Annotated in this window: 45 protein-coding genes and 2 pseudogenes (2 of these 47 cut by a window edge); 38 read left to right on the top strand and 9 right to left on the bottom strand. The window is 65.5% G+C overall.

What is annotated here, in order from left to right; genetic code table 11:
- On the bottom strand, positions 1 to 718 hold the beginning of the coding sequence (gene typA / locus BMZ48_RS09750; protein ID WP_091534444.1) for a translational GTPase TypA. It extends 1121 nt beyond the left edge of the window; 718 of the gene's 1839 nt are visible here — the first part of the coding sequence; its start codon is at positions 716 to 718; its stop codon lies beyond the left edge, outside the window.
- A 164-nt stretch (positions 719 to 882) separates the two neighbouring features.
- A complete protein-coding gene (purT, locus tag BMZ48_RS09745; RefSeq protein WP_091534442.1) occupies positions 883 to 2076 on the bottom strand; it encodes a formate-dependent phosphoribosylglycinamide formyltransferase in 1194 nt (397 codons plus the stop codon).
- 85 nt (positions 2077 to 2161) lie between these two features.
- Between purT and pyk the strand changes: the two genes are divergently transcribed.
- From pyk to BMZ48_RS13370, 17 genes and pseudogenes are all read left to right on the top strand, one after another.
- A complete protein-coding gene (pyk, locus tag BMZ48_RS09740) occupies positions 2162 to 3589 on the top strand; it encodes a pyruvate kinase (protein WP_091534440.1) in 1428 nt (475 codons plus the stop codon).
- A 74-nt stretch (positions 3590 to 3663) separates the two neighbouring features.
- Positions 3664 to 4371: a glycerophosphodiester phosphodiesterase gene (locus BMZ48_RS09735; protein ID WP_091534437.1), complete on the top strand. Its 708-nt coding sequence runs from the start codon at positions 3664 to 3666 to the stop codon at positions 4369 to 4371.
- A 125-nt stretch (positions 4372 to 4496) separates the two neighbouring features.
- On the top strand, positions 4497 to 5873 hold the full coding sequence (locus BMZ48_RS09730; RefSeq protein WP_091534434.1) for a DUF1329 domain-containing protein: 1377 nt from the start codon (positions 4497 to 4499) through the stop codon (positions 5871 to 5873).
- Between the two features lie 158 nt (positions 5874 to 6031).
- On the top strand, positions 6032 to 6922 hold the full coding sequence (locus BMZ48_RS09725) for a VOC family protein (RefSeq protein ID WP_091534432.1): 891 nt from the start codon (positions 6032 to 6034) through the stop codon (positions 6920 to 6922).
- On the top strand, positions 6923 to 7825 hold the full coding sequence (locus tag BMZ48_RS09720) for a CoA transferase subunit A (protein ID WP_200769588.1): 903 nt from the start codon (positions 6923 to 6925) through the stop codon (positions 7823 to 7825).
- Position 7826: 1 nt separating this feature from the next.
- Entirely contained in the window at positions 7827 to 8621 is a 795-nt protein-coding gene (locus tag BMZ48_RS09715) for a CoA-transferase subunit beta (RefSeq protein ID WP_091534430.1), read from the top strand.
- Between the two features lie 66 nt (positions 8622 to 8687).
- Positions 8688 to 9122, top strand: a complete 435-nt coding sequence (locus BMZ48_RS09710) for a Zn-ribbon domain-containing OB-fold protein (protein ID WP_091534428.1) — start codon at positions 8688 to 8690, stop codon at positions 9120 to 9122.
- Positions 9119 to 10303, top strand: a complete 1185-nt coding sequence (locus BMZ48_RS09705) for a lipid-transfer protein (protein WP_091534426.1) — start codon at positions 9119 to 9121, stop codon at positions 10301 to 10303. Before BMZ48_RS09710 ends, BMZ48_RS09705 begins: the two co-directional genes overlap by 4 nt.
- Positions 10300 to 11385 carry an NAD(P)H-dependent flavin oxidoreductase gene (locus tag BMZ48_RS09700; RefSeq protein WP_091534422.1) on the top strand — a complete coding sequence of 362 codons (1086 nt, stop codon included), beginning with the start codon at positions 10300 to 10302 and terminating at the stop codon, positions 11383 to 11385. The genes BMZ48_RS09705 and BMZ48_RS09700 overlap by 4 nt, the downstream gene beginning before the upstream one ends.
- Complete coding sequence (locus tag BMZ48_RS09695; protein WP_091534419.1) at positions 11382 to 12143, top strand: enoyl-CoA hydratase family protein; 762 nt, start codon at positions 11382 to 11384, stop codon at positions 12141 to 12143. Before BMZ48_RS09700 ends, BMZ48_RS09695 begins: the two co-directional genes overlap by 4 nt.
- A 50-nt stretch (positions 12144 to 12193) precedes the next feature.
- A pseudogene (locus BMZ48_RS13380) lies at positions 12194 to 13356 on the top strand (acyl-CoA dehydrogenase family protein).
- A gap of 12 nt (positions 13357 to 13368) precedes the next feature.
- Positions 13369 to 14427, top strand: coding sequence for an acyl-CoA dehydrogenase family protein (locus BMZ48_RS09685; protein ID WP_091534417.1), 1059 nt, complete (start codon positions 13369 to 13371; stop codon positions 14425 to 14427).
- Positions 14428 to 14477: 50 nt separating this feature from the next.
- Positions 14478 to 15626: an acetyl-CoA C-acetyltransferase gene (locus tag BMZ48_RS09680; protein ID WP_091534414.1), complete on the top strand. Its 1149-nt coding sequence runs from the start codon at positions 14478 to 14480 to the stop codon at positions 15624 to 15626.
- Positions 15627 to 15652: 26 nt separating this feature from the next.
- A complete protein-coding gene (locus BMZ48_RS09675) occupies positions 15653 to 16534 on the top strand; it encodes an SDR family oxidoreductase (RefSeq protein WP_091534412.1) in 882 nt (293 codons plus the stop codon).
- The gene (locus BMZ48_RS09670) at positions 16524 to 16994 is read left to right on the top strand and encodes an acyl-CoA thioesterase (RefSeq protein ID WP_091534409.1); all 471 of its coding nucleotides are present in this window, start codon (positions 16524 to 16526) and stop codon (positions 16992 to 16994) included. Before BMZ48_RS09675 ends, BMZ48_RS09670 begins: the two co-directional genes overlap by 11 nt.
- Before the next feature lie 83 nt (positions 16995 to 17077).
- Positions 17078 to 18178: pseudogene (locus BMZ48_RS13375) on the top strand (acyl-CoA dehydrogenase family protein); the annotation flags it as partial.
- A gap of 36 nt (positions 18179 to 18214) precedes the next feature.
- Complete coding sequence (locus tag BMZ48_RS13370; RefSeq protein WP_366450520.1) at positions 18215 to 19405, top strand: acyl-CoA dehydrogenase family protein; 1191 nt, start codon at positions 18215 to 18217, stop codon at positions 19403 to 19405.
- On the opposite strand, the gene BMZ48_RS09660 is transcribed toward BMZ48_RS13370, so the two are convergent.
- Positions 19406 to 20461 carry an AraC family transcriptional regulator gene (locus tag BMZ48_RS09660; RefSeq protein WP_091534405.1) on the bottom strand — a complete coding sequence of 352 codons (1056 nt, stop codon included), beginning with the start codon at positions 20459 to 20461 and terminating at the stop codon, positions 19406 to 19408.
- Between the two features lie 98 nt (positions 20462 to 20559).
- On the opposite strand from BMZ48_RS09660, the gene BMZ48_RS13365 reads away from it, so the two are divergent.
- The 5 genes from BMZ48_RS13365 to BMZ48_RS09635 all read left to right on the top strand — a co-directional run bounded on the left by BMZ48_RS13365 (position 20560) and on the right by BMZ48_RS09635 (position 29689).
- Complete coding sequence (locus BMZ48_RS13365; RefSeq protein ID WP_091534403.1) at positions 20560 to 22002, top strand: fatty acid desaturase; 1443 nt, start codon at positions 20560 to 20562, stop codon at positions 22000 to 22002.
- Between the two features lie 60 nt (positions 22003 to 22062).
- Positions 22063 to 24672 carry an efflux RND transporter permease subunit gene (locus BMZ48_RS09650; protein WP_091534400.1) on the top strand — a complete coding sequence of 870 codons (2610 nt, stop codon included), beginning with the start codon at positions 22063 to 22065 and terminating at the stop codon, positions 24670 to 24672.
- Positions 24673 to 24719: 47 nt separating this feature from the next.
- Positions 24720 to 26084 (top strand): DUF1329 domain-containing protein, encoded by a 1365-nt coding sequence (locus BMZ48_RS09645; protein ID WP_234981592.1) that lies wholly within the window; start codon positions 24720 to 24722, stop codon positions 26082 to 26084.
- 95 nt (positions 26085 to 26179) lie between these two features.
- The gene (locus BMZ48_RS09640; protein WP_091534397.1) at positions 26180 to 28669 is read left to right on the top strand and encodes a DUF1302 domain-containing protein; all 2490 of its coding nucleotides are present in this window, start codon (positions 26180 to 26182) and stop codon (positions 28667 to 28669) included.
- Between the two features lie 12 nt (positions 28670 to 28681).
- The gene (locus BMZ48_RS09635; protein ID WP_091534394.1) at positions 28682 to 29689 is read left to right on the top strand and encodes a WD40/YVTN/BNR-like repeat-containing protein; all 1008 of its coding nucleotides are present in this window, start codon (positions 28682 to 28684) and stop codon (positions 29687 to 29689) included.
- 67 nt (positions 29690 to 29756) lie between these two features.
- On the opposite strand, the gene BMZ48_RS09630 is transcribed toward BMZ48_RS09635, so the two are convergent.
- Both BMZ48_RS09630 and BMZ48_RS09625 read right to left on the bottom strand, forming a co-directional pair.
- On the bottom strand, positions 29757 to 31178 hold the full coding sequence (locus BMZ48_RS09630; RefSeq protein ID WP_091534512.1) for a cytochrome P450: 1422 nt from the start codon (positions 31176 to 31178) through the stop codon (positions 29757 to 29759).
- Between the two features lie 15 nt (positions 31179 to 31193).
- Entirely contained in the window at positions 31194 to 31514 is a 321-nt protein-coding gene (locus tag BMZ48_RS09625) for a 2Fe-2S iron-sulfur cluster-binding protein (RefSeq protein ID WP_091534391.1), read from the bottom strand.
- Positions 31515 to 31617: 103 nt separating this feature from the next.
- Between BMZ48_RS09625 and BMZ48_RS09620 the strand changes: the two genes are divergently transcribed.
- The 5 genes from BMZ48_RS09620 to BMZ48_RS13190 all read left to right on the top strand — a co-directional run bounded on the left by BMZ48_RS09620 (position 31618) and on the right by BMZ48_RS13190 (position 35869).
- Positions 31618 to 32664 carry a helix-turn-helix domain-containing protein gene (locus BMZ48_RS09620; protein ID WP_234981591.1) on the top strand — a complete coding sequence of 349 codons (1047 nt, stop codon included), beginning with the start codon at positions 31618 to 31620 and terminating at the stop codon, positions 32662 to 32664.
- A gap of 252 nt (positions 32665 to 32916) precedes the next feature.
- A complete protein-coding gene (gene modA, locus BMZ48_RS09615; RefSeq protein ID WP_091534510.1) occupies positions 32917 to 33687 on the top strand; it encodes a molybdate ABC transporter substrate-binding protein in 771 nt (256 codons plus the stop codon).
- Positions 33688 to 33695: 8 nt separating this feature from the next.
- Positions 33696 to 34373 carry a molybdate ABC transporter permease subunit gene (gene modB, locus BMZ48_RS09610; RefSeq protein WP_091534385.1) on the top strand — a complete coding sequence of 226 codons (678 nt, stop codon included), beginning with the start codon at positions 33696 to 33698 and terminating at the stop codon, positions 34371 to 34373.
- Position 34374: 1 nt separating this feature from the next.
- Positions 34375 to 35442, top strand: coding sequence for a molybdenum ABC transporter ATP-binding protein (gene modC, locus BMZ48_RS09605; RefSeq protein WP_091534382.1), 1068 nt, complete (start codon positions 34375 to 34377; stop codon positions 35440 to 35442).
- A 193-nt stretch (positions 35443 to 35635) separates the two neighbouring features.
- Complete coding sequence (locus BMZ48_RS13190; protein ID WP_091534380.1) at positions 35636 to 35869, top strand: CopG family transcriptional regulator; 234 nt, start codon at positions 35636 to 35638, stop codon at positions 35867 to 35869.
- Here BMZ48_RS13190 and BMZ48_RS09595 read toward each other — a convergent pair.
- Positions 35818 to 37467 carry a SulP family inorganic anion transporter gene (locus BMZ48_RS09595; RefSeq protein ID WP_091534508.1) on the bottom strand — a complete coding sequence of 550 codons (1650 nt, stop codon included), beginning with the start codon at positions 37465 to 37467 and terminating at the stop codon, positions 35818 to 35820. The genes BMZ48_RS13190 and BMZ48_RS09595 overlap by 52 nt on opposite strands.
- A 156-nt stretch (positions 37468 to 37623) precedes the next feature.
- On the opposite strand from BMZ48_RS09595, the gene BMZ48_RS09590 reads away from it, so the two are divergent.
- From BMZ48_RS09590 to BMZ48_RS09560, 7 genes are all read left to right on the top strand, one after another.
- Positions 37624 to 38409, top strand: coding sequence for an SDR family oxidoreductase (locus BMZ48_RS09590; protein WP_366450517.1), 786 nt, complete (start codon positions 37624 to 37626; stop codon positions 38407 to 38409).
- A gap of 38 nt (positions 38410 to 38447) precedes the next feature.
- Positions 38448 to 38903, top strand: a complete 456-nt coding sequence (locus BMZ48_RS09585) for a MaoC family dehydratase (protein ID WP_091534377.1) — start codon at positions 38448 to 38450, stop codon at positions 38901 to 38903.
- Between the two features lie 136 nt (positions 38904 to 39039).
- Positions 39040 to 40242: an acetyl-CoA C-acyltransferase gene (locus BMZ48_RS09580; protein ID WP_091534375.1), complete on the top strand. Its 1203-nt coding sequence runs from the start codon at positions 39040 to 39042 to the stop codon at positions 40240 to 40242.
- Positions 40243 to 40370: 128 nt separating this feature from the next.
- Positions 40371 to 41507 (top strand): WD40/YVTN/BNR-like repeat-containing protein, encoded by a 1137-nt coding sequence (locus BMZ48_RS09575; RefSeq protein WP_091534372.1) that lies wholly within the window; start codon positions 40371 to 40373, stop codon positions 41505 to 41507.
- On the top strand, positions 41504 to 44080 hold the full coding sequence (locus tag BMZ48_RS09570; protein WP_091534368.1) for an efflux RND transporter permease subunit: 2577 nt from the start codon (positions 41504 to 41506) through the stop codon (positions 44078 to 44080). The genes BMZ48_RS09575 and BMZ48_RS09570 overlap by 4 nt, the downstream gene beginning before the upstream one ends.
- A 157-nt stretch (positions 44081 to 44237) precedes the next feature.
- The gene (locus tag BMZ48_RS09565; RefSeq protein WP_091534365.1) at positions 44238 to 45338 is read left to right on the top strand and encodes an amidohydrolase family protein; all 1101 of its coding nucleotides are present in this window, start codon (positions 44238 to 44240) and stop codon (positions 45336 to 45338) included.
- 107 nt (positions 45339 to 45445) lie between these two features.
- On the top strand, positions 45446 to 48007 hold the full coding sequence (locus tag BMZ48_RS09560; protein WP_091534362.1) for a CaiB/BaiF CoA transferase family protein: 2562 nt from the start codon (positions 45446 to 45448) through the stop codon (positions 48005 to 48007).
- Between the two features lie 72 nt (positions 48008 to 48079).
- Here BMZ48_RS09560 and BMZ48_RS09555 read toward each other — a convergent pair whose 3' ends face one another.
- The 3 genes from BMZ48_RS09555 to plsB all read right to left on the bottom strand — a co-directional run bounded on the left by BMZ48_RS09555 (position 48080) and on the right by plsB (position 52410).
- On the bottom strand, positions 48080 to 48961 hold the full coding sequence (locus tag BMZ48_RS09555; protein ID WP_091534360.1) for a crotonase/enoyl-CoA hydratase family protein: 882 nt from the start codon (positions 48959 to 48961) through the stop codon (positions 48080 to 48082).
- Positions 48962 to 49090: 129 nt separating this feature from the next.
- Positions 49091 to 49813: a BamJ family beta-barrel-assembly machinery protein gene (bamJ, locus tag BMZ48_RS09550; RefSeq protein ID WP_091534358.1), complete on the bottom strand. Its 723-nt coding sequence runs from the start codon at positions 49811 to 49813 to the stop codon at positions 49091 to 49093.
- Between the two features lie 101 nt (positions 49814 to 49914).
- Entirely contained in the window at positions 49915 to 52410 is a 2496-nt protein-coding gene (plsB, locus tag BMZ48_RS09545; protein ID WP_091534356.1) for a glycerol-3-phosphate 1-O-acyltransferase PlsB, read from the bottom strand.
- A gap of 104 nt (positions 52411 to 52514) precedes the next feature.
- On the opposite strand from plsB, the gene BMZ48_RS09540 reads away from it, so the two are divergent.
- The 4 genes from BMZ48_RS09540 to BMZ48_RS09525 form a co-directional block, all read left to right on the top strand.
- The gene (locus BMZ48_RS09540) at positions 52515 to 52994 is read left to right on the top strand and encodes a DUF4112 domain-containing protein (RefSeq protein ID WP_091534354.1); all 480 of its coding nucleotides are present in this window, start codon (positions 52515 to 52517) and stop codon (positions 52992 to 52994) included.
- A gap of 113 nt (positions 52995 to 53107) precedes the next feature.
- Positions 53108 to 54607 (top strand): peptide MFS transporter, encoded by a 1500-nt coding sequence (locus BMZ48_RS09535; protein ID WP_091534351.1) that lies wholly within the window; start codon positions 53108 to 53110, stop codon positions 54605 to 54607.
- Positions 54608 to 54637: 30 nt separating this feature from the next.
- Positions 54638 to 56566, top strand: coding sequence for a M2 family metallopeptidase (locus BMZ48_RS09530; RefSeq protein ID WP_234981590.1), 1929 nt, complete (start codon positions 54638 to 54640; stop codon positions 56564 to 56566).
- Between the two features lie 179 nt (positions 56567 to 56745).
- Positions 56746 to 57671 carry the 5' portion of a fatty acid desaturase gene (locus BMZ48_RS09525; protein ID WP_091534348.1) on the top strand. Its footprint extends 1 nt past the window's final position, so the window shows 926 of its 927 coding nt (coding positions 1-926); the start codon lies at positions 56746 to 56748; its stop codon straddles the right edge of the window (only 2 of its three bases are visible, at positions 57670 to 57671).

Genomic DNA, 57671 nt, shown 5'->3' with positions numbered 1-57671 from the left:
TCCTGATGCGGCCGCGCCGGATGCGGCCGGTGCCGATCACGCCGACGTAACTGGAATACGCGAGCGAGGTGATCTGCATCTGGAAGGGTCCGTCCACGTCCACCTGCGGTGGTGGCACCTTGTCGACGATGGTCTGGAACAGCGGTGTCATGTCGCCTTCGCGCACGTCGGCCGAATGGCCGGCGTAGCCGTTGAGGCCGGAGGCGTAGATGAACGGAAAATCGAGCTGCTCGTCGGTCGCACCGAGGCGGTCGAACAGCTCGAACACCTGGTCCACGACCCAGTCGGGCCGCGCGCCGGGGCGGTCGATCTTGTTGAGCACGACGATCGGCTTGAGGCCCATGTTGAAGGCTTTCTGCGTGACGAAACGGGTCTGCGGCATCGGGCCATCGACCGAATCGACCAGCAGCAGCACCGAATCCACCATCGACAGCACGCGTTCGACCTCGCCGCCGAAGTCGGCGTGCCCTGGCGTATCGACGATGTTGATGCGGTACTCGGTGCCGGTGCGCGCATCGGTCCAGCGGATCGCCGTGTTCTTGGCCAGGATGGTGATGCCGCGCTCGCGCTCGAGATCGTTGGAATCGAGGATGCGTTCGCCGAGCTGTTCGCGCGCATCCAGTGTCTGCGACTGGCGCAGCAGCTTGTCGACCAGCGTGGTCTTGCCGTGGTCGACGTGCGCGATGATCGCGATGTTGCGGAGGTTGTGCAGGCTCATGGGGTGACGCGGAAAAAGCGGAGCGGGTTTGCCCGTCCGCAAGATCGTCGTCCAGCGGATGGGGCGGTGTGCACGCGGTGCGCGAAAAGGGCGGGGATTGTACGCGAGCGGCAGTGGCGACGCAGGCCCACGGCCGCGCCAGCTGGCGCGGCAAAGACGCCAGGTCAGCGGACGGCGATCGCCGCGGCGGCCCGTTGTGCCTTGGCGCGCGCCGCGTCGATCGACTCGGCGAGGGCGAGCGCCACGCCCATGCGCCGCTTGCCGACGATCTCCGGTTTGCCGAACAGGCGCAGCGCCGTATCGGGTTCGGCGAGCGCGGTTTCGAGGCCGGCGTAGCGCGGTGCCTTGCGGTCGCCGGCGCACAGCAGCGCGCAGGACGCCGCCGGGCCGTGCTGGCGGATCGCCGGGATCGGCAGCCCGAGGATCGCGCGCACGTGCAATGCGAACTCCGACAGATCCTGCGAAATCAGCGTGACCAATCCGGTGTCGTGCGGGCGCGGCGAGACCTCCGAGAAGATCACCGTGTCGCCCTTCACGAACAGCTCGACGCCGAAGATCCCGCGCCCGCCGAGGGCATCGGTGATGCGGCGCGCGATCGCCTGTGCCGCTTCGAGCGTGACCGGGGGCATCGGATGCGGTTGCCAGGACTCGCGGTAGTCGCCGTCGATCTGCAGATGGCCGATCGGTGCGCAGAAACGTGTCGAGATCGCACCGCCGGGTGTGGCATGGCGCACCGTCAGCAGCGTGATCTCGTAGTCGAAGTCGATGAAGCCCTCGACGATCACGCGCCCGGCGCCGGCACGCCCGCCGGCTTGCGCGTAATCCCAGGCCTTTTGTATGTCCGCTTCGGTTTTTACCGTCGACTGACCCTTGCCCGAGGACGACATCACCGGCTTGACCACGCAGGGCAGACCGAGCGCGGCGACCGCCGCGCGATATTCGTCGTAAGTGGCGGCGAAACGGTAGGGGGATGTCGGCAGGCCGAGCTCTTCCGCAGCGAGCCGGCGGATGCCTTCCCGGTCCATGGTCAGATAGGCGGCGCGCGCGGTCGGGATGACGGTGTAGCCCTCGCGTTCGAGATCGAGCAGTGTCGGCGTATGGATCGCCTCGATCTCCGGGACGATGAAATGCGGTCGCTCCTCTTCGACGACGCGCCGCAGCGCAGCGCCGTCGAGCATCGGGATCACATGGCTGCGGTGCGCGACCTGCATTGCCGGGGCGTGCGCGTAGCGGTCCACCGCGATGCATTCGACACCAAGCCGCTGCGCCTCGATGACGACTTCCTTGCCGAGCTCGCCACTGCCAAGCAGCAGCATGCGTGTCGCGCCGTCGCTGAGCGGGGTTCCGAGCATCGTCATCGCGCGTATCCGTCTGATTGGGGGAATCCACGCCATCAAGCGCCATGGCCGTGGGCATACACTAATTGTAGTGAAGGAAGATCCCATGCAGCGCCGCACCAAGATTGTCGCCACCCTCGGCCCCGCCACGGACGACCCCCACATCCTGCGCAAGATGATCGCTGCCGGAGTCGATGTCGTGCGCTTGAATTTTTCCCACGGCAGCGCCGATGACCATGCCCGGCGTGCGCGCATGGTGCGCGAGATCGCCCGGGAACTGGGTGTGGACGTCGGCATCCTCGCCGATCTGCAGGGGCCGAAGATCCGCATCGAGTCGTTTGCACATGGGGCGGTCGAACTGCAGGAAGGCCAGCGTTTCACGCTCGACACCGCGCTCGGCGCCAATGCCGGCGACGCTTCCGTCGTCGGCTGCGCGTACGCCGACCTGCCCAAGGACGTCAAGCCCGGCGACACCCTGTTGCTCAACGATGGCGCGATCGCGATGCGCGTCGAGGCGGTCGAGGATACGCGCGTGATCTGCACCGTGCTCACCGGCGGCGTGCTGTCCAACCGCAAGGGCATCAACAAGCAGGGTGGCGGGCTGTCGGCCGCGGCGCTGACCGACAAAGACCGCGCCGATATCCGCACCGCGGCCGCGCTCGATGTGGATTTCATCGCCGTGTCTTTTCCGCGCTCGCCCGGTGACATGGAACAGGCGCGCCGGCTCGCGCGCGAGGCCGGCAGCGGTGCCGCGCTGGTCGCCAAGATCGAGCGTGCCGAGGCGCTGTCCGTGCTGCGCGAGCTGGTCGCCGCCAGCGACGCGGTCATGGTCGCACGCGGCGATCTGGGGGTGGAGATCGGCGACGCCGAGCTGCCGGGCTGGCAGAAGCGCATCATCGCCGAGGCGCGCGAGCAGAACAAAATGGCGATCACCGCGACGCAGATGATGGAATCGATGATCGCCAATCCGATCCCGACGCGTGCGGAAGTGCTCGACGTCGCCAACGCCGTCATGGATGGCACCGACGCCGTGATGCTCTCCGCCGAGACCGCCACCGGCAAGTATCCGATCAAGGTCGTGCAGGCGATGGCGCGTGTCTGCATCGGCGCCGAATCGAGCATGCACCACCTGCCGCGGCGCGATATCCGGCGCATCGAGACCCACTTCCAGCGCACCGACGAGGCGATCGCGATGGCGACCACGTGGACCGCGCGACAGATGCATGCACGTGCGATCGTCGCGCTCACCGAGTCGGGCGCAACCGCGCTGATGATCTCGCGGACCGAGACGCAGATCCCGATTTATGCGCTGACACGGCATGAGAGAACACGCCGGCGCATGGCGCTGTGCCGCGGGGTCACGCCGGTGGCGTTCACGGTCGATCATCTGGAAAACCAGGTGCATGAGGCCATCGAGAGGCTCAAGCAGCGCGGTGTGCTGCAAGACGGCGACCGCGTGCTGCTGACCAAGGGGGATGGCACCGGCTCGGGTGGCACCAATACGATGAAGATCGTCAGGGTCGGCGAGCATTGACCGGATGGGCCGCAGCCGCCGCGCAGCGGAGTAGGCTTGTCCGGGAGCCTGCTGGCGCACACGGAGCCGTCACCATGCCTGCGAATACCTGTGGTTTCACCGTCATCGGCCACCGCGGTGCCTGCGGTCACGCACCGGAGAACACGCTGCTGTCGATCGACACCGCGATCCGCCTGGGCGCGCACTACGTCGAGATCGATGTCCAGCATCACGACGGTGAGCTCTGGCTGATGCACGACCTGACGCTCGACCGCACGACCAATGGCAAGGGTTTGCTGACCGCGCACACGGCCGCGGCCCTGCGCCGGCTCGACGCCGGCGGCGGGGAGATCATCCCGACCCTGCCGGAAGCGCTCGACCTGATCGAACAGCGCGTCGGAGTCAACATCGAGCTGAAGTCCTGGAACGGCTGCGCCGCGGCGGTGGCGGCCGTGCTGCGCGACTACATCGCCGATGGCTGGCCGGCCGAGCGCTTCCTGGTCTCGTCCTTCCATCTGCCGGAGCTGTGGGAATTCAAGCAACTGTTGCCGGAAGTACCCCTCGGGGTGCTCTACTGCGGCGTGCCGCTGGACTGGGCCGGCATTGCCACCGAGCTGGGTGCGGTGGCGCTGAACATTTCCGCGGAATTCGTCGATCCGCGCCTGATCGCGGATGCGCATGCGCGCGGCCTGCAGCTCAACGTCTATACCGTCAACGCGCCGGAGGAGTTGCAGCAGCTGCGCGCGCTCGGCGTCGATGGCGTGTTCACCGATTATCCGGAACGGGCGCTCGCGCTGGGCTGACGCGGATCCGTCCGCGTGCAGGGCGGCCGTCCCCGTCCGAAAGGATCAGGTCTTCGGACGGCAGGCCGCTACGATCGGCGACACCGGGATGACCATGCGCATGCCCGGAGCGCGAGGAGGAGCGAATGCCGATCGGTCATGTACGGGCCGTGCGGTGGGCGGCCGTGGGATGGTGTCTTGCGCATGCGGCGATGGCGCCGCCGTCCGCCGCTCAGCCAGCCGCGCCCGAGGATCCGGAGCGGACCTGTCTGGGCGCCGAGCGTGCCGGCACTGCGGACGGCGTCGCCACCTACACCGGACGATGGGTCGGGCACTGGCCCGGCCTGCAGCAGGCACACGGCTATACCCCCGGTCCTTATGCCGATGAAAAGCCGGTGCTGACGATCACCGCGCAGAACATGGCGCAGCATGCCGACAGGCTGACCGAGGGTCAGAAAGCCCTGTTCAAGGCCTATCCGGATCACTTTCGCATGCGCATCTATCCAAGCCACCGCGATTTCGGCGTGCCGGACTGGGTCTGCGCCGCGGCCCGCCACAACGCCCAGCACGCCACGCTCGGCGATGAGGGTCTGAGCGTGCGTGGGGCCGTGGGCGGCGCGCCGGCGTTCCCGTTTCCGCGCGACGGGCTCGAGGCGATCCGCTCGGTGCAGACGGCCTACCGCGCCTGGACCGAAAAGGCCGAGTTCGATGTCGCCACCGTTTATCCCGGCGGCCAGATCGCCTGGGGCCGCTACCGGCTGATGACGATGAGCCCGATGCACAAGCCCGGACCGCAGCGGCCATCGCTGTCGGAGCGTATCGGCACGTATTTCTATGCGGCGATGCTGCTGCCGGAGCGCGATCGTGGGCGCGTATCGGTCGGATTTCAGGCCAACAACTTCACCGAAGGCTCGACACACGCCTGGGAATACCAGCCCGGCACCCGGCGTGTGCGCCAGGCGCCAGAAGTCGGCTTCGACTACCCGGTGCCGCCGACCGGCATGCATACATCCGACGAGGACGGCGGCTTCAACGGTTCGCCCGAGCGCTACCAGTGGACGCTGGTCGGCAAAAAAGCGCTCTACGTCCCCTATCACAATTTCCGCATCAACGATCCGGCGCTCACTTACCGCGAGCTGCTGACGCCGTACACGCTCAATCCGGAGCTGCTGCGCTATGAGCTGCACCGGGTCTGGATCGTCGAGGCCACGCTCAAGCCGGGCATGCGGCACATCTACGCCAGGCGCCGGCTGTACATCGATGAGGATAGCTGGCAGGTGCTCACGGCCGATCATTACGATGCGCGCGGCAGTCTCTGGCGCATCCCGGTGAGTCTGTCCTTCTATGCGCAGGAGGCGGCGGCGTTCCACCGCGGCGTGCAGATCTTCCACGATCTCGATGCCCGCGCCTACGAGGCGATCAATCTCGTCAACGAGCGCGGCGCGGAGAATGGGTGGCGGTTCAACACACCGATGAATCCGGCGATGTTCGCGCCGGAGGCGGCGGCGCGCCCGCTGCGCTAGACGCGTCGCCCGGCTCTTAACGTGCGGCTCCTGCAAACAGACGAACCGCCAGGGCACGGTGCGGCCGTCTGCTCACCCCAACGGATGAAGCTTGCGCGCCGGCGCGTTTCGATAATGCCGGCATGACCAGTACCGGCCCGGCAGGAGCCGCATCGACCATGAAAATCCAAGCCTTGGCCTACATCGTCGCGGAAAGCACCGACGTCGCGCAGTGGCGGCACTACGCCGAGCAGGTGCTCGGTGCGGCCACGACATCGGCGAACGGCGGCGCGCTCTACGTCAAGCTCGACGAGCGGGTGCACCGCATGCTCATCGTGCCGGGTGCGGCCGATCGCTATGTTGCCTCCGGGTGGGAGACGACGAGCGCACAGGCGTTTACCGAGGCGGTCGCTGCGCTGCGCCAGGCTGGCATCGCGGTGCACGAGGGCAGCGATGCCGAGCGCGCGCTGCGCTGCGTGCAGCGCATGGCCGTGTTCACCGATCCCTCCGGCAACCGCCATGAGCTCGTGCACGGCTATACCGGCGGCAGTGTGCCTTTCGTCTCGCCGATCGGTGTCGGCGGCTTCAAGACCGGTGCCCAGGGTATGGGGCATACCGTGCTGCCGGCCGTCGGTGCTTTTGACGCCACCGTCAAGCTGTTCCGCGAGGTGCTCGGCTTCGGTCTGTCCGACGTGTTCAACTTCCGCCCCGCGCCCGATGCGCCGGTGATCCGCATCCATTTCCTGCACGCATCGAGCGGCCGCCATCACAGCCTCGCATTCGCCGAGATGCCGGCGCCGAGCGGGTGCGTGCACGTGATGGTCGAGGTGCTGTCGATGACCGACGTCGGGCTTGCGCTGGAGCGCCGCGAGAAGCACGGCATCAAGCTGATGGCCACGCTCGGCGAGCACGAGAACGACCGCATGACCTCGTTCTACATGATGACGCCGGGCAACTTCGCGCTCGAGTACGGCTGGGGCGGCATCAGCGTCGATCCGCAGACCTGGAAGGCCACCGAAACCCAACGGGTGTCGGTCTGGGGGCATGATTTCTCGGTGGGGTTCCGGTAAATGAGTTTCGACAAACGGATGACCGCATCCGAGGTCGTCGCAACGCTGCGCGATGGCATGACGCTGGGCATCGGCGGCTGGGGGCCGCGACGCAAGCCGATGGCGATCGTGCGCGAGATCCTGCGCTCGGATCTTCGGGATCTGACCGTCGTGGCCTACGGCGGCCCCGACGTCGGTCTGCTGTGCGCCGCAGGCAAGGTCAGAAAGCTGATCTACGCCTTTGTCTCGCTCGATTTCATTCCGCTGGAGCCGTTCTTCCGCAAGGCGCGCGAATCCGGCGCCGTCGAGGCGATCGAGCTCGACGAGGGGCTGCTGCACTGGGGTCTGCGCGCCGCGGCCATGCGCCTGCCGTTTTTGCCGACGCGCGTGGGCCTGGCCACCGACCAGATCGGCAAGGCGTATCCGGGGCTGCGCACCGTGACCTCGCCGTACGAGGATGGCGAGGTCTTGCTGGCGATGCCGGCGCTCAAACTCGATGTCGCGCTGCTGCACGTGCATTGCGCGGATGCCATCGGCAACGTGCGCGTCTATGCGCCCGATCCGTTTTTCGACGAGCTGTTCGCGCGCGCCGCCGAACGCTGCTACGTGAGCTGCGAGCAACTCGTCGAGCGCATCGCCGGCGATGAGATCGACGCCCGCTTCCATCTCGTCGAGCGCAATCGCATCACCGGCGTCGTGCATGCGCCGGGCGGCGCCCATCCGACGTCCAACGTCGATGTCCGCAGCGCCGGCTGCGGGTATGGCTGGGATGGTGCGCATCTTGCGCGCTACTGCACGCTGGCCGAGGCGGACGATGGCTTTGCGCAGTATGCGCGAACCTTCCTGCATGGCGACGAGGCGGCCTACCAGGCCGCCGTCGGCGGCCTCGATGCGATCCGCGCGCTGCCGCGCCAGGTGTTCTGACATGGCCACCGCATCCGATTTCACGCTCGCCGAATTGCTGATCTGTGCCTGCGCCGAGGTCTGGCGTGGCGACGGCGAGGTGCTCGCCACCGGCATCGGCGTGATTCCGCGCCTTGCGCAGGGGCTGGCCAAGCTCACGCACAGCCCGCAGCTGATGATCACCGACGGCGAGGCCTATCTCACCGAGAACCCGGTCGCACTCGGCGCAAAGAACCATGAGGGCCGCGTGTATGCCGGCTGGATGCCGTATGCGCGTGTGTTCGACAACGTCTGGAGCGGCCGGCGGCACGCCCTCGTCGGTCCGGTGCAGATCGATCGCTGGGGGCAGGCCAACATCTCCTGCGTCGGTGACTTCGCCAGGCCCAAGCGTCAGTTGCTCGGGCTGCGTGGCTTTCCGGGCAACAGCATCAACCACACCAACTCGTTTTTCGTGCCCCATCACAGCCCGCGTGTCTTCGTCTCTGGCGAGGTGGATGTGGTCTGCTCGGTCGGTTACCGGCGCGAGCGCTGGGGTTCCGGCATCAGGCAGGATTTCATGCGCCTGCACCGCATCGTCACCGACTTGTGCGTGATGGATTTCGGCGGGCCCGACCATGCCATCCGCGTGATCAGCCTGCATCCCGGGGTGAGCTTCGACGCGGTGCAGGCGGCGACTGGATTTGCGCTCGTCAAGGCGGCGGACCTGGTCGAGACCGCGCATCCGACCGAAGAACAGCTCGCGATCATCCGCCAGCTGGATCCGCAGAACCTGCGCAGCCAGCAGATCAAGGGCAACCCGCCGGGACGCCGAGCATGAGCCGCCATCGTCGCCCGCATTGGGTGAGCCCGCCGGCTGCTGCGCACGTAAGGCCATGAGTTTGGTATGAGCGATTCTTCCACCCTGTCCGCAGCGGTTGCGGCCCTGCCCGGCTGGTTCACGCTCGATCCCGTGCGCCCGCAGCTTCTGGGTACGCGCTGCACGGCGTGCGGCACGTACTACTTCCCCCGGCAGCAGCTTTTCTGCCGCAATCCGGACTGCGCCGGCGAAACCTTCGAGGACGTGGCGCTGTCGCGCACCGGGACGCTGTGGTCGTACACCAATGCCGCCTACCCGCCGCCCGAACCCTATGTCGTCAAGGAGCCTTACCAGCCGTTCGGGATCGCCGCCGTCGAGCTGGAGCGCGAGTGCATGATCGTGCTCGGGCAACTGGCGCGCGGCGTCGATCTGGCGCGGCTTTGCATCGGCCAGCGCATGGAACTCGTGCTCGAACCGCTCGATGACGGCAAGCTGATCTGGAAGTGGAAGCCGGCTGCATGAGCAAGGAGATTGCGATTCTCGGTGTCGGCATGCACCCCTGGGGTAAATGGGGGCGCAATTTCGTCGAGTACGGCGTCAAGGCCGCGCGCGATGCGCTTGCCGACGCGGGTGTGACATGGCGCGAGGTGCAATTCGTCTCCGGCGCCGCGACGATCCGCAACGGCTATCCCGGCCAGGTGGCCGGCGCGACTTTTGCGCAGGCCCTGGGCTGGCAGGGCGCCGAGGTGAATACCTCGTATGCCGCCTGTGCCTCGGGCGCGCAGGCGCTCGCCGCGGCACGCGCGAAGATTCTCGCCGGCGAATGCGAGCTTGCGCTCGTCGTCGGCGCCGATACCACGCCCAAGGGATTCTTGAGGCCCGCTCCGGGCGAGCGCCCGGACGATCCGGACTGGGTGCGCTTTCGCATGGGCATCACCAACCCGACGTATTTCGCGCTGTATGCGCGCCGGCGCATGGCGCTCTACGGCGACACGCTCGAGGACTTCGCACGGGTCAAGGTCAAGAACGCCGAGCACGGCGCCGAGAATCCCTACGCACGCTACCGCAAGCGGTTCACGCTGTCGGAGGTGGCGGCATCGCCGATGGTGGCCGATCCGCTGCGCCTGATGGACATCTGTGCGACGTCCGACGGCGGTGCGGCCGTCGTCGTCTCCAGCCTGGCGTATGCGAAGCGAATCGGAAAAGCGGATGCGCCGCGCATCCGCGCGATTTCCACGGTCACGCCGACGTTCGCTTCTGCGCTGGTGGAGATGCCGGACATCGCCACCGATTCCGCCGTCGCTGCACCGGCGCAGTCGTTTCGCGCTGCGTTGCCGCGGAAAGCCTATGAGGAAGCCGGGGTCGATCCCAAGGACGTCGATGTCGCCGAGGTGTATGACCTGTCGACCGCGATGGAACTGGACTGGATCGAGGATTTGCAGCTGTGCGCGCGCGGCGAGGCCGCGGCCCTGCTGCGCCGTGGTGAGACCGCGCTGGGGGGGCGCATCCCGGTCAATCCGTCCGGTGGGCTGGCCTGCTTCGGCGAGGCGGTGCCGGCACAGGCGCTGGCGCAGGTCTGCGAGCTGGCCTGGCAGTTGCGCGGGCAGGCCGGCGCGCGCCAGGTGGAAAACGCCCGGGTCGGCATCACCGCCAACCAGGGGCTGTTCGGTCATGGCTCCTCGGTGATCGTCGTGCGGCCATGAGCACAGGTCTGGCCACTGAACTGACACGCCGGCTCGGCTGCCGTTACCCGGTCGTGCAGACGGCGATGGGCTGGGTCGCCGATGCCCGCCTGGTCGCGGCCACCGGCAATGCCGGCGGTTTTGGTTTTCTCGCCGCGGCGACGATGTCCACCGAGGCGCTCGCGCGCGCGATCGCCGAGGTGCGCGCGGCCACGCCGGCCAACTTCGGTGTGAACTTCCACATGTTCCAGCCGAACGCACAGGACGTCATCGCGCTGTGCATCGAACACAAGGACCGTGTGCGCGCCGTCTCCTACGGCCGTGGCCCGGATGCCAAGACGATCCGGCGGCTCAAGGATGCCGGCATCGTATGCATGCCCACGGTCGGGGCGCTCAAGCATGCGGTCAAGGCGGTCGAGCTCGGCGCCGATCTGATCACCGTGCAGGGCGCCGAAGGCGGCGGACACACCGGCGCGGTGCCGACCACACTGCTGCTGCCGCAGGTGCTCGATGCCGTTTCCGTGCCGGTCGTCGCCGCCGGCGGGTTTTTCGATGGCCGCGGGCTCGCCGCCGCGCTCGCATATGGCGCCGTCGGCATCGCGATGGGCACGCGTTTTCTGATGACCGCCGAATCGCCGGTGCCGCGTGCAACCCTGCAGCACTATCTCGACGTCAAAGACCCGGCGCGCATCCGCACCTCGACCGCGGTCGATGGCCTGCCGCAGCGCATGATCGAAAACCCCGTCCTGCGCCGGCTCGAAAGCGGCGGGACTCTCCGCCGCCTGGGCGTCGCGCTGGCCAGCGCCTGGCGCTGGCGCGCGCACACCGGGATGTCGCTGGCGCACATGGTGCGCACCTTCTTCGCCGCGCTGCGCGAGGGCGATACCGCGATCCAGACGCTGATGGCCGCCAACGCCCCGATGCTGATCCAGCGCGCGATGGTCGAGGGCCGGCCCGACGAGGGCGTGCTGCCGAGCGGTCAGGTCGCGGCGGTGATCGACACGCTGCCGAGCGTTGCCGAGCTGATCGAGACCATCGTGCGGCAGGCCGAGGCACGGCTCTCGGCACTTTCCGCTTTTTGTGCGCAGGACGACAGGATATGAATCACGGCAATCACGGACTGACGACCACGATCAGCGACGGTATCGCCGAGCTGGTGATCGACCGCCCGCCGGTCAACGCGCTCGACGATGCCGCCTGGCATGCGCTCGCCGACGAGATCGAACGCATCGGGTCCGATCCGGCCGCCCGCGTGCTCGTGATCCGCGCCGAGGGTCGCGGCTTTTGTGCCGGCGTCGATATCAAGGAGCTTGCCCGGCATCCGGAAAAAATCGTGTCGGTCAACGCCGGCAATTACCGCTCGTTCCGCGCCGTGCACCGCAACCCGCTGCCGGTGATCGTCGCCGTGCACGGCTTTGTGCTCGGCGGCGGCATCGGGCTCGCCGGCGCGGCGGACATCGTCGTCGCCGCCGAGGACGCGACGTTCGGCGTGCCGGAGGTCGATCGCGGCGCGATGGGCGGCGGGGCGCATCTGCAGCGCCTGTTCCCGGTGCAGAAGGTGCGCATGATGTATTTCACCGGCGAGCCGATCAGTGCCGCCGAAGCCTACCGTCTGGGCGCGATCGAGCGCGTCGTGCCGCGCAGCGCGCTGCGCGAGGCCGCGCTCGATATCGCGCGCAAGATCGCCGCCAAAAGCCCGGCGATGATCCGGCTCGCCAAGGAATCGCTCAATGGCATCGAGGACGGCAACCTCGAGGACAAGTATCGCTGGGAGCAGGGCTTCACGCTGCAGGCCTACACCGAACGGGACTCGGCGGAAGCCCGCCGCGCCTTCGTCGAGAAACGCGATGCCAAGTTCTGATTCTCTCGTATCGAGGATCGGTGGTCGCATGTTCTCGGAGCTTTAGTCTCATGCGTCTGGAATACACCGAACGACAAAAACAGTTTCGCGCCGAGGTGCGGGAGTGGCTTGCGGCCAACGTGCCCAAGGAGCCGCTGGCGAGTTTCGATACCCAGGAAGGGTTCGAGCAGCATCGCGCCTGGGAGCGCAAGCTCTCGGAGCAGGGGTTTTCCGCGGTCACCTGGCCCAAAGAGCTGGGTGGGCGCGGCTGTGATCTCATCGAGTGGCTGATCTTCGAGGAGGAATACTGGGCCGCGGGCGCGCCGCTGCGTGTCAACCAAAACGGTGTGTTCCTGCTGGCGCCGACCTTGATGGAGTACGGCACGCCGGAACAAAAGGCGCGCTTTCTGCCGCGCATGGCCAGGGCCGATGACATCTGGGCGCAAGGCTGGTCCGAGCCGGGCGCCGGGTCGGACATGGCGGCGATCCGCTGCAAGGCGATCCGCCGCAACGGCTGTTACGTCATCAATGGTCAGAAGATCTGGTCCACGCGCGCGGTCTGGGCGGACTGGCTGTTCGGCCTGTTCCGCTCCGATCCGGAGTCGCAGCGCCACCACGGTCTGACGTTTCTGCTCGTGCCGCTCGACGCACCCGGGATCACGATCCGGCCGATCAAGCAGCTCAACGGCCTGACCGGATTCGCCGAGATCTTCTTCGACGACGTCGAGGTGCCGGTCGCCAATCGCGTCGGCGACGAGGGCGCCGGCTGGGCCATCGCCATGGCACCGCCGGCTTCGAACGCGGCCTGATGCTGCGCTCGCCGGCGCGCTTCCAGCAGACCGCCAAGCAGTTGGTGGCGCTCTATCTCCGGCACCGCGAGGCCGCCGATGCCGACCCGTCGATCCGCGATGCGGTGATGCGTAGCTGGGTCGCCGCCGAAGCCTATGCGCTCGCCACCTACCGCACCGCCTGTCGCCTGGCCAAGGGCGGTCAGATCGGCGCCGAGGCGTCCACCAACAAGATCTTCTGGTCCGAGCTCGACTTGCTGATGCACGAAACCGCGATGGCGATCCTGGGCGCGCGGGCCGAGCTGATGGCGCATGCGCCGGATGCCGGCGACGTCGGCCACTGGCTCGACGGCTTTCTGTTCGCCCAAGCAGGGCCGATCTACGCCGGCACCAACGAGATCCAGCGCAACATCATCGCGGAGCGCATGCTCGGGCTGCCGAGGTAGATCGGGGTCGATATGGACTTCACATTCGAAGAACAGCAACTCGCATTCCGCGACGCGGTGCGCAAATTCCTGATGGTCGAGGCAGCGCCGGAGTGGCTACGCGAGATCTGGGAGACGACGCAAAGCGGCCGCTCCGCGGAGCTGCGCGCCAAGCTCGCCGACCAGGGCTTGACCGCGCTGTCGGTGCCCGAGGATTTCGGCGGCATCGGGCTCGGCGATCTGGACTGGGTACTGGTGCAGCAGGAGCTGGGTTATTTCGCGATTCCTGACTCGCTGACGGCCACCGCCTACCTCGCGGTCTATCTGCTCACCCATCTGCCGGCGGACGTCGCGCTCAAGCGCGAATGGCTGCCGCGGATCGCCTCGGGCAAGGCGCGCATCGCCGTCGGCCATCCGGTGAATCCGTTCGTCGCCGACGCCGCCAATGCCGATCTCTTGCTGCTCTGGCACGACGACGAGATCCACGCGCTGCGCCAGGACCAGGTCAAGACGCGGCTCAATCCGAGCATCGATCTGTCGCGCCGGCTGTACAAGGTCGAGTGGACGCCGTCGGAGGCAACGCGCGTATGCAAGGCCAGCATCGGCCGCGCGCTGTGGGCCGGCGCGCTCGACCGCGCCGGAGTGGCGATCAGCGCCCAGTTGCTCGGGCTTGCCCAGCGCATGCTCGATCTGGGCGTGGATCACGCCGCCCAGCGCAAGCAGTTCGGCAAGCCGATCGGCAGCTTCCAGGCGGTCAAGCATCACATGGCCGACGTCGCGGTGAAGATCGAGTTCGCCGAGCCGGTCGTGTACCGCGCCGCCTACGCGCTGGCCAAGGACGATCCGCACGCCTCGCTGTATGTCTCGCAGGCGCGGCTCGTTGCCGGCGAGGCGGCGCTGCTGGCGGCGCGCAAGAGCCTGCAGGTACACGGCGCGATGGGGTACACCTGGGAGGCCGATCTGCAGATGTTCATGAAGCGCGCCTGGGCGCTCGACGCAACCTGGGGTGACCGCAAATTCCACAAGGCGCGCATCGCTGCATTCCTGTTCGATCCGAACGCGCGGCTCGGTCCCGGGGAAACCTTCACCTGAACGGGCCTGCGCGCTTTTTCCACCGCCTATCCATCCACGGGACGGTTCTCATGGCCGAAGCATTCATCGTCGATGCCTTACGCACGCCCACCGGCAAGCGCCGGGGCAGTCTCGCCCATCTCCACGCCGCCGATCTGGGCGCCCACGTGCTCAAGACTCTGGTGGCGCGCAACCCGATTCCCGCCGAGGATTACGATGACGTGATCTTCGGCTGCGTCGATGCGATCGGGCCGCTCGCCGGCAATATCGCGCGCACCTGCTGGCTCGCCGCCGGACTGCCGCTGCACGTGCCCGGCGTGACCGTCGACCGCCAGTGCGGCTCCTCGCAGCAGGCCGTGCATTTCGCCGCGCAGGCGGTCATGAGCGGCACGCAGGACGTGGTCGTCGCCGGCGGCGTGCAGACCATGTCGCAGATCCCGATCGGATCGGCGATGACGGCGGCCAGGCCGCTGGGCTTCAACGATCCATTCTCCGGCTCCGAGGGCTGGCGTGCGCGTTTCGGCGATGCGCCGGTGTCGCAGTTCCACGCCGCGCAACTGATCGCCGACAAGTGGGGATTGTCGCGCGCGGCGATGGAGCGCTTTGCACTGGAATCGCATCTGCGCGCACGGCGTGCCCAGCACGAAGGCCGCTTCGACCGCGAGCTGATCGCAACCGCGGGGCTGAAGATGGACGAGACCGTGCGCGACACCTCGCTCGAACAAATGGCGGCGCTCGAGCCGCTCGCCCCCGGCGGTACGATCACCGCGGCGGTGTCCAGCCAAACCGGCGACGGTGCCGCGGCCCTGCTGATCGTCAGCGAGCGCGCGCTCAAGCGCTATGGCCTGAAGCCGCGCGCCCGCATCCATCATATGAGCGTCTATGGCGACGACCCGATTTTCATGCTCACCGCGCCGATCCCGGCGACGAAGGTGGCGCTGAAAAAAGCAGGCATGAAACTCGAAGACATCGATCTCGTCGAGATCAACGAAGCGTTTGCGCCGGTGGTCATGGCCTGGCTCGAGGAAACCGGCTATCCGCACGAGAAAACCAACGTCAACGGCGGTGCGATCGCGCTGGCCCACCCGCTCGGTGCGACCGGTGCCAAGCTGATGACGACGCTGCTGCATGAGCTCGAACGCACGCACAAGCGATACGGATTGCAGACCATGTGCGAAGGCGGCGGCGTGGCCAACGTCACCATCATCGAGCGGCTCTAGCCGTAATCGCATCGAGGGAGAGTGCAATGGGTATCTGTGAGAACCGCAGCATCATCGTGACCGGCGCCGGCGCCGGACTCGGCCGCGCCTATGCGCACGCGCTCGCCGCCGAGGGCGCGAGCGTCGTCGTCAACGATATCCGTCGCGACGCCGCCGAGGCCGTCGTTGCCGAGATCACCCAGGCCGGCGGCAAGGCCATCGTCGCAGGCGACGACATCACCAGCATGGACGGTGCCGAGCGCATCGTCGCTGCCGGGATCCGCGCCTTCGGCGACATACACGGAATCGTCAACAACGCCGGCATCGTGCGCGACCGCATGTTCGTGTCGATGACCGAGGAGGACTGGGATCAGGTCATCAAGGTGCACCTCAAGGGGCATTTCTGCATCACGCGCATCCTCGTGCAGCGCTGGCGCGACCAGGCCAAGGCCGGGCAGCGCGTCGATGCGCGCATCATCAACACCAGCTCGGGTGCGGGTTTGCAGGGCTCGGTCGGCCAGAGCAATTACGCCGCGGCCAAGGCCGGCATCGCCGCGTTGACGCTGGTGCAGGCCGCCGAGTTGCGCCGCTATGGCATCACCGCCAATGCCCTCGCGCCGGCGGCGCGTACCGGCATGACCGAGCCGGTGTTCGGCGCGCTGATGAAAAAACCGGACGATCCCAACGCCTTCGATCATTACGCGCCGGAGAACGTCGCACCGCTGGTCGTCTGGCTGTGCAGCCCGCTGTCCGCGCACGTGACCGGGCACGTCTTCGAGGTCGAGGGCGGCAAGGTGTCGATCGCCACCGGCTGGCGCACCGGCCCGATGCGCGACAAGAAAGCACGCTGGGCACCGGCGGAGCTCACGCCGGTGATCGACGAGCTGCTGCGCGAGGCGCCGGTGCCGCAGAAGGTGTATGGCACCTGAGACGACGCCGGAAGGCTGGCGTGGCCGCACCGAGGATGCGGCACGGTGCATGACGGCCTACGGGTTCTGGACCGAAGAGCGCGTGCGCTTTGCCGATCTCGACCTGCTCGGCCACGTCAACAACAAGGCGTTCATGACCTATGCCGAGAGCGGTCGCGTCGCGTTCCTGCAGGCCACCGGCCTGTGGCAGCGCGATGCGCAGCGCCAGAACGTGGTCGCGCGTATCGAGCTCGACTATCTGCGCGAGCTGCATTATCCGAACGCGTTGCGCATTGGCGTTCGTGTGCTGCGCATCGGGCGCAGCGCCTTCACCCTGGGACTCGGCATGTTCGCGAACGGATCTTGCGTCGCCACCGCGGTCACGGTGCTCGTGCGCATCGACATGCACACGCGCCGTGCCGTTGCGCTCGACGAGGATGAGATCGCGCGGCTTCGGCCCTATCTCGCCGCAGCGCCATGAGCGCGTTCGTGGTGTACAGGCTGCGCGCCGGCGTCGTCTCAACGGATGATGAGACCCTCTGAGGTGACCGCGATAATGCGGTCATGCAGCTCACGCTCACCGAAGACCAGCGCCTGATCCGCGACACATCGGAACAGTTTCTCGCCGACGTCAGCGACAGCGCCGCCGTCCGCCGTGCAATGGCGAGCGCATCCGGGTATGACGAGGATGTCTGGCGGCGCATCGGCCGCGAACTGGGCTGGTGTGGAATTGCCATTCCCGAGACCTACGGCGGGCTCGGGCTTGGTCCGGTCGAACTGGTGCTGATCCAGGAGCAGGCCGGCCGGCGGCTGCTGTGTGCGCCTTTTTTTGCGACGGTCTGTGTCGGTGCGACGCTGCTTCAGACCGTCGGCACCGATGCCGCGCAAGCCCGCTTTTTGCCGCACATTGCCGCGGGTGCGTTACGGCTGGCCGTGCCGCTGTATGGGGATCCCGAGCCCTGGCGTGCGGCGGTGAATCCGCTGACGGCACGGCATGCCGCCGGTACCTGGGTGCTCGATGGCGAGGTGCGCCAACTGCTCGACGGCGTGAGCGCGGACTGGCTTTTGCTGTTCGCCGCCTTGCCGGATGCAGGAACAGGCGTTTTTGCCGTGCCGCGAACGGCCGCAGGGCTGTCGGTCACCCCACTTCCCACCTGGGATCAGACCCGGCGGATTGCCGCTGCCTGCTTTGCCGGGGTTGCCGCCGAGCGCATCGACGATCCGGCGCGCACCGCTTCGGGCTGGCCGCGGTTCGGTGCACTGGTGCGGCTGTATCTCGCCGCCGAGCAGCTCGGCGGCGCCCAGCAGTGTCTGGATCTCACTGTGGCCTATACCGCGACGCGCCGGCAGTTCGGCCGCCCGATTGCTGCTTTTCAGGCAGTCAAGCACCGCTGCGCGGAGATGATGGTGAGGATCGAGTCCCTGCGTTCGGCGGTGTATGCCGCCGCCGCGCAGGCCGCCACCGGTGATGGCGCCCTGTTTGCCGCCGAGTGCGCGGGCGCGCGCCTGCTCGCCGCCGACACCTTCTTCTGGTGCGCGCAGGAGGCGATCCAGTTGCACGGCGGTGTCGGCTTCACCTGGGAATACGATCCGCAGCTCTACTTCAAGCGCGCGCAGGCGACGAGCCATGTCTTTGGCACCGCCGATGCACTGCGCGCGGAGCTCGCCGCGGCGCTGCTCGATGCCGGCAGCCTGCCGGTGATCGCGACAACCGCCGACGACCCCGAGAACGCGCGTTTCCGCGCCGAGGTCGCGGAGTGGATGCGCACGCACTTGTGCGGACCCTATGCGGTGCTCAAGCACCGCGGCGGGCCCGGTGACGAGGATTTCGAACCGGCGCTGCGCAAGGCCTGGGAACAAGAGCTTGCCGCCGGCGGCTGGACCTGCATCGGCTGGCCGAAAGAAGTCGGCGGCCGCGGGCTGTCGATCGACCAGCAGGTCATCTTCCACGAGGAATATGCGCGCGCCGGCGGCCCCGGTCGCATGGGGCACATCGGCGAAGGTTTGATCGGCCCGGCCCTGATCCGCTACGGCACGCCGGAACAAAAACAGCGCTTTCTGCCACCGATCATCGCCGGCCGCGAATTCTGGGCGCAGGGCTACTCCGAGCCCGGCGCGGGATCGGATCTCGCCAACGTGCAGACGCGCTGCTGGCAGGAAGCCGACGGTTCATGGCGGGTGCAGGGGCAGAAGATCTGGACCTCGCTCGCCCACGAGGCCGACTGGATCTTCGTGCTCGCGCGCTGTGAGCCGGGATCCAAGGGACACAAAGGTCTGGCGTTTCTGCTGTTGCCGCTCAAGCAGCCGGGAATCGAGATCCGGCCGATCCGCCAGCTCGGCGGCGGCGCCGAATTCAACGAGGTGTTCTTCGACGGTGCGCGCGCCGAGAAGGATCACATCGTCGGCGCACCTGGCGATGGCTGGAAGGTGGCGATGGGGTTGCTCGAAGCCGAGCGCGGCGTGTCCACGCTCGGCCAGCAGATGCGGTTTGCCCACGAGCTCGAGCTGATCATCGCAGCCGCCCGGCGTAACGGACGCGCCCGCGATCCTGCGATCCGCGCGCGCATCGCCCAGGCCTGGGTCGGCTTGCGCGTGATGCGCGCCAACGCGCTGCGCATGCTCGCCGGCGGTGGCGAACAAGGTTTGCAGCGCGAGGCGCTGATCTACAAATACTACTGGTCGAACTGGCACCGCGACCTCGGCAAGCTCGCGATGGATGTGCTCGGTGCTGATGGCGACGTGCGTTCCGACGACCCGGCGATCCGGCCGCTGCAGCAGTTGTTCTTCTTCTCGCGTGCCGACACGATTTACGCCGGCACCAACGAAATCCAGCTCAACATCATCGCCGAGCGCGGCCTGGGCATGCCGCGCGAGCCGCGGCCGGCCGGCTGATCAGGCAGGCCGGCGCATACCGAACCGGCGCCGGTACTCACTCGGCGTGCAGCCGGCTCTCGCACGGAACGCGCGCGCAAAGTTCGCGGAGTCGTGAAAGCCGAGCGAGTAGGCGATCTCGGTCACGCTCATCATGCTCGTCGTCAGACGTTCGCAGGCGAGTTCGAAGCGGATGTTGCCGACCAGCTCGCGATAGCAGGTGCCCTCGCGTTCGAGATAGCGGTTGAGCGTGCGCGTCGTCAGATTGAGTATCCGCGACAGCTCTTGCAGCGTCGGCACGTCGTCGCCCATTTCGCGGATCGTCATCGCGATCCACTCGGAAAAACGCTCGATGCCGGTGACCTGGTCGATCAGCGCGCGGCAACGCGCCTCGGCCACGCGCAGGGCATTGGGGTCCGACAGGCGCAGCGGAATCGTGCGCAGATCTTCGAAGATGTCCAGTTGGATGAAGGGGCCGGTGCTGGACTCGGCGCCGAAGCGGCATTCGACATCGTGCAAGGCTTCATAGCGGCGCACGTGCGGCGGCGCGGGCATCGACAGGGTCAACCGGCAGCGCGGCCGGCGGCCACCGGTCAAATCGTCCAGATCGCGCAGCGCGGCGGTTGCGATCGTCTCCAGATGAAAGTACAGGCAGACGCGACTCATCGCCACCACGGGCGTGAACAGCAACGTGCCGCCGTCGCGGTCACTGCGATAGCGCAGGCGGAAGCTTGGCATCACCAGGCTGAAGTAGCGCGCGACGAAGCGCAGCGCATCATCCATCGTCGGGCTGCTGAGCATGCCGAAGCCGACGACACTATGGGTGCTGACCGAGAGCAAGCGGCCCAGCTCGAAGCCGGTTTCGGACGGCGCGCCGGCACCGACGATGGTGGCGATCAGCCGCTCGACGTCGGCAAGGGCGATGCGCGCGTCGGCCTGCTGGAGCGCATCCTCCGGCAGGTCCAGCGCGCGCAGCACGGCGTGCAGATCGATTCCGTGGCGGGGGAGGATGTCGGCCAGGCGCATGTAGTACCGGGCCGGAACCAGAAGTCGGCTGCTGCTGGTGCTGCGGAGCATGTCGCATTATGACAGTTCATTGTCCGAAATCGACAGGTCCGTCGGGTGTCTGTCGGACAGCATGGGGTTTGTCAGCGGCACCGAGAGGAGACGGTTTGATGAGCCATCTGACCACTGCCGGGTTGCCCGGCGATACGGCGTGGACGGATACCAAGCGCTATGCATGGCTGCTCAGCCCGGCGCTGCCGGTCATGGCCCTGATCGCGCTTGTGCTGGCGCAGGTCACCGGCAACGGGCTGTGGCTGTGGGCCATGCCGGTCGTGTTCTACGTCCTCGTGCCACTGCTCGACTGGCTGATCGGTGCCGACGCCTGCAATCCGCCCGAGCGCGCGGTGCCGGCCCTGGAAGCGGATCCGTACTACCGCTGGATCGTCTATGCCTACATCCCCACCCAGTACGCCGTGACGCTGTACGGCAGCTGGCTCGCCGTCAACGGCGGATATGCGGGCTGGGCGCTGATCGGGCTGGTGCTCACGGTCGGGCTCATCAACGGCGTCGGCATCAACACAGCCCATGAGCTCGGTCACAAGACCAATGCACTGGAGCGCTGGCTGGCCAAGATCACGCTGGCGCCGGTTGCCTACGGCCATTTCTTCATCGAGCACAACAAGGGTCATCACAAACACGTGGCCACGCCGGAAGACCCGGCCAGCGCGCGCATGGGCGAGAGCTTCTGGGCCTTCTTGCCGCGGACCGTGATCGGCAGTCTGCGCTCGGCCTGGCGCATCGAGCGTGCCCGTCTGCAGCGTGATCGCAAGCCGGTGTTCTCGCACCACAACGAAATCCTGCAGGCCTTTGCGATGACCCTCCTGCTGTTCGCGGCCATCACCCTCTGGCTCGGTCCGTGGGCGCTGCCGTTTCTGATCGCACAGGCGGCGTACGGCGCCTCGTTGCTGGAGGTCGTCAATTACCTCGAGCACTATGGCCTGCTGCGCCAGAAGGATGCCAGCGGCCGCTACGAGCGGTGCCAGCCGCAGCACTCCTGGAACAGCAATCACGTGGTGACCAATCTGCTGCTCTATCAGTTGCAGCGCCATTCCGACCACCACGCCAATCCGACGCGCCGTTACCAAAGTCTGCGCAACTTCGACGACAGTCCGCAGCTGCCGTCCGGATACGCGTCGATGATCTTGATCGCCTACGTTCCGCCGCTATGGTTCCGGTTAATGGATCCGCGGGTGGTCCGGCACTACGGCGGCGATCTGACCCGCGCCAACCTGCATCCGCCGCGCCGCGCGCAGTTGCTGCGCCGCTGGATGGGGCGGGATCAGGCGCAAGGCCCAGCACCGGCGGATCTTGCCGGCACGGCATCGCCTGCCAACGCTGCGCCGCTTCCCCAGGCAGCCGATACCCTGGCGCACCAGTGTCCGAACTGCGGGTACGTCTATGACCCGGCGGTTGGCTGTCCGCGGGAGGGGTATCCGCCGGGCACGCCCTGGTCCAGCCTGCCAGACGACTGGTCGTGTCCTGACTGCGCGGTCCGCGACAAGATCGACTTCGTGACGCTGCCGGCATCCAGACGATGTGCGACAGCCGTATAAAACCCATATAAAACCCAAGAACACCCACACACATAGCCAAACCAAGCGCGGGGAGCATTCATGCACGATACGCGGAGTGCGTTCGCACAGGCCTTCGTCCGTCTGACCGAACCGCTGATCTTCAAGCGGCGGCTGCTGACCCTGAGTGTGCTGGCAGTGCTCACCGCACTGCTGGGCTGGCAGGCCAGCCATCTCAAGATCGATGCCGGCTTCGAAAAGCAGATTCCGCTGCACCACCCGTATATCCAGATCTACAAGAAATACGAGCGGGAATTCGGCGGTGCCAATACCACGCTGGTGGCACTGACCCAGAAAAAGGGGACGATCTACAACCCCGCGTTCATGAAGACGCTGCGCGCGCTCACCGACGCGGTGTATTTCACGCCCGGTGTCGATCGCGCGCGCGTGAGCTCGATCTTCACGCCCAATGTGCGCTATCTGGAAGTGGTCGAGGGGGGATTCGCCGGCGGCAACGTGGTGCCGGCCGATTTCACGCCCACGCCCGAGATGCTCGCGCGCGTGCAGGCCAACGTGGAAAAGGCCGGGATCATCGGCCGTTTGGTGGCCAATGACCAGACGGGCGCCATGGTGTTTGCCGAGCTGCTCGAGCGCCATCCGGTCACCGGCGAGAAGCTCGATTACATCAAGACCGCGCACCGGCTCGAGGACATCCGTCAGCGCTTCACCAGCCCCAAGCTCTATGAGTACAAGCTGCGCGAGGCCGTCGCGCCGTTCGAGGCGGGGGCGGTCGTGCGCACGCTGTATCGCGACGAACGCGGTTTTTTGTTCCGTTTCGAAACGTTCGAGGTGCCGGTCGATCCAATCGATACGGCGAGTCCAACGATCCGGCTGCGCGGATCACAAGTCGAGGTCATCGAACGCGACAATCCGGATTACAACCCCGACATCGACATTCACATCATCGGCTTCACCAAAGCGGTCGGTGACATCGCCGACAGCGCGCTCGAAGTGTTCAGCTACTTCGGGATCACCGCCTTTCTGGTGTGGTTGCTGCTGTCGTGGTATTGCGGATCGCTGCTGGTCGCGCTGATGCCGACGATCTGCGGACTGCTCGCCGTCACCTGGGAACTGGGCCTGATGCATCTTTTCGGTTTTGGCCTGGATCCCTTCGCAATCCTGATGCCGTTCATCGTGCTGGCCATCAGCACTTCACACGGCATCCAGATCACCAACTTCTGGCTCAACGAGTCGGCGGACCACGGACTCGGGGCTTTCGACGCCGCGGTCGCCACGTACCGGCGCCTGGTGATTCCGGGCTTATCCGCGCTGGCCACCAACTTCGTCGGCTTCGGCACGATCCTGCTGATCCCCATCGACATCATCCGCGAGATGGCGCTCAACGCGATGTTTGGCCTGATCGCGATCGTGCTGTGCAAAAAGGTGTTGCTGCCGTGCCTGCTGTCGTTCGCGAAACTCAAGAACCCCGAGCGGTTCCGCGCCCATCAGCACCGCCGCGACGAGCGGCTCAAGCCGGTCTGGCACGCCCTGTCCGCGATCACGCTCAAACCGGTGGCCGTGGTCGTGCTGCTGCTCGGCGGCGCGCTATGGGCCTCCGGCCACTGGGTCGCGCGCGATCTGAAGATCGGCGAGCTGCACGATGGTGTGCCCGAGCTGCGGCCGGATGCGCGCTATAACCTCGACTCCGCGCGCATCGTCCGCGATTTTTCGATCGGCGTGGACGTGCTCAAGGTCATCGCCGAAGGCAAGACCGATGGCTGCATCGAATATCCGATCCTTGCGGAGATGGAGCGTTTCGCCTGGCGCATGGACAACACCCCGGGCGTGCAATCCACGCTGTCGCTGCCCAAGCTTCAGCTCAAGGTTTACAACAGCTACATGGAGTCCAACCCCAAGTTCAACGCGCTGCCGCGCGAAAGCGGCGCGCTGGTGGTGACCGTCCAGCCATTTCCCAGTTCCACGGGGCTGCTCAACGAAGACTGCAGCGCGATGCCCGTGTTCATCTTCACCGAGGATCACAAGGCCGAGACCATCGATGTGATCATCGATGCCATCGACAAGTTCAAGGCCGAACAGGCGCCCGACAGCCCGGTCAAGTTCCAGCTCGCCTCCGGCAACGTCGGCGTCATGGCCGCGGTCAACGATGTCATCAAGGAAACCGAATACACCGTACTGCTGTGGCTGTTTGTCGGTATCGGGGTCTGCGTCGTGCTGTCGTTCCGCAGCTTTGCCTCGCTGATCTGCGTCATGGTGCCGCTGGCGCTGGTGCACGTGGTCAGCTACGCGGTGATGGTGTGGCTCGGGATTGGCGTCAAATTCTCCAATCTCGCCGTGGCGGCCTTTGCCGCAGGCATCGGTGTGGATTACGGCATTTACATCTACAGCGTGCTCGAGGAGAACGTGCTGATCAAACGCATGCCCATGCGCGAGGCCTATGCCAATACCCTGCATCAGACCGGCAAGGCGGTCATTTTCACCGCACTCACGCTCGGCGCGACGGTGTGCACCTGGATGTTCTCCAATCTCCAATTCCAGGTGGACATGGGCATCCTGCTCACGCTGATGTTCTTTGCCAACGCGATTGCGGCCGCCGTGCTGCTGCCGGCGTTCGCGACCTTTTTGCTCAAGCCGCCGAAGGAGCCGCTGGTGGTCGCCGCACCAGACGAGGCGGGGCCGGTCGTGACGGGCTAGGAATTTTCGATCGCGATGCACCTGGGGATCACCACGAGAGGAGACCGATGATCATGGACACTGCAGTATTGCGAGCCGTCATTCTCACCGCTGCCACTTTGGCAGCGACGCCGAGTTGGGCCAAGGTCAGCCCGGAAGAGGCTGCACAGCTCGGCAAGAACCTGACCCCGATCGGCGCCGAGCGCGCCGGCAATGCCGACGGCACGATTCCCGAATGGAAGCCGGCGCCGCAGCGCGGGGAGATCAAGCCAATGTTTCCGTCGAACCCGGACATCGACGGCGACAAGATCCTGTTCACCATCACCCAGGCGAACATGGCGCAGTACGCCGACAAGCTCAGCGAGGGGCACAAGGAGCTGCTGCGGCGCTACAACACGTACAAGCTCAATGTGTATCCGAGCCGCCGGCACGCGAGCTTCCCGGAGCGGATCTACGAGGAGACGATCAAGAACGCGACGCGTGCGAGTCTCAACGGTGTCGACAATCCATCCGGCGCTTACATCGGATTCCCGTTTCCGATCCCCAAGACCGGGACCGAGCCGCTCTGGAACCATCGCGCCAAATGGCGCAGCGAGACCATCCGCCGTTCCAACAACCAGATGATCGTGCAGCAGGACGGCAAGTTCACGCTCACCAAGATCGTCGAGGACGTGGAATTCGTCTATGCCAGTTTAAAGCGCAACCCGCCGCTGGAGCTCAAGCCCGGAACGACCTTCATCAACTATTTGTCCGAGACGGTGGCGCCGCCACGGATCGCCGGCACGTACATCTTGGTGCACGAGAAAGCGGGTTTTGGACCCGAGGGTCGTGCCGCATGGCTGTATGCACCGGCGCTCAAGCGCATCCGCCGCGCACCGGCCGTCTGCTGCGACAACCCGTATGAGGGCACCGACGGTCACCAGTTCTACGACCAGGTCGACATGTACAACGGCGTGTTCGAGCGCTTCACCTGGAAGCTGGTCGGCAAGAAGGAAATGTTCATCCCGGTCAACGGCAACAAGCTCGCCGGGCCGACGGTCAAGTACGCCGACATGGCGCGACCCAATCACCTGAACAGCGACCTGCCGCGCTATGAGCTGCGGCGCGTCTGGATCGTCGAGGCGGAAAACCGGCCGGAGCTGCGCCACACCTTCAAGTTCCGGCGCTTCTACATCGACGAGGACACCTGGAACACGGTGATGGTCGACAACTACGACCAGCAGGGCAAGCTGATGCAGTTCCAGGAGGGACATCTGGTGAGCTATCAGAACCTGCAGGTGCATACGACGATTCCGGAAGTGATCTACCACTTCAACTCCGGTCGCTATTTCGTGACGGCGATGATCAACGAAGATCAGCCGTACGATCCGACGGTCACTTACGCGAGCAATTTCTTCGACGCCAACACCGTGCAGAGCCGCGCGTCGAAGTAAGCATATGGGCGAGGGATTCCGCCGGCCGGCTGGATGCCGGCCGGCGGAAGGCCGGGCAAAAAATGCGAGTGCGCATGTGCAGAAGGAGAGCTCCAATGAGAAGAAGCACGCGAATCATGGCCGTGATGACGGTCATTGCGGCTGGGATGCTGCAGCCGGCCGAGGCAATCGAGTTCGGGTTCGACTGGCTGGATACGCGGTTCAGTGCCGTTCTCAACAACTCGGTGACGTTCGGGTACTCCTGGCGGTTGCAGGATCCGGCGGCGGATTTGATCGGCAAGAGCAATCTCAATCCCAATGTTTGCAGCGGTCAATTCCAGTCCTGCCAGGGTTTGCACCGTCTGCAGAGTTTTCCCGCCGAGCGTCTGCGCGATGCACCCGGCATGGCGTCCATCAATTTCGACGACGGCAATCTCAACTACAAACGGGGCGATATCATCCAGGCACCGCTGAAGATCACCCAGGATTTCCGGCTTTTGTTCGGTGACTACGGCCTGTTCTTCCGCGGGATCGGCATTTACGACTACGTCAACTACCACGATTTCAAAACGATCAAGCCGAACCTGATCACGTCGGAGAACATCAACCGGGTGGGCACGACCGGACAGAACCAGACCGACAACCGCTACTTAGACCGTGTGTACGGTCCCGGGGAATTCACCAAGATCGAGCGCGATCCCCGCGAGGCCCGCGAGATCGGCCTGCGCTATGACATCCTCGATGCGAATTTCTTCGGCCGGATTCCCTACGCGGACGGGGAAAAAGAATTCACCTTCCGCATCGGGCGGCAGACGGTGAACTGGGGGCAGAGCACCGTCGCCATCATCAACAGCCTGAACCAGGCGCAGCCGGTCAACGCCAATGCGCTGTACCGGCTCGGCTTCGGTCTGCTCGAGGAGCTGTTCGTGCCAGTGGGCATGGTGCGCGCCAGCACCGAGCTGTTCGAGGGGGGCACGGTCGAAGCCTACTACCAGTACGAGTGGGAACCGATCGAGATTCCGACGGCCGGCAGCTTCATGTCGTTTGCCGATGTCGGTACCGACAACCAGCGCGACCGGGTCTCGCTGCATTTCGGCGGTTCGCCCGAAGATCCGGAGATGCTCGCCGGCGGGCGGCTGGCCAATCCGTTGACCCTGATCACGCCGACGTCGCTGACGGCGTTACGCAATCCGGACCGCGAGGCGCGCGACCAGGGCCAGTTTGGCGTCTCGCTCAAGTATTACTCGGATGCGATCAACAACGGCACCGAGTTTGGTTTTTATGCGATGAACTACCACTCGAAGCTGCCGTACATCAGCTTCTTTTCCACCGATGCGAGCTGCGCGCGCCGCGAGGGCAACGCACTGGGCATCGATGCGCGCAACACCACCGAGTTCTTCCGCGCCTGCCCCAACCTGCCGATCACGACGATCCCTCTGCGCGGCCAGGCCAATGTGCTCGCGGATGCGGGTGTGCTACTGGCGCAGCGCCCTGGTGTCGCGGCTGAGCTGGGCGGAGATCTCATCGGGTTGGCCCAAGCCTTGCTGCCGGTGCCCGGCGCGCCGCAGTCGGATGCCGTGCCGTTCGATAGCGCGCGGATCCAGATCGAGTACCCGGAGGACCGGCAGCTCTACGGCGTGGATTTCACCACGACCTACGGGGACTATTCATTCCAGGGCGAGATCGCGTACCGGCCGAATCTGCCGCTGCAGGTCGCCGTGGTCGATCTGGCGTTTGCCGCCTTTGGGCCGACCCTGACCCGCTGTCACGATCCGGCGATCGGCTGCGCTGGCACCAGCGCCGCCCTGGGGTTCGACGAGGCCGGCAATTACGTCGTCTATGACAATGACGACTTCGTCGATGCCAGCGGCAACAATCCGTATCCGGATACGATCAACCTTCTGGTCGGCGGCGCGCCGGGTTCGGCGCGGTCTTTCCCAAATTTCATCATCCCGTACCGTGGCGGCGTGGTCGGCGAAAACCCGCCGAACAGCTACATCCAGGGTTGGATCCCCGGCAAGGTGCTCCAGTACAACTTTGGCGCCACGCGCGTGCTCGGTGCGTCCGAAAACTGGATCGGGGCGGATCAGGTGATCCTGCTGTACGAATTCGCCGCGACGCACGTGCTGAACATGCCGAAGTTTGACGAGTTGCAGATCGAGGGGCCTGCATTTGCGACGACCCATGCCAGCGCCGGCGCGGATGGCAGCGGCGCGGATGGCTCGCGCCTGGCCTGCTCGACCAATCCGGCCTGCAGCATCGGCCCCGATGGTGTCCGCTTCAACCCGTTCCAGGCACCGCGCCGTGCCTTTGCCGATGCTTTTTCGTGGGGTTACCGGATCGTCGGCCGGATCAGTTACGAATCGGTGTTGCCGGGCATCAGCGTGCAACCTCTGTTCATTCTCTTTCACGACATCAAGGGTAACGCCCCGGGGCCGGCGCCCAACTTCGTCGAAGGCCGCAAGCAGTTCAACTTCCTGCTGGAAACGCGCTACGAAAAGTCGTTTTCGTTCACGATCGCCTACAACGCGTTCTGGGGCGCGGGTTCCAACAACGTTTACCGCGACCGCGACAACTTGGGCTTTTTCTTCAAGTACCAATTCTGACGGAGCGTCTGCATGGATTCGTACGCTGCTGTTCGCGCGCTGGGCCTGGCACTCGTGTTGATACTCTCGCCCGCCCATGCGCGCGCGCAGGAAACGCCACGCCCTGCGGAGCGCGCGCCGCGCGCCGCCGAGGACTTGCTGATCTGCATCGTGAGCGCAGGCTCGCGACTGGTCAGCGTCGGTGCGCGCGGGCACATTCTCTACTCCGACGACCGTGGCGCGACCTGGACCCAGGCCGACGTGCCGGTCAGCAGCTTGCTGACCTCGGTGACCTTCGTCGACGAGCGCCGCGGCTGGGCCGTGGGTCACGATGCCGTGATTCTGCAGACGACGGACGGCGGGCAGACCTGGAGACTGCAGCAGTTCGACCCCAAGCGCTCACCGCTGCTCGATGTCTTGTTCCTCGACGCCGAGCGCGGCTACGCCGTCGGCGCCTACGGGCAGATGCTGGCCACCGAGGATGGCGGCGCGCACTGGAACGAGGTCACGAACGATCTCACCGAGGAAGGTGTGCATTTCAATGCGCTCGGTCGTCTGGGCGACGGCAGCCTGCTGCTGGTGGGCGAACAAGGCATGCTGGCCATCTCCGACGATGGTGGACGGCAATGGACGCGTCTTGCATCGCCTTACGACAGCTCGCTGTTCACTTTTCAAGCCATCGGTGAGCGCGGCGCCTTGATTGCCGGCCTGCGCGGCAATGTGTTCGTCAGCACCGACGTCCGGTCCGGTGAGTGGCAGCGGGTGCAGACCGATTCAGTGCAGTCGGTGTTCGGCACATCGGCAGCGGGTGATGTGATCTGGCTCGCCGGTCTCAACCAGAGCCTGCTGGCGGTGATGCCCAATCTGCAGGTTCGTTCGCCCGATCTGCGGCGGTTGCCGGCCAAGATCGACGATGACCAAGGCCTGAAGCCGCGGCGCGAGCAGGAGGGCGCGAGTTACGCAGACGTGCTGGCGCTGTCCGAGGGCGTGCTGATCACGGTGGGCGATGCCGGAGTCAAGCGTTGGTCGGTGGGTCGCTGATCGCCAGACGATGGCGCGGCGTGCCCCAGATCCGCCGCGCCTCGCCGGCGGGTGCCTGCGCTGCGTCTCAAGAGGTTTGCCGCCGCGCCGGCGTGAGCCGGACCATCAGCCGCGAGTAGCCGCGCACGAAGTTGGACTGCACGATCTGCGGCTTTTCGAGCACCTCGATCGTATCGAAGCGCGGCAGGATTTCTTCCCAGAGAATGCGCAGCTGCAACTCGGCCAGACGGTTGCCCATGCAGCGGTGGACGCCGAAACCAAACGACATGTGCTGGCGCGCATTGGGACGGTCGATGATGAAAGCGTCGGCGTTTTCGAACTTGCGCTCGTCGCGGTTGCCGCTGGCATACCACATGATCAGCTTGTCGCCGCGCCGGATGAATTGACCGCCCAGCCGGGTGTCGCGGGTCGCCACCCGGCGCATGTGGGCCAGCGGTGTCTGCCAGCGGATGATTTCCGCGACCATGTTCGGAATCAGCTCCGGGTTCGCCTTGAGCTTGGCGAACTCGGAAGGGTAGAGATGATGGGCATAGACACCGCCGCTCATCGAATTGCGCGTGGTGTCGTTGCCGCCCACGATCAGCAGCGCGAGATTGCCCAGGAACTCGAGCGGACGCTCGATCATGTCGCGGGTATCCGGGCTAGTCAGCAGCAGGCTGATCAGGTCGAAACCCGGCGGTTCGCCGGCAGCGATGCGCCGGGCCTTGTCGTGCCACAGGCGCGTAAAGGCGGCGGCCATCTCCGCCATCGCCGAAAAGGCTTCGTCGGCGGTGACGGTGCCGCCCGTCGCCGAGGCCAGATTGGCTGCCGTATCCGACCATTTGACGAGTCGGTGACGCTGTTCGTATGGAAAATCGAGCAGGGTCGCCAGCATTCTCGCGGTCAGCTCGATCGAGACGCGTTCCACCCAGTTGAAGGGTGTGCCCAGTGGCAGGCTGTCGAGCACCTCGCGGGTGCGGCTACGGATCAGCGACTCCATCTCCTGCAGATTCCTGGGCGATACCACGCCTTGCACAGCCATGCGCTGGCGGTCGTGGCGCGGTGGATCCATCGCGATGAACATCGCCAGATCGAGCCCCTCCGGCGGTTCGCCCATGACGATGAAGGGTTCGGCGGAGAAGCGCTCGTGGTCGCGATCGACGGTCATGATGTCGTCGTAGCGGGTGATCGACCAGACGCCGCCGAAAGGCGTATGCCCGTTCCAGTGAACCGGCGCCTCGTCGCGCAGGCGTTTGAAATACGACTGCCAGAGACCTTGCCGGTAGAGGAAGGGACTGGTGGGGTCCAGTGCCTCGATGGGCACGGCGTCGGCGGCAGGCAGAGGGTACTCGATGAAGCGCGGTTCGGCTGCGCGGCCCGTGAGTCGCCGCTTCAGCCGCTGGTACAGGTGCATGCCCTTGATCTGCAGGTCCATCGGCACGCGCGCCTGGACGGCCTGCAAGCTTCGGTCCAGATGAGAGAGTTCGGTGATCCGATCGGTCAGCTTCATGGCGGTGCTCCGCATTCAGAATTGATGGTCGGGGACGCGAACGCGCAATCCGTCCAGTGCGGCCGTTGCCGGGATCTGGCAGGCCAGCCGCGAGCCCGGATCGGCGCCGGCATGGATCGCCAGCATTTGCGCTTCCGCAGAGGTGATCGGCGGCAGACGGTTGCGCCAGGCCTCATCGACGATCACGTGGCAGGTCCCGCAGGCACAGCATCCGCCGCAATCACCATCGATGCCGGGCACGGCGTGCATCTTGGCGATTTCCATCAGCGAGGAACCTTCAGTGAGTGGGACCTCCTGGATGGCGCCGGATGCAAGGACGAAGGTGACGGCGGGCATGACGCAAGACCTCCTGTGATCGCTGATGCATCGGATCGTGTCGCGCGCCGCTTTGCGCGTCTATGTGCGGCGCGAACGCCGGGATTGTGAGAACGGCTCAGCCATGCGTACCGCCGCCATTGCGTGCGAACCTTGGGTCACGGCAGCGGTGCTGGTACAGCTGCTGGAGTCGGCGGCGCTTCCGCCCGAGGCAGCGCAGTCGATACGGCGTGCAATGGCTGACGAAGGGGTAACGCTCGCGCATCTGATCCGCGACGCTCTGCCGGTGCCGCTGCGCTGGCTCGCACCGCCCGGGACCGGACTCACCGCCGAGCGTGCCGCGTGCATCGGCTATGCGGCAGGCCGCGAAGTGCGGCCGACGACGTTTCCGCCGCTGAGCCTGTCATTGATCAGCGCGTCCACGGTCGCCGAAGTGGTCCGGCTGCTCGATTATTTGCCAGTGGTCACCAACGCCTTGCATGCCGAAGTCACCCACTTGGAGCCGACCGTGGACATCCGCTTCTCGCCGCGTGCCCGCGACCCGGTCCTCGACGCATTCGTGGCGTTCTACTTCGCGGCGGCTTTTCCGCGTCTGCTGAGTCTGCTCGCGGTGCGCCCATTGACGCTGAACGTGGCGCTCGCCGCCCCGCGCCCGCGGGGCTTGCCCGACGATCCATGCAATCCGATGCCGCGCTTTGACGCCGCGCGGCATCGGCTGTGGTTGCCGGCGTCGGAGCTCACCATCGAGTGCCGCTTTGCCGATCATTCCACCCACCGTGCCCAACTGGCCGCGCTGGCGGCGACACGCATGCCCACCGATCCGCTGATCGAACAGCTCCGTGAGCTGCTGTACCAGCGACCGCAACGGGTCTCGGTCGAGGCCGCCGCCGCGGCTCTGGGCATGTCGGTGGCTACCCTCAAGCGGCGCCTGCGTGCAGGCGGCACCGCTTTTCGCACCCTGCGCGAAGCGGTATCCCGCGAGCGGGCCATCCGGCTGCTCGGCGATCCCACCGTCTCGATCGAGACGGTGGCCGATGCGCTCGGGTACAGCGAGCCGGCAAATTTCGCCCATGCCTTCAAGCGCTGGACTGGGCTTGCGCCAGGCGTATTCCGGCGCCGGCTCGTCGGGCGCGCCGCGGTGGCGAGGGCGGTGCGCGATGCCGTGCCCTGACGTGCTGGTGCCGGCGACGCGGTGAACGTTAGATGCGCTGGAGACGCGTCTGAAAGCCAGCGTGCGCAGCAACCGCAGGAGTTGCGTGAGCGAGTGAGCGGATCGCGTCTGTCGCGGCTGTGCCGGACATGACGCAATTACATGACGCTACCATTGGGACTCGCCGTTGGTGGCCGAGCCCGGCGGGGTCAGCAGCCCCGCCCGGTGCATCAGGTTTGTTTGCGCCAGAGCCAGAAGCAAAAGGATTTGTTCATGAAATTTCTGCGCCTGTTTTTTGCGGTCAGTGCCCTGCTCGCCATGGCAAACGCCCATGCCGAGAAGATCATCATCGCGGCAGCCTCCGACCTGAAGTTTGCGATGGACGAGATCGTGACGACCTTCAAGGTGGATCATCCGACCGACGAGGTCGAGGTCATCTACGGTTCTTCGGGCAAGTTTTACGCGCAGATTCGGCAGGGCGCGCCTTACGATCTGTTTTTCTCGGCCGACATCGGATATCCGCGCGAGCTGGCCGCGGCGGGGCTCGCCGCCTCCGAGGTCAGGCCTTATGCGGTCGGCCGCATCGTGCTGTGGAGCGCCAGCCTGGACGCCAGCACGATGACGCTGGCGAGTCTTGCCGATCCGACGATCACGTGCATCGCCATCGCCAATCCCAAGCATGCTCCTTATGGCCAACGGGCCGAGCAGGCCTTGCGTGCCGCAGGTCTGTGGGAGAAGCTCAAGCCCAAGCTCGTTTATGGCGAGAACATTGCCCACACCGCCCATTTCGTGCAGACGGGGAATGCCCAGGTCGGCATCATCGCCTTGTCGCTGGCGCTGAGTCCTGAGCTGGCGAGCAAAGGTCGTTACAGGCTCATCCCGGACAATCTGCACGAGCCGCTGGTGCAGGGTTACATCATCACCCGGCGCGCGGCCGGCAACGCGCTTGCCCGCCGCTTTGCCGATTACATGGCCAGCGCGCCCGCGCGCGCCGTGATGATCCGGTACGGCTTCGTTCTGCCGGATGAGGCCACCGGCCAGTAAACGAGACGATGCTGACCGACAGCGACCTGCAAGCGCTCTGGCTGACCGCCCGCCTGGCGGGCATCGTCACCCTGATTCTGCTCGTGCTTGGCACGCCCATCGCCTGGTGGCTCGCCCGCACCCAGTCCAGGTGGAGGGGCCCCGTGGGCGCGGTGGTCGCGCTGCCACTCGTGTTGCCGCCGTCGGTACTGGGTTTCTATCTGCTGCTGGCGATGGGGCCGAACGGGCCGGTGGGGCAGCTCACCCAGGCGCTGGGTATCGGGCTGCTGCCGTTCACTTTCTGGGGCCTGGTGATCGCCTCGGTGTTCTATTCCCTGCCCTTCATGGTGCAGCCGCTGCAAACGGCTTTCGAAGCCGTGGGTGACCGGCCGCTGGAAGTAGCGGCCACGCTGCGCGCCTCGCCGCTCGATGCTTTCTTCACCGTTGCGGTGCCACTGGCCGCGCCGGGGTTTCTGACCGCCGCGGTGCTGACCTTCGCCCACACCGTGGGCGAGTTCGGCGTGGTGCTGATGATCGGCGGCAACTTGCCGGGCGTCACCCGGGTGGCCTCGGTGCAGATCTACGATCACGTCGAGGCGCTGGAATACGCCCACGCACACCGCCTGGCGGCGGTGATGCTGATCTTCTCTTTTGTTGTCCTGCTGGCGCTCTACGCCTGGCGGTCCGGTCCGAAGAAGGGCCTGTGAGATGGCGGGCATCGACGCGCGGTTCCGGCTGGACCGGCCGGGTTTTTCCCTCGACGTGGATCTTGCGCTGCCCGGGCGCGGCATAACCGCCTTGTTCGGCCACTCGGGGGCCGGCAAGACCACGCTTTTGCGCTGCATCGCCGGTCTGGAACGCGCGCCACAGGGGCGGCTCGTTGTCGATGGCGAGGTCTGGCAGGACACCGAACGCTGGGTGCCGACGCACAAGCGACCCATCGGTTATGTGTTCCAGGAGGCCAGCCTGTTCCCGCATCTGACTGTGCTCGGCAACCTGCGCTATGGCATGAAGCGCAGCGGCAAGCCGCAGCGCGTCAGTCTCGACCACGCCATCGAGTTGCTGGGCATCGGCCATTTGCTCGACCGCAAGCCGGACGCGCTTTCCGGTGGCGAACGCCAGCGGGTGGGGATGGCCCGCGCGCTGGCGGTGAGTCCCCGCCTGTTGCTGATGGATGAGCCGCTGGCCGGGCTCGATCTCCAGCGTAAACAGGAAATCCTGCCCTACCTCGAGCGCCTGCACGATGAGCTGGATATCCCGGTGCTTTATGTCAGCCATGCGCCGGAAGAAGTCGCGCGGCTGGCCGATCACATGGTGGTCATGGAGCGGGGGCGGGTGCTGATGAGCGGGGCGCTGGTCGAAACGCTGACGCGCCTCGATTGGCCGGTCCGCCTTGGCGAGGACGTCGGGGTCGTCCTCGAGGGCACGGTGGTGGAACGGGACGGGCACTGGCACTTGGCGCGCGTCGAGTTCGCCGGCGGCAGCCTGTGGGTGCGCGACGACGGTCACGCCACCGGAGAGCGCCTGCGCCTGCGCGTGCTGGCACGGGATGTGAGCCTGGCCAGAGAACCGGGGATAAGCAGCATTCAGAACGTGCTGCGCGGCACGGTGGACGCGATCGGCGAGGACGAGCACCCCAGTTTGATGCGGGTGCGCGTTCGGGTGGGGCCGTCCCTGCTGCTCGCCCGGCTGACCCAGCGCGCGGCTTCGGCACTCCAGCTGGCCGTCGGGCAGGAGGTGTGGGTACAGGTCAAGTCGGCCGCCTTGATGCTGTGATGGATTGAATCCCGACGTTTTGGCCAGAAGTGCGCGACGAATCGCCGCAAGCGGACGGGCGGCAGCGGTGGTGGGTTTGGGGATACACCGCTCGGGTTGTGTCAGGCGCGCGGTCTTTCGTGGATGATGCCCCTGGCCCGGGAAGGTGGGAGCATGTGTTAACCCGATGCGCACTGCATGCTAGCATCGGCACATGGAATCCAAGACCGCACGACTGACGCTGCTCATTGACCCGCAGAAGAAAAAAGCCTTCGAGCGGCTCTGTGCACAACAGGATCTCACGCCCTCGCAAGTGGTTCGCCAGCTCATCCGCGATTACCTCGCGGCGCATGGGGTCACTTATTCGAGCAAACCCCAGGGGCGAGGTTCCGAGCCTCACGGCGTTACCGAGACGAGATCCGCGAGACCGTCGGCGAACGTGCGGTAGTAGCGCAACGGGTGCGCTGACTTGCGAATCAGGCCAGCGCGGACCAGCTTACGCAGCACATTGCTGCGCGCTTCGGTCAGCGCTACGCGCACTCCGCGCTTCTCCAGGGCCTGTATTTCGGTTCCCAGCGCCTGGATCCCGGTGATGTCTAGAAACGGCACCTGGGGTAGCCGGATGATCACTGCGCGCGGTTGATGCGTCAGTTCATCGAGCGCCTGCTCGAGCTGATCGACTGCTCCGAAGAACAGGGGTCCTTCGATCACGAACACGGCGACGTCATCCGTGATTGGAGGCACGTTTGGAGCTCGTTGTGAGTCCAGCTCTGTATCGGTCTGGCGCCGTACTTTGACGGCATTGGCCATGCGCCGCACGAACAGCAGCATGGCCAGGATCACACCGACGTTGACGGCGATCACGAGATCGGCGAACACGGTAAGCAGAAACGTGATCAGCAGAATCGCGACGTCTGCGCCTGGTGCGGTGCGTACCATTTCCAGGAAGCGGCGTGTTTCGCTCATGTTCCACGCGACGACGAACAGGATCGCGGCCAAGGCGCACAGCGGAATGCGGCCGGCCAGCGGTGCCAATACGAGCAAAATCACGAGCAGGGTCAATGCATGGACGATGCCAGCCAGCGGGCTGGTGGCGCCGTTACGGAAGTTGGTGGCGGTACGCGCGATCGCGCCGGTAGCGGCAAAACCCCCGAAGATCGGCGCAATGACGTTGGCAATGCCTTGGCCGATCAATTCCTGATTGGAGTCGTGCCGTGTGCCGGCCAGGTTGTCGGCGACCACTGCGGACAGCAACGACTCGATCGCGCCCAGCATGGCGATTGTGAATGCCGAGGGCAGCAGCGAGACGATGCGATCGAAGCTGATGGCGGGCAGGGACGGGATTGGGAATTCGCTTGAAATGGCTCCGAATGTGCTGCTGATGGTAGCCACGCTGTCCAGACCGGCCACTGTCTGGGCCGTGGTGGCGACCACCATCGCCAGCAAGGGGCCCGGTATGCGTGCCAGGTGCGGGATGCGTGGGCCGTAGACGGCAATCAACAAACTTCCGAGCGCAAGCGTCGTAGTAGGGAGATCAAGGTGCGGCAAGGTCTTCAGCAGTGCCCACAGGCGCTCATGGAAGTGTTCGCCAGATACCATTGCGGGCAGGCCGAAGAAGTCCCTCCATTGCCCGATCCAGATCACCACGGCGATGCCTGCCGTGAAGCCGGTGACGACTGGATCGGGGATGAAGCGCAGCACGCTGCCGAAACCGGCCAGGCCGAGTGTGATCAGGATCAGACCGGCCATTGCTGTGGCGAGCAGCAAGCCATCGACGCCGTGGCGCGCAGTCACGGCGGCGAGGATCACGATGAAAGCGCCGGTTGGACCGGCGATCTGGATGCGACAGCCACCGAACAGTGAGACGGTCAGGCCCGCCACGATCGCCGTGTAGATACCCCGTTCGGGACGCACGCCGGAGGCAATCGCGAATGCCATGGCCAGCGGCAAGGCCACGATGCCGACGATGATGCCCGCCACGATGTTGCGGCTCCAGTGTTCGCGGCGCAACAAGCCAGCGCGCGTGGCCTCTACGATCGCGATCATCAGCGGCCCGATATGCACTCGATGTGCAGAATATTAACACATGATGTTCATGTCCTGCCGGATCTCGGCTCGTCTATCCGGCTGAGGACGGATCCGGCGCACGCCGGCACACTGCGATTGCTCTCGGTCCGAAGATCGAATCGCAGACTCGTGAAAATCGTTCCGCCCCCGCCTTATGTACCTGCGCACGGCCTGCTGGCCGGCAAGTCCGTGCTGATCACCGCCGCGGCCGGTGCCGGTATCGGTTTTGCGACGGCCAAGCGCTGCCTCGAAGAGGGTGCGCGGGGCTTGATGCTGTCCGACATGCATCCGCGCCGCACCGAGGAAGCGGCGCAGGCGCTGGCGCGCGCGTTTCCTCAGGCGCAGGTGTATGCGCAGGTGTGCAATGTCACCCAGGAAACGGAGGTGCAGGCGCTGGTCGATGCGGCGGAAGCCCAACTCGGCGGTGTCGATGTGCTGATCAACAATGCCGGGCTCGGTGGAAGCCGGCGTGTCGTCGACATGAGTGACGAAGAGTGGCTCAAGGTCATCGACGTGACGCTCACCGGCACCTTCCGCATGACCCGCGCGATGCTCAAAAAGATGCAGCCGCGCGGACGCGGGGCGATCGTCAACAACGCTTCCGTGCTCGGCTGGCGCGCGCAAAAGGAGCAAGCGCACTACGCGGCGGCCAAGGCCGGCGTCATGGCCCTGACCCGCTGTTCGGCGCTGGAGGCCGCCGAATATGGCATCCGCATCAATGCGGTGTCGCCGTCGATCGTGTTCCACGAACATCTGCGCAAGAGTGCGCCAGAGTCCCTGCTCCAGGAGCTCGCCAGCCGCGAGGCTTTCGGCCGTGGCGCCGAGGCCTGGGAGATCGCCAACGTGATCGTGTTTCTGGCGTCCGACTATGCCTCGTATCTCGTCGGCGAGGTGATTTCCGCGTCGAGCCAGAGGGCTTGAAGCGTTTTTTGCGCTGCCGTCTGTTTGAGGGAGGATGCATGCCCGCCGTGTTTGAAACCGCAGACGCTTTGCTGGCCGCCGTCGGTCAGCCGCTGGGCGTGAGCGAGTGGTTGACGATCACCCAGGAGCGCATCAACCGGTTTGCCGACGCAACCGACGATCATCAATGGATCCATGTCGATCCGGTACGCGCCAAGGCGGGTCCGTTCGGTGCCTGCATCGCGCATGGGTATCTGACCCTGTCGCTGATCTCGCGCTTCTTGCCCGAGATCATCGACGTCAGGATGAAAATGGGCGTGAACTATGGCTGCGACAGGGTGCGCTTCCCGGCGCCCGTGCCGGTGGGCAGCCGCATCCGCGGGCGCGGCGAGCTGATCGCCGCGGAGCGCACCAAGGATGGCGCCGTGCAGGCGACGATTCGCGTCACCGTGGAGATCGAGAACGGCCACAAGCCGGCGTGCATCGCCGACACCCTTTCCCGCTACTACTTTTGAATGAAGCTGCATGACTCCGCGTTGCGTACCGTAACCAGATACACAACCGGCACACAACCGGCGGCAGGAGAACGGCGATGGGATGCGTGGTGAGCAGCGTGCGCTGCGCGTTGCGGCGGGATGCAGAGGGCGGACGATGACCGAGGCCGTCATCGTCGCGGTGGCACGCACGGCGATCGGCAAGGCGTATCGCGGCGCATTCAACGACACCGAGGCGCCGGTGCTGGGCGGGCATGTCGTACGCGCGGTTGTTGCGCGAGCTGGCATCGACCCTGCCGAAGTGGATGACGTGATCATCGGCTGTGCGGCACAGCAGGGCACGCAGGCCTATAACCTCGGCCGGCTCTGCGCCTATACCGGCGGATTGCCGGACAGCGTGCCGGGCATGACCCTGGATCGCCAGTGCGCATCGGGGCTGCAGGCGATCGCGCTTGCGGCTAAGAACATCATCTGCGGCGAGCAGAAGATCGTCGTCGCCGGTGGGCTCGAATCGATCTCGCTGGTGCAGAATGCGCACAAGAACACCTACCGGTTTTTTTCTGAAGCCGTGATTGCGGCACAGCCGGCGGCTTACATCCAGATGATTGAGACGGCGGAGATCGTCGCCGAACGCTACGGTATTCCGCGCGCTGCGCAGGACGAATATGCGCTGCAGAGTCAGCAACGCACCGCAGCGGCGCAGCGCGCCGGCGCGTTTGCCGAAGAGATCGTCCCGATCACGGTGGACAAGCAGCTGTTCGACAAGGATGGCCAGCCGGCCGGGAAACAGCGCGTGACGATCGCGCAGGACGAGGGCAATCGTCCCGACACCACGCTCGAGGCACTTGCCGCGCTCAAGCCGGTGTGGAAGGACGGCCGTTTCGTGAAAACCGGCCGCTTCATCACGGCCGGCAATGCCTCGCAGTTGTCCGATGGGGCGGCCGCTGTCCTCGTGATGTGCCGCAGCGAAGCGGCGCGGCGCGGCCTGGCGCCGCTCGGCGTCTATCGTGGATTCGCAGTTGCCGGCTGCAAGCCGGATGAAATGGGTATCGGCCCCGTCTATGCGGTGCCCAAGCTGCTCGCGCAGCATGGCTTGACGGTGGCCGACATCGGGTTGTGGGAATTGAACGAAGCCTTTGCCGTGCAGGTGCTGTACTGCCGCGACCGGCTGGGCATTCCCAATGACCGGCTCAACGTCAACGGCGGGGCGATCGCCATTGGCCATCCCTTCGGCATGTCCGGCGCACGGATGGTCATGCACGCGCTGCTTGAAGGGCGCCGCCGCGGCGTGCGGTACGTCGTGGTGACGATGTGTATCGGCGGCGGCATGGGTGCCGCCGGCCTGTTCGAGCTGGTTTGATGCCCCGCCGCAGCCGGGTTGCCCGCGTCGATGGACGCGCGCAGACTGAAAGCCAGGGTGCGAGGACCCGACAGGGGGAACGGTCCGGACGCGTCGGTCCGGATCGCTGGGCCGGCGAGGAGAGACACATGAATGACGACACACGTGCGCAGGCGGTGCCGCGCACCGCGCAGCGCGCGGCAGCATGGGGGGCGGCCTGGCCGTCGATCGCGGTTGCAGCCTTGGTGATTGTGGCGGCCGTTTATTCGTTCTCGCCGCGGCCGCAACCGGTTTTTGCGCCGACCCAGATTTATCCCGACCGCCTGCTCGTGACCGGGCTGGACCGCCAGGGCGAGCGTCTGATCGCGGTTGGCGAACAAGGCCAGATTCTCATCGCCGATGCCGCGCAAGGCCCCTGGCACAGCGCGTCCGTCGAGCCGCAACGCGGCTCGACGTTCACGCGCGTGCGCTTCGTCGGCGACGGGGTGGCCGTCGCCGTCGGTCACGACGGCTGGATCGTGCGCAGCACAGATGGCGGCGCGCACTGGAGCGAGGTGCACTACGGCGGCGATGGCAGCGACCCTTTGCTCGGTGTCGCCGGGCCTTACGACGGCCGGCTGTTTGCCTTCGGCGCCTTCGGCCTGTACCTGGTGTCCGAGGATCTGGGGCAGACCTGGCACAGGCGTGAACTCGTGATCGCCAATGCCGCCGCGCAGACATCGCCTGCGGCCGATCCGTTTGCCAGCACCGATCCGAATGCCGATCCGTTCGCCAACTTCGACAGCAGCACGCTCGGGGGTACCGGACACCTCAACGACATGGCGCGTGCCGCCGATGGCGCGCTCGTGCTGGTCGGCGAGCGTGGCTTGCTGCTGCGCTCCACCGATCGCGGCGAAACCTGGACCCAGCTCGACGAGATCTACCCCGGTTCGCTGTTCGGTGTGCTCACCCTGCCGTCGAAGACGCTGGTGGCGTTCGGGATGCGCGGCCATGCGTTCCGCAGCGAGGACAACGGCTTGAGCTGGCAGGAAGCGAAAGTCCCGGTCGCCACCTCGCTATTCGCCGGTGCCGTTGCCAAGGACCGCGTGTTTCTCGCCGGCGCCGGTAACACCGTGCTGTCGTCGCGTGACGATGGCCGGACCTACGAGCTGCTGACGCCGTCGGCCGGCAACACCATCGCCGCGCTGTTGCCGCTCGACGACGGGCGCTGGCTCGGCGGCGGCGACAACGGGCTCGCCATACAAACGGCGGCCGGGGCGGCTGCCACACAGGGAGAGGCGCCATGAGCCGCACCGAGTATTACGTCGAACGCTTTGCCGATTTTCTGCTGCGGCGTCGTCGGCCGCTCGCCGTGTTCTTCGCGCTCGTCACCATCGTGCTGGGTGTCTGCGCCACGCGTGTGCAGCTCGATCCGGGTTTTCTCAAGCTGATCCCGATCGAGCATCCGTACATGAAGACGATGATGCAGTACATGCGGGACTTCTCCGGCGCAAACACGATTCTCGTGAACCTGCGCTGGAAGGGCGAGGGCGATATCTACAACAAGGCGTTCATGGACGCCCTGCAGAAAACCACCGACGAGGTTTTCTTCATTCCGGGCATCAACCGCACGCGCGTGTCCTCGCTGTTCACGCCCGACGTCTACTACATCGAGATCACCGAGGACGGTTTCAACGGTGAGCCGGTGGTGCCGGCGCGCTATTCCGGATCGCAGGAAGATCTCGACCGCGTTCGCAAGAACGTCGAGCACTCCGGCCAGATCGGACAACTCGTCGCCAGGGATCTCAAGGGCGCGATGGTGCGCGCCGACCTGCACGAATACGACCCCGAGGCCGGTATCAAGGTCGATTATTGGGAGGTGCAGGCCAAGCTCGAGGAAATCCGTGGCCGCTACGAAAGCCCGGTCAAATACGTTTACCGGATGAAGCAGGCCCGCCCGCCGTTTGCGGCCGGCGAGATCGTCTATGAGGGTTACGTCGATTACGGCGCCCTGCTCGGTATGCAGACCTTCAAGGTGCTGCGCGACGTGCCGGGCCAGGAGGGCAAGCAGACCTTCGAGGTCAAGGGCAGCGAGCTCACCGTCGAGACAGTCGACAACCCGGAGTACAACCCGAACATCGAGATCAACATCATCGGCTTTGCCCGTTTGCTCGGCGACGTCATCAAGGGATTGCTCGGGGTGTTTGCATTCTTCGGCGTTGCGTTCGCGATCACGGCGCTGCTGTTGTTCTGGTACACGCGTTCGATCCGCGTGACGCTGGTGGCACTGGTTGTGGCGATGCTGCCGGTGCTGTGGCTGATCGGGGTCTTGCCGTTGATCGGCTATGGGATCGATCCGATGTCGATCCTGGTGCCGTTCCTGATCTTCTCGATCGGGGTTTCACACGCGGTGCAGATGACCAACGCCTGGCGCATGGAGGTGATGTCGGGCAAGAACGCCGTCGAAGCCGCGCACGCCTCGTTCTGCAAGTTGTTTATCCCCGGTGCGGCGGGGCTGCTCACCGAGGCGTTGGGGTTTGGCGTGATCATGCTGATCGATATCCCGATCGTGCACGAACTGGGTATCACCGCCTGCCTGGGCGTGCTGCTGATGATCATCACCAACAAGATGATTCTGCCCATCATCCTGTCTTACCTGCGGCTGGAGGATTCGGCGCGGCGCCGTGCCGAGACGCAGACCGTCGAGAAGCGGCATCCCCTGGTACGCGCGATCGGTGCCTGTGCCGAGCCGCGCTTTGCGCTCGTGGTGTTCGCGGCGAGCATCGCGCTGCTCGTGGGGGCAACGTGGAAATCACGCGACCTCGTCATCGGCGACTCTGGCCAGGGTGTCCCCGAACTGCATGAGGATTCCCGCTACAACCGGGACAGCCGCATGATCGCAAGCACGTATGACATCGGCGTCGATGTGCTCACGGTCATCGTCGAGGCGCCGGACTTCGAGGGCGATTCCTGCCTGCATTATCCGGTTGTCAATACCGTGGACCGTCTCGAGCTGTTCATGAAGGGTGTCGAGGGCGTGCACTCGGTGATCAGCGTCGGCGGTATCGGCAAGCTCGTAATCGCGGCCTTCAACGAGGGCAATCCGCGCTGGCGCGCGCTGCCGCGGACACAAGTCGGCCTGTCGGCGGGTTCCAAGGCCTTCGATCCCAATCTCGGGTTCAACACCGAAGGCTGCAAGGCGATCCAGGTCATGATCTTCACCAAAGACCACGAGGGCGACACCATCGCCCACGTGGTTTCCGAGATCAAGCGCTTCATCGCCGAGAATCCGGTGGAGGGGGTGACGCTGCGCCTGGCCTCCGGCAACGTCGGTGTGATGGCGGCGACCAATGAGGCCGTCGCCGAGGCCGAGGTCAAGATGCTGCTCGCGATTTTCGGCTCGCTGGTGTTGTTCTGCTATCTCACGTTCCACTCATGGATCGGCGTGATCTGCGTGATGATTCCGCTGACCTTGGTCACCGTCTTCTGCAACGCGCTGATGGCGACCCTGGGCATCGGGCTCAAGGTGGCGACGCTGCCGGTGATCGCGCTCGGCGTGGGCGTTGGCGTCGACTACGGTCTGTATCTGTTCGAGCGCATCCAGGTCCATCTGCAGGATGCTTCGGTGAGTTTTCGCGAGGCCTTTGAGCGCGCGATGGTCGAGCGCGGCAGCGCCGCGGTGTTCACCGCCGTGACAATGTCGGTCGGCGTCGCGACCTGGATGTTCTCGGCGCTCAAGTTCCAGGCGGACATGGGCGTGATGCTGTCCTTCATGTTCCTGGTCAACGTGCTGGGCGCGATCTGCCTGCTGCCGGCGTTGGGTGCGTGGTTCTACCGCGACCGTGCGCCGGGGATGCCGGCCGCCGTACCGCAGGCCTGATCGGTCGCACCCGCGTTGGGCTGGCACCTGGCGCGGGCGTGTAGCGGCCTTTCCGAAGCGGTTTCACAAACTCATCCGTTTGAGGCATGCAGGCGACGCGCGGCCGGCCGTAAGGTCGGGTGCGCGAGCGCATGAAAACGTGCCTGGAGGATGCGTCATGACCGAGCTGGCCACCGAAAAGCTGGTATCCGTGGACTCTCACGTCCATTTCACCGATGACTGGATCAAGGAGCGGTTGCGCAAGCCGTTGCACGCGGTCTGGGACGAAGCCAACCGCAAGGCCGAGGAATACGCGGCCAAGGTCTTGCGCGGCGGGCAGAAGAATCTCGAGCTGGAAGATTTCGTCGATCCGGATGCGGCACGCGATCCCGGTCATTTCGAGCCCCGCGGCAAGCTCGCGGCGATGGACCGTGACGGTGTCTACGCCGAGGTGATCTTCCCCGAGATTGCCGGCGCCAAGATCGTCAATCCGCATCTGATGGGCAATGACTGGAAGGAGGTCTTCCAGGGCTATAACAACGCGATGGCGGATTTCGCCAGCTACGACCCGGTACGCCTGATGTGTGCCTACCAGTTGCCGCTCTACGACATCGATTTCGCGGTCAAGGAGGTCATCCGCCTGGCGCGTGACCGCAAGGCGCGTTGCGTGCAACTGACGCCGTTTCCATCCGACCTGGGGCTGCCGGATTTCTACGACAAGCGCTACGAACCGCTGTGGAAGACGATCGAGGAAACCGGTCTGGTCATCCTCAATCACCTGGATCTGCGTGCCTCGCTGTGGGATGTGTTCCGCCGCGATCCGACGCCGCAGAAGGGCATTTTCACCGGGCTGGCCTGGGCACCGCTGGCCGAGACGATCTGCATGTGGATTCTCACCGGCACGCTCGAGAAGTATCCGAAGATGAAGGTGCTGTTCGTCGAGCCGGGGTTGGGCTGGCTGCCCTGGTTCTTCGAGACCCTGCTCGATCCGCGCATGCACCAGCACTACGAATTCCCTGGCGTCAAGCGGCCGCCGTCGGAAACTTTCCGCCTGCAATGCGGGGCCACGTTCATGTATGAGCCCAAGGGCCTGAAGGCCGCCTATGAGTATTTCGGTCCGGATTGCCTGTACTGGTCCACGGATTTCCCGCATCCGGCGACGTGCTGGCCCAACTCGCGCAAGCAGGTCGTCAGCCAGTTCAAGGAAGCAGGAATTCCGCAGGCCGACCGCGTCAAGATCACATCCGGCAATGCGCTGCGGACCTTTGGCCTGGGCTGAGCGCAGCGTGCCCGCCAGGGGCCGGCGCGAAAGCCGCCGAAGAAGTTCCCCGTGCTCCCATCCGGCGGCGCACGGCTTTTCGTCTTTACGTCACACGGGTTGAGAAAATGGCAGGCGTTTACCAAGGTCTCAAAGTCCTCGATCTGAGCTGGGGCATTGCCGGTCCGATGACGACGATGCTGCTCGCCGACAACGGCGCGCAGGTCACCAAGATCGAACCACCTGGCGGCGATCCGTTCCGCAACCAGCTCGGCTACCGCGTCTGGCAGCGCGGCAAGAGAAGCGCGATCCTGGACCTGAAAAAGGATGAGGACCGGCAAACCTTTCTTGCGCTCGCACGGGTTGCCGACATCCTCGTCGAGTCGTATTCGCCCGGCACGACCGAGAAGCTCGGCATCGACTACGCCACGCTCTCCAAACTCAATCCGCGCCTGATCTACTGCTCGATCACCGGCTACGGCCGCGACAACGCGCACAGCCAGCGGCCCGCGTACGACGCGCTGGTGCAGGCGCGCACCGGACTGATGTATGAGCAGCGCGGCTGGCCGGAAGGCGCGCTCCGCCACATCAGCGGGCTGCCCGATCCGTATCCGGATCTGGAGATTCCGCAGGACTGGGTGCAGGGCGCGCCGCGGGAAGGGCCGCTGTTCGTCGCCTCGCACTGGCCCAGTCTGGGTGCCTTTTTCAACGCCTCGCTGGGCATCGCTGCGGCCTTGCGGGCGCGCGAGATCAACGGCCGCGGGCAATGGGTCGAGACCTCGCTGCTGCAAGGCGCGCTCGCTGCTGCCGCCGGCGTCTGGCAGCGCGCCGAAAAGCCGGATGCCCCCGGGTTCGACACCTGGATCCTCAATTCCAAGTCGCCCAAAGGGCATTTCCAGGCCAAGGACGGCAAGTGGCTGCACAACTGGGTGCCGAATCCGCGCTTCATTCTGCAGGCCGCGGCCGGGGATACCCTCAACGCCACGCCCGACCTCACGGTCCAGAACGATCCGGACCGCTTTGGCACCGGTCCGGAAGAAATCCTGGTGATGGCGCACTACCAGCCGCTACTTGCCGAAGCCGTCGCCAAATTCCCGGTGAAGGACTGGATCGAGGCAGCGGCCATCGCCGAGATGACGATGCAGCCGGTGCGCTCGATCGAGGAATCGCTCGCCGATCCGGCGTTTCTTGCCGACGGTTGCGTGACCGAAATGCAGGATCCCGAGCTCGGCACGATCCGCGCCGTCGGTAATGCCTACAACATGAGCCTGACCCAAGGGCAGCCGGGGCATCCGCCAGTGGCGCCCGGTGCCCATACCGACGAGGTCAAGGCCGAGGCGGCCAAGATCATCGCCGAAGCCAAGGCAGCGACGGCCGCGCAGAAGAAGGGCGATCTGAAGGCGCCGCTCGAAGGCATCACCGTGCTCGACCTGGGGTTGGCCATCGCCGGGCCGTTTGGCACGCAGTTGCTTTCGGACATGGGCGCGACGGTCATCAAGATCAACGGCCTGTACGATCTGTTCTGGCACCGCGTGCACATCGCCTATATGGCCAACCGCGGCAAGAAGAGCATCACGCTCAACCTCAAGGATCCGCGGGCGATGAAAATCTTTCTGGACCTCGTCGCCCAGGCCGACGTCGTTCACCACAACATGCGCTACGACGCCGCCGAACGGTTGAAGATCGATTACGAATCGCTCAAGAAAATCAACCCCCGGCTGATTTACTGCCACACGCGCGGTTTTGAGCGCGGGCCGCGCCAGAGCCTGCCCGGCAATGACCAGACCGGCGCCTGTCTGTCCGGCATTCAGTACGAGGACGGCGGCATGGGCCGCGTCGGGGACAACGGCGAAATCGGTCGCCCGCTGTGGAGCTTCACCAGCTTCGGCGACACCGGCAACGGCTTTCTTTCCGCGATCGCGGTCATCAACGCGATCTACCACCGCGACAAGACCGGGCAGGGGCAGTTCGTCGATACCTCGATCATCAACGCCGCGCTGCTCAATACCAGTTACGCCGTGGCCAGGCCCGACGGCTCCGGATTCGAGCGTCCGCGCATCGGCGGCGATCAGGTCGGCTATTCCGCGGGCCATCGCATCTACCGGTGCAAGGATGGCCGCTGGCTGTGCTTCGTGCTGGTCGAGCAGGCGCACTGGGACGCCTTGTTCGCGGTGCTGCGCGCGCCTCGGCTGACCATCGACGAGCATTTCGCGACCTTCGAGGCGCGGCAGAAGAACGACAAACAGCTGGCGAGCTTCATCGCCGGGCGTCTGCAGACGCGCAGTGCCGAGGAGTGGTTCAAAGAGCTCGATGCCGCCGGCGTGCCCTGCGAGATCGTCGATGAGACTTTCTCCCGCCGCCTGCACGACGATCCGGAATTCCAGAAACGCAAGTGGGTGGTGTCCTACCCGCATCCCGTCGTCGGCAAGCTCGACCAGATCGGGTTGCTCGTGGATCTGTCCGACACACCGGGCGTCATCCAGGGCCGGCCCTTGCTGGTGGGCGAGCACACCAAGGAGATTCTGGCCACGATGGGCTACAGCGAAGAGCAGATGCAGCAGATGGAGGAGCAGTTCGCCATCGGCTTCGTCGGCATGCCGCGTATGCCGCCGCGCCCGGCCGCGACGCAGGCCGCCGCGCCCAAGCCCGGCATGGCCGGGATGCTCGAGCAGGCGGCGAAGAAGAAATAAAGGCCCGTAGGCTCCGGGGTGCGGCGCCGGTTTCGCCGCACCCCGGGCTCATGCTGCGAGGCGGCCGCGCCGCTACTTCGCCCACTCCTTGTAGAACGGCGGCAGGTCGTCCGGGACCGTGGCGGTGAACCGCGGCGTGCGCTTTTCGAGGAAGGCCTGCACGCCTTCCTTGCCGTCCTGGCGGCTCGTGTAGAACATCGCCAGCGAATCGATCTTGTGCGCCGCCAGCGGGTGCGGCTGGGCGGCATTGCGGTAGAGCATCTGGCGCGTCAGCGCGATCGCCACCGGCGAGCGCTGATCGACGAAGCGGCGCGCCAGCGCATGGGCTTCCGGCAACAGCCGGTCGGCCGGCAATACCGCTTTGACCAGGCCGCCGCGGTGCGCCTCTTCCGCATCGAGGAGGTCGGCGCGGTAACACCACTCGAGGGCCTGGGAAAGCCCGACGATCCGCGGCAGAAACCAGCTCGAACACGCTTCCGGGACGATACCGAGCTTGCCGAAGACAAAGCCGATCCGCGCTTTCTCGGACGCCAGACGCACGTCCATCGCCAGCGTCATCGTCGCGCCGATGCCGACGGCCGGCCCGTTGATCGCGGCGATCACCGGCTTTGTGCAATTGAAGATCGACAAGGTCACGCGGCCGCCGGTGTCGCGCACGCCGCTGTGAATCGCCGGATCGTCCAGGCGCTCGTCCATGTCGGCCAAGGTCGGCTGCAATGTCTCGTCCAGGCCGAAGACATTGCCGGTGCGGTTCAGATCCATGCCGGCGCAGAATGCGCGTCCCGCGCCGGTGACGATGATGGCGCGCACCGCTGGATCAGCGCTGGCACGCCCAAACGCATCCTCGAGCTCGTTCGCCATTTCGACGGTGAACGCATTGAGCTGGTCGGGGCGGTTGAGCGTGAGGGTGAGAATGCCGTCGGAGAGCGTCCAATCGAGTGTGCGATAGGCCATGGAAGCGTGCGGTGAGAAGGGTGTGCGGCCATTGTGCCGCAAGGATCGCAGCGCATGCGCGGGATCCGGCGGCGCGCCAAAAAAACGGCCGGCAAGAGCCGGCCGCCTGTTGCATGACGTCTCGCCGGGTTATTTCTTGTCGGGTTTTTCGACCGACAGCAGCTCCACTTCGAAGATCAGGGTCTCGTTGGGCCCGATCTTCACACCGGCACCGCGCTCGCCATAGGCGAGATTCGACGGGATGTAGAACTTGTACTTGGAGCCGGGGGTCATCAGCTGCACGCCTTCGGTCCAGCCCGGGATCACGTTGGCGAGCGGGAAGGTCACCGGCTGGCCGCGGGCGTAGGAACTGTCGAATTCTTCGCCGTTGATCAGCGTGCCCCGGTAGTGCACGGTTACCCGGTCTTCAGCGGTCGGGTGCTCGCCCTTGCCTTCGGTCAGCACTTCGTATTGCAGGCCCGAAGCCGTGGTCTTCACGCCGGGTTTCTTCGCGTTCTCGGCGAGGAAGGCCTCGCCCTCGGCCTTGGCCTTCTCGGCCTGCGCGGCGCGCTCCTGCTGCTGGCGCTCCTGCATCCTGCGCGCGACGGTGTTCTTGATTTCCTCACGCGCGGCATCATCGAGCTTGGGCGTAGCGCCGGCGAAAACATCGTCGAGTCCGGCCTTGAGCGCGGCGATGTCCACATCCTGTTTGACCGGCTGCAGCGAGCGGCCAAGGTCCACGCCGATGGCGTAGCCGAATTTTTGCGCGTCGGTGTCGAGTGCCGTGGCGCTGGCGTTTTCCTCCTTCTTGGCACAACCCGCGACCAGCGCCAGGACGATGCCGGTCGCAGCAAAACGAATACGTGTATTCATGGGATTCCCGGGTATGAAAAAGGGGCAGAAAGTGCCCCGGTCGGCTTGATTATAGCGCCGTTTGTGTCGCCGTTTGGGGATGTCCGGTTCGCTGCGCGGGCTTAAGCCGGGCCGCCGCGCTGGGCGGGTGTGCTCTCCGGCTGTTTGCGGCGCGACAGCAGCTGCAGCAGCATCTGCCGGGATTCGTCGGACAGCAGCTCCTGTGAGCGCTCGGCGATGCGCTCGATGCGTGCGTCCACCTGCAAGCCCTGCTCTCCGGTCTTGGTGACCAGGCCGATCTCGATCAGGGTATTGAGATAGCCGCGAAACAGTGCCTTGTCGAAGAATTCCGGTGCATCGCGACCGGTGAGGATGGCCATGCGCTCGGCCATCAGGCGGCAGTCTTCCTCGAAGCGTTCGCGCTTGAGTTCTTGATGCGTCCGCCGCTCTTCGGCGAGCAGCAGCGCGGTCATGCAGTAGCGCTCGAGCGTCTCGCCGAGTACGCGTCCGAGCATGGCCAGCGTCGAATAGGCGGGATCTCCGGCATCGGGCCGGCGCAGGCGCTCGCCCTCGCGCGTCAGCAGACCGAGCTGGACCATGACCTCGATCCAGCGCCGGGTGACGCTCTCGGTTTCATCCGTTGCCCAGCGCAGGAAGAATTCGGTGCGCAGGAACGGATAGAGCGCGCGCACGCCGGTGACGATCACCTCGTCGGACAGTAGCAGGCGCGTGCGGAACAGATTGGCGATCAGCGAGGGGATCGCAAACAGATGCTGGATGTTGTTGCGGTTATACGTGAGAGCGACGGCGTCGCGTGCGGCGATGCCAAAAAGATCCCCCCAGGCGTGCGGCACGCGGGCGATGCGGGCGATCGGCAGGCTACTTTCGACGATCGTGCGCGGTGCGGTTTCCGGAATGTACTGGTGTTCGCTATAAGGATTGCCCTTGAGCAGCCAGATCAGATGGCCGATCTGCTCGACGAATTCATCCTGCGAGACGACGCGCTGCGGTGAGGACAGCAGCGCGACGGCGGCAAGCCCTGTGGGATTGGCGACCGCAGCTTCGTTGATGCGGCGCGCGTTTTCCAGCGCCAGATCGTTGACGAAGCGCTTGAAGCCCTCGGGCGCGCCCTCGGCATTGGCAGCGAAATACTCGCGCCAGCCGGGCAGTTTTTGGTCGGCGTAGTCCTGCAGATGGATCGGTTCGCCGAAGTTGATATAGGCCTTGCCGTAGGACTTGCCGAGAATCTTGCCGGCCTTGAGCAGGCTTTCGGCGGACTCTTTCTGTTTCTGGGCGCCGCGCAGTTCCTTGGCGTAGCTGCCCACTTCCCAGCAGCGGTCATAACCGATGTAAACCGGCACCAGCAGGATTTTGCGCGTGGTCTGCTTGAGGCCGGCCTCGACCACCATCGACAGCAGTCCGGTTTTGGGCGCGAGCAGACGGCCGGTGCGGCTGCGTCCGCCCTCGGGGAAGAACTCGATCGAATAGCCGCGCTGGATCAGTGAATCGACATAAGCGCGGAACACCGCGGTGTAGATGCGGTCGCCGGAGAAGCTGCGGCGCATGTAGAAGGCGCCGCACCGGCGCAGCAGGCCGCCGACCGGCCAGAAATTCAGGTTCACGCCGGCGGCGATGTGGGGCGGCACCAGCCCGGCGTGATACAGCGAGTACGACACCAGCAGATAATCCGCGTGCGAACGATGGGCCGGCATGTAGACGATCTCATACTGCTGTGCCCATTCGCGCACGCGTTCGAGCCCGCGCACGTCGATGCCGGAGAACACGCGCTTGAAGACGACGACGGTCAGAAAGCGTTCGAGGAAGCGGATGCTCGCCGTGGAATAATCGGCGGCGATTTCCTCGGCACATTTGCGGGCATAGGCCTGGGCTTTTTCGAGCGTCAGCGTCGTGCCCGCCTCGCGCTCGATCGCCCGCTGCACGACCGGGCTGCCCAGCAGCGACTCGATGACCACCTGACGGCGCAGCAGCGTCGGGCCGAGTGCGGCGGTGCGCGCGCGCAGGAAATGGAAGTGCAGCGCACGGATCAGTTTGCGGATCGCCGTGGTCGAGTCCGGGCCCTTGTCCATCTGCTCGCGGAACGACAGCGGCATGGCGAAGTTCGCGAACACGTTGCGGCCGTTGGCGATCATGATGAAAAACTTGCGGACGCGTCCGGCCTGGACGCTGTCGGCGAAGATCAGCTTGAACCAGCTCGTTTCCTTGTCGGGGTCGCGCCCCCAGAAAATCGACACCGGCACGATTTGCGCGTCGAACGAGCGTGTCGCCACGCCGGTTTCGATGAGCTGCAAGAGCTCGGTATTGCGCACACGTGTTTCCAGCAGTGCCGGCATGTACACCACACCGGCGCGTTCGGGTGTCGGAAAATTGGATCCGGTGCGATTGGGCTTGGGCAGGCCCATATCCTTGCAGATGCGTTCGAGGACGAAGTAATCGACCCAGGAACGGTTGGCGAGCACATAGACCACGGGCTTGGCCGGATCGAGTTTGAGGCTCTCCGCGAGCGGATGCGGAGCCGTGCGGTAGCGGATCAGGCCATTGAACGGCCGGAACAGCCACCATACGAATTCATACAAGGCCCGGTTGAGCAGCGCGCGCATGAGTTTCTCGATACAGTCCCGCGAGTGCAAATTTTGGCGCCGGGATGGCCGGTGTCCCGCCATCTCGATAGGTTTTATCGCGGAAGTGTAACCCAGGCCATCCGATGGCAAATGAGTCACAAACCGCGGCCGTGCATGCGGCGCGCCAGCGCATTCGCCGTCTCGCGACTTGGCTGGACAGTGGCATCGCTATTCCCGGTACGCACGTGCGGATCGGTGTCGAGGCCTTGATCGGGCTGTTGCCGATCGCCGGTGATGCCGTCGGTCTGCTGCTCGGGCTATGGCTGCTCTATGAGGCAGTGCGCCTGCGCGCGCCGGCTTCGCTGTTCGTGCGCATGCTGGGCAACGTCGCACTCGATGCCGTGGTGGGTGCCGTGCCGGTGATCGGTGATGCCTTCGATTTCGCATTCAAGTCCAACCGGCGCAATGCGCGACTGCTCGATGCCCATCTTGCGCGTCTGCTCGATCCACCGCCGCCTCCGCCTCGGTGGCGAGGCGCTTTGCGCGCCGCGCTTGCGCTCGCGCTGCTTGCACTTGCGGCATGGGGTGCAGGGTGGTTGTGGAGGACTTGGGGCACTGGGTAATTTCCCGGATGCCGGGACTTCGCTGCGGCGGCATAGTGCCGGCGCTGTGGCCTGCAGCTGGCGGGAGGCAGGCGCAGCAGCGGGCGTATCGATCACATCAAAGGCCAGAGCCAATGACCGAGAAAACCTGGGCCGGGCATCCGCGCGGCCTCGCGACGCTGTTCATGACCGAGTTTTTCGAGCGCTTCACCTATTACGGGATGCGGGCGCTGCTGATCCTGTTCTTGACCGCGGCGGCGACCGCCGACAACCCGGGCTTTGGCATCGCGCGCGAAACTGCAGGCGCGATCTACGGCCTTTATACCGGCGCGGTCTATCTGTTCTCGCTGCCCGGCGGCTGGATCGCCGATCGTCTGATCGGCCAGCGCAAGGCGGTGTTCTGGGGTGGCGTGCTGATCATGATCGGCAATTTCACGCTGGCAATTCCGGCGCCGCCGGCGGTGTTTTATCTGGGCCTGGCGATCATCGTCGTCGGTGTCGGTCTGCTCAAGCCGAACATTTCGGCCATCGTCGGCGAGTTGTACCGCGATCAGCCGGGCGCGCGCCGCGATGCTGGCTTTTCGATCTTCTACATGGGCATCAATCTCGGCGCGTTCATCGCGCCGCTGGTCGCGGGCACGATCGGCGAGGGATGGTCCTGGCGCGGTGGTTTTTTCTGCGCTGGCTTGTTCATGGGTCTGGGTCTTTTGCAGTACAAGCTCACCGAACATTACTTGGGCGACGCCGGTCTGGAACCGCACGCGGCCACCGCCGCCGAGCGCGCGCGTAACTGGAAGCTGCTCGCCCTCTCCGCGGCGCTGCTCATCGTGCTGGTCGGGTTGCTGTACGCCGGCGTGATTCCGCTCGGCATCACCGAGCTGGCGCAGATCGTCGGCAGCGGGATGGTGGCACTGGCCTTCGTGTTCTTCGGTTATGTGCTGTTCTTTGCCGATCTGACACGCGAAGAGCGTGGGCGCGTTGCGGTCATCGCGATCTTCTTTTTGTGCGCGGCCCTGTTCTGGGCCGGATTCGAACAGGCAGCAACGACGTTCAATCTCTTTGCCCAGGACTACACCGACCGCAGCGCGCTCGGCGGTTTCTTCCCGGACGGCGTACATCCGGCATCCTGGTATCAGTCGGCGAATCCGCTCTTCATCATTTTGCTGTCGCCATTTTTTGCCTGGCTGTGGGTGACGCTGGGCAGGCGCAATCTCGATCCTTCGGCACCGGCCAAGTTCGGCCTGGGTCTGGTGCAGCTGGGCCTGGGTTTCGTTGTGCTGATGTGGGCGGCCGAGCTCGCGATCGAAAGCGGCGGCAAGGTCGCGCCGACCTGGCTGCTGCTGACTTATCTGCTGCATACGACCGGTGAGCTGTGTCTGTCGCCGGTGGGATTGTCCAACGTCACCAAGCTGTCGCCGCCGCGCTACGTTGGCCAGATGATGGGGACGTGGTTCTTGGGCGCCGCGGTCGGCAATCTCGCGGCCGGCCTGATCGGTGGCCACGTTGGCGCCGGCAGCATCGAGGCGATGCCAGGTCAGTTCCTGAACATGGCACTGATCGGCGGCACCGCCGGCATCGTGCTGCTGTTGTTCAGTGGCGTCATCAAGAGAATGATGGGCACGGCCGCACAGTGAGCCATCGCACCGTATGAGGGGAATGTGGATATGCACAAGACCATGATCTACCCAGTGGTTCTCGCGCTGGGTCTGTCCGCCTGTGCCAAGCAACAGCCCGCGAGCGCGCCGGCACCGGAAGAGCCGACCGCGGCCGAGGCCGATGCCTTCATCGCCGGCGTCAATGACGACTACCGCAGGTTGCTGCCGTATCTCAATGCCGCGCAGTGGGCACAGGCCACGTACATCACCGATGACACGCAGATGCTCGCCGCGCGCGCCAACGAGCAGTGGCTGGAATACTTGAGCCGCAAGGTGCAGGAGGCCAAGCGCTTCAATGCGGTCGAGGCTTCTCCAGACACAGAGCGCGCGCTGCTGGCGCTGAAGCTGTCCACCGCCAACCCTGCGCCCAGCGATCCCGACCGGCGCGCCGAGCTGGCCAAGCTGTTGTCGAAGATGGAAGCGAACTACGGCGCCGGCAAATGGTGCCGGCCGGATGGTGCGTGTCTGAGCCTGCCGGAGATCGAAAAAATCATCAACGATCCGGCGCAGCCCCCGGCGGCACGCGCCGAAGCCTGGGCCGGCTGGCATGCGACCGCACGGCCGATCCGCGCCGACTACCAGCGCTTCGTCACGCTGGCCAACGAGGGCGCGCGCGAGCTCGGTTTCGCCAATCTCGGTGAGATGTGGCGCGCCGGCTACGACATGAGTCCGGCCGAATTCGAAGCGGAAGTCGAGCGCCTGTGGACGCAGGTCAAGCCCCTGTATGAAGCGCTGCACTGCCACGTGCGCGCCAAGCTCAACGCCCGCTACGGCGATGCGGTCGTCCCCAAGGACGGGCTCATCCCCGCCCATTTGCTCGGCAACATGTGGGCGCAGCAGTGGAGCAACATTTATCCCTTGGTCGAACCGTATCCGGGTGTGGGTTCGCTGGATGTGACCTCGGCGCTCAAACAGCAGCGCGCGGCCGAATACCAGCGCTTGCTCGCCGAGTTCAAGGGCAAACCCAGTGCGCGCGATCTCGCCGAGCTCGAACACCGGGCCGACGCTGCGATTGCGGTGAAGATGACGAAGATGGCCGAGGACTTCTACACCTCGCTCGGCTTCCCCAAGCTGCCGGATACGTTCTGGGAGCGCTCGCTGCTGCTCAAGCCGCGCGACCGCGAGGTCGTCTGCCACGCCAGCGCCTGGGACATGAACATGCAGGGCGACGTGCGTATCAAGCAGTGCATCGAGCCGGACGAAGACCAGCTGACGACGATCCACCACGAACTGGGGCACATCTACTACTACCTCATGTACAACCCCCTGCCGCCGTTGTTCCAGGCCGGCGCGCACGACGGATTCCATGAGGCGATCGGCGATACCGTGACCCTGTCCCTGACCCCGGCGCATTTGCACAAGATCGGCCTCGTTCCGGCGCAGAAGACCGACCCCAAGGCCGTGATCAATGCGCAGATGAAGTGGGCGCTGGACAAGATCGTGTTCCTGCCCTGGGGCAAGCTCGTCGATCAATGGCGCTGGAAGGTGTTTGCCGGCGAAATCCCTCCCGAGCGTTACAACGCCAGTTGGTGGGCGCTGCGCGCGCAGTATCAGGGCGTGAGCCCGCCGCTGGCGCGGTCCGAGGAAGATTTCGACCCCGGCGCCAAGTACCACATCCCGGGCAATACGCCGTACACACGGTATTTCCTTGCTTTCATCCTGCAGTTCCAGTTCCAGAAGGCACTCTGCGATGCCGCGGGCTTTGCAGGGCCGCTGCACGAATGCGACATCTATGGCAACCGCGAGGCCGGCCGGCGGTTCATGGACATGTTGGCGCAGGGCGCGAGTCGGCCATGGCCGGAGACGCTGGAGAAGCTCACCGGTACGCGCGAAATGGATGGCGCCGCGCTGATCGAATACTTCTCGCCGCTGATGGACTATCTCGCCGAACAGAACAAAGGGCTGTCCTGCGGCTGGCAGGCGGATGCAGCTTCGTAGCGCGCGTACGACACGACCGACAACGCATTTGACCAGTACACGCGCGCCCTGCTTGGGCGGCTGCCGGGTTCAAGCGGAGGAAGCTGTCTGTGCAAGACACCCGCCGGCAGCCGTTCTTGCCGGCGTGGGCCGGGTGATGCAGCATGCCCTGCACGGGGTCGTCCTAAAGGGGTGCGGCGATGTTGCGCTTGCCCGTGGAACGCTTGTCCGCCGAGGATCGGGCGGCACTCGCCCGGCTCACGCATATGGACGGTATAGCCTGGCCGACGGTGACGCTATGGGCCGTGCTCACAGCGACGTTTCTGGGCGTTTACGTCACCGCCGCGCTCGGCGGGCTGCCGCTGTGGGTGGGGCTGATACTCAACACCGTGGTCGGCTACGTGGCTTTTGCGGTGGCACACGACGGCATTCACCGGGCGATCGCCCGTCACCGTGGTCTGAACGACGCCATCGCCCAGCTCGGGGTGCTGCTGGTCGTGCCTTACGTCGATCTGCGCCTGTTTCGCTGGGGCCACAGCCTGCATCACCGGCACACCAGCGGGCCCGGTGATCCGGACCGCGCTTTCCATGGCCGTACGTGGACGCTGCCGCTGCGCTGGATGTTCATCGATCTCGCCTACTTCTGGCACGCCGTCTGCCATGGCGATGCCACGTCGGCGCCCTATCTGCGGCGCTCGCTGTGGATGGCGGCGATAAGTCTAGGACTCATCGTCGTCCTCACGCTCGCGGGGTACGGGCTCGAGGTGCTGATGCTCTGGTTCATTCCCTCGCGGCTGATTCAGCTCGCCTTGGGCTTTTCTTTCTTTTGGCTGCCCCACGTGCCGCATACCGTCAGCCAGGACGAGAATTTCACCCGGGCGACGACGATGCGTTTCGGTTATGAGCGTCTGCTCGGGCCGCTGCTGCAGGGCCAGCATTATCACCTGGTCCACCATCTCTTCCCGACGGCGCCGTTTTACAACAACGAGCGGATCTGGCGGATCATCGCGCCCTTGCTGACGGATCATGATCTCGTCGTGCAGCACGGTTTGGCGATCCAGCCGGTGATTTATCCCGCCGGAGCACCACGGCCGTTGGGCGTTGCTGAACCGGGCGTGCGGGGCTG

The sequence above is a fragment of the Fontimonas thermophila genome (assembly GCF_900113085.1).
Taxonomy (GTDB): Bacteria; Pseudomonadota; Gammaproteobacteria; order Nevskiales; family Nevskiaceae; genus Solimonas; species Solimonas thermophila.
This window is presented reverse-complemented; position numbering and strand designations above follow the sequence as displayed.

What these genes read in the sequence shown, in the direction of transcription:
- modC (WP_091534382.1), top strand. Translation starts at nt 34,375, where the DNA reads ATGGCGGGCATCGACGCGCGGTTCCGGCTGGACCGGCCGGGTTTTTCC.
- BMZ48_RS09595 (WP_091534508.1), bottom strand. Translation starts at nt 37,467, where the DNA reads ATGATCGCGATCGTAGAGGCCACGCGCGCTGGCTTGTTGCGCCGCGAA.
- plsB (WP_091534356.1), bottom strand. Translation starts at nt 52,410, where the DNA reads ATGCGCGCGCTGCTCAACCGGGCCTTGTATGAATTCGTATGGTGGCTG.
- BMZ48_RS09535 (WP_091534351.1), top strand. Translation starts at nt 53,108, where the DNA reads ATGACCGAGAAAACCTGGGCCGGGCATCCGCGCGGCCTCGCGACGCTG.
- BMZ48_RS09695 (WP_091534419.1), top strand. Translation starts at nt 11,382, where the DNA reads ATGAATCACGGCAATCACGGACTGACGACCACGATCAGCGACGGTATC.
- BMZ48_RS09560 (WP_091534362.1), top strand. Translation starts at nt 45,446, where the DNA reads ATGGCAGGCGTTTACCAAGGTCTCAAAGTCCTCGATCTGAGCTGGGGC.
- BMZ48_RS09585 (WP_091534377.1), top strand. Translation starts at nt 38,448, where the DNA reads ATGCCCGCCGTGTTTGAAACCGCAGACGCTTTGCTGGCCGCCGTCGGT.
- BMZ48_RS09620 (WP_234981591.1), top strand. Translation starts at nt 31,618, where the DNA reads ATGCGTACCGCCGCCATTGCGTGCGAACCTTGGGTCACGGCAGCGGTG.
- BMZ48_RS09715 (WP_091534430.1), top strand. Translation starts at nt 7,827, where the DNA reads ATGGCCACCGCATCCGATTTCACGCTCGCCGAATTGCTGATCTGTGCC.
- BMZ48_RS09635 (WP_091534394.1), top strand. Translation starts at nt 28,682, where the DNA reads ATGGATTCGTACGCTGCTGTTCGCGCGCTGGGCCTGGCACTCGTGTTG.
- BMZ48_RS09685 (WP_091534417.1), top strand. Translation starts at nt 13,369, where the DNA reads ATGGACTTCACATTCGAAGAACAGCAACTCGCATTCCGCGACGCGGTG.
- purT (WP_091534442.1), bottom strand. Translation starts at nt 2,076, where the DNA reads ATGACGATGCTCGGAACCCCGCTCAGCGACGGCGCGACACGCATGCTG.
- BMZ48_RS09725 (WP_091534432.1), top strand. Translation starts at nt 6,032, where the DNA reads ATGAAAATCCAAGCCTTGGCCTACATCGTCGCGGAAAGCACCGACGTC.
- BMZ48_RS09730 (WP_091534434.1), top strand. Translation starts at nt 4,497, where the DNA reads ATGCCGATCGGTCATGTACGGGCCGTGCGGTGGGCGGCCGTGGGATGG.
- BMZ48_RS09570 (WP_091534368.1), top strand. Translation starts at nt 41,504, where the DNA reads ATGAGCCGCACCGAGTATTACGTCGAACGCTTTGCCGATTTTCTGCTG.
- modB (WP_091534385.1), top strand. Translation starts at nt 33,696, where the DNA reads ATGCTGACCGACAGCGACCTGCAAGCGCTCTGGCTGACCGCCCGCCTG.
- BMZ48_RS09565 (WP_091534365.1), top strand. Translation starts at nt 44,238, where the DNA reads ATGACCGAGCTGGCCACCGAAAAGCTGGTATCCGTGGACTCTCACGTC.
- BMZ48_RS09705 (WP_091534426.1), top strand. Translation starts at nt 9,119, where the DNA reads ATGAGCAAGGAGATTGCGATTCTCGGTGTCGGCATGCACCCCTGGGGT.
- BMZ48_RS09580 (WP_091534375.1), top strand. Translation starts at nt 39,040, where the DNA reads ATGACCGAGGCCGTCATCGTCGCGGTGGCACGCACGGCGATCGGCAAG.
- BMZ48_RS09720 (WP_200769588.1), top strand. Translation starts at nt 6,923, where the DNA reads ATGAGTTTCGACAAACGGATGACCGCATCCGAGGTCGTCGCAACGCTG.
- modA (WP_091534510.1), top strand. Translation starts at nt 32,917, where the DNA reads ATGAAATTTCTGCGCCTGTTTTTTGCGGTCAGTGCCCTGCTCGCCATG.
- BMZ48_RS09530 (WP_234981590.1), top strand. Translation starts at nt 54,638, where the DNA reads ATGCACAAGACCATGATCTACCCAGTGGTTCTCGCGCTGGGTCTGTCC.
- BMZ48_RS09710 (WP_091534428.1), top strand. Translation starts at nt 8,688, where the DNA reads ATGAGCGATTCTTCCACCCTGTCCGCAGCGGTTGCGGCCCTGCCCGGC.
- bamJ (WP_091534358.1), bottom strand. Translation starts at nt 49,813, where the DNA reads ATGAATACACGTATTCGTTTTGCTGCGACCGGCATCGTCCTGGCGCTG.
- BMZ48_RS09680 (WP_091534414.1), top strand. Translation starts at nt 14,478, where the DNA reads ATGGCCGAAGCATTCATCGTCGATGCCTTACGCACGCCCACCGGCAAG.
- BMZ48_RS09630 (WP_091534512.1), bottom strand. Translation starts at nt 31,178, where the DNA reads ATGAAGCTGACCGATCGGATCACCGAACTCTCTCATCTGGACCGAAGC.
- BMZ48_RS09640 (WP_091534397.1), top strand. Translation starts at nt 26,180, where the DNA reads ATGAGAAGAAGCACGCGAATCATGGCCGTGATGACGGTCATTGCGGCT.
- BMZ48_RS09670 (WP_091534409.1), top strand. Translation starts at nt 16,524, where the DNA reads ATGGCACCTGAGACGACGCCGGAAGGCTGGCGTGGCCGCACCGAGGAT.
- BMZ48_RS09660 (WP_091534405.1), bottom strand. Translation starts at nt 20,461, where the DNA reads ATGCTCCGCAGCACCAGCAGCAGCCGACTTCTGGTTCCGGCCCGGTAC.
- BMZ48_RS09555 (WP_091534360.1), bottom strand. Translation starts at nt 48,961, where the DNA reads ATGGCCTATCGCACACTCGATTGGACGCTCTCCGACGGCATTCTCACC.
- BMZ48_RS09575 (WP_091534372.1), top strand. Translation starts at nt 40,371, where the DNA reads ATGAATGACGACACACGTGCGCAGGCGGTGCCGCGCACCGCGCAGCGC.
- BMZ48_RS09645 (WP_234981592.1), top strand. Translation starts at nt 24,720, where the DNA reads ATGATCATGGACACTGCAGTATTGCGAGCCGTCATTCTCACCGCTGCC.
- BMZ48_RS13365 (WP_091534403.1), top strand. Translation starts at nt 20,560, where the DNA reads ATGAGCCATCTGACCACTGCCGGGTTGCCCGGCGATACGGCGTGGACG.
- BMZ48_RS09650 (WP_091534400.1), top strand. Translation starts at nt 22,063, where the DNA reads ATGCACGATACGCGGAGTGCGTTCGCACAGGCCTTCGTCCGTCTGACC.
- BMZ48_RS09700 (WP_091534422.1), top strand. Translation starts at nt 10,300, where the DNA reads ATGAGCACAGGTCTGGCCACTGAACTGACACGCCGGCTCGGCTGCCGT.
- BMZ48_RS13190 (WP_091534380.1), top strand. Translation starts at nt 35,636, where the DNA reads ATGGAATCCAAGACCGCACGACTGACGCTGCTCATTGACCCGCAGAAG.
- BMZ48_RS09735 (WP_091534437.1), top strand. Translation starts at nt 3,664, where the DNA reads ATGCCTGCGAATACCTGTGGTTTCACCGTCATCGGCCACCGCGGTGCC.
- pyk (WP_091534440.1), top strand. Translation starts at nt 2,162, where the DNA reads ATGCAGCGCCGCACCAAGATTGTCGCCACCCTCGGCCCCGCCACGGAC.
- BMZ48_RS09540 (WP_091534354.1), top strand. Translation starts at nt 52,515, where the DNA reads ATGGCAAATGAGTCACAAACCGCGGCCGTGCATGCGGCGCGCCAGCGC.
- BMZ48_RS09625 (WP_091534391.1), bottom strand. Translation starts at nt 31,514, where the DNA reads ATGCCCGCCGTCACCTTCGTCCTTGCATCCGGCGCCATCCAGGAGGTC.
- BMZ48_RS09675 (WP_091534412.1), top strand. Translation starts at nt 15,653, where the DNA reads ATGGGTATCTGTGAGAACCGCAGCATCATCGTGACCGGCGCCGGCGCC.